Below are 57,671 nucleotides of genomic sequence, written 5' to 3' on the forward strand. Positions count from 1 at the left end.
TGACCGCCGCGCCGATGTCTTCCTCGGCAGCATCCACCTCGCCGCCGCCATCACATGGTGGTTATGAGTCCCGGCCCTAATCCCTCGGCATAATCCGAGCGGGAGCCGGATGCGACAGGCAAGACCATCTTGCAACCTTTGTTACATCCGGCTATGCCATGTGACACAGATGCACGTGAAATAATCTTTATGTTTCAATGCCATAGGAGGCCGGCTCTAAAATCCAGCCCTGTCCACCATTCCCACATTCTCCCACATCCACGCGTGACCGAGAAACCCCAGTATTTCCGGGGCTTTCGCGGTGATTCGTGTCCCCAGCCATCCGCCCCAAATCGCTCGTGACCGATTTCGCGTGTGGGAAAAAATGTGGGAAAATAATGGCATGGGAAGGCTATCGGCGACAGGTGTGAAGGCTGCCACTCGACCGGGCCGATATGGTGACGGCGACGGTCTGTTTCTGGTGGTTGGCGTGACCGGTTCGCGGAGCTGGATTTGCCGCGTCCAGAAGTACGGGCGGCGGCGCGACATAGGGCTCGGCAGTGCAAAGAAGGTGAGCTTGGCCCAGGCCCGTACGAAGGCCGGTGAAATACGCGCCTGGATGGAAGAAGGTCTGGATCCTGTCTTCGAGAAGCGGAAGGCGGGCGGCATCCCAACCTTCAAGGAAGCTGCCGCCAAGGTCTATGCTGCCAACCGCAAGACGTGGCGGAATGGGAAGCACGAGTGGCAATGGAAGCGAACGCTGGAGCAGTTCGTGTATCCTATGATCGGGGACATCCGCGTCTCCGATATCTCAGGTCCGATAATCCGGAACGTCTTGGCTCCGATCTGGCTCTCCAAACCCGAGACAGCCCGGCGTGTCCGGCAGCGGATCGGCGCAGTGCTCGATTGGGCCTATTCGAACGGATATCGTGAAACCGAGGCACCACTGCGATCGGTCACCAAGGGACTTCCTCGCCAGCCGAAGAAGGACGGCCATCATGCGGCGATGCCCTAAGCCGACGTTGCATCATTCCTCTCCGAGCTGCGTCAGCGAACCACGATGGGTCGGCTCGCGGTTGAGTTCGCTGTTCTGACAGCGGCGCGTTCGGGTGAGGTGAGGGAGGCGGTGTGGAAAGAATTCGATGTTGAGCGCAAGCTTTGGACCATTCCGGCCGATCGAATGAAGGCGGGCCGAGAACATGTGGTGCCATTGTCCGGGCCAGCGCTCAAGGTGCTCAAGCGATGTGCTTGCTTCCGCACGGAGGGTGAGCATCTCGTTTTCCGGGGAACCCGATCAGGTCAGTCCCTCTCCGACATGACGCTCATGAAGGTGCTGCGCGATATGAAGAAGCCCTACACGGTGCATGGTTTCAGGTCGGCGTTTCGCGATTGGGTGAGCGAAGAGACGGCGTTCCCCGGCGAGCTGGCTGAAGCCGCATTGGCTCATGCGGTAAGGGACAAGACTGAGGCGGCCTATCGGCGGGGCTCCCTTCTCGAAAAGCGCAGGTCGTTGATGGAGCAATGGGCTGGGTTTTGTACGGCGTGATCGAGGCTCAATTTCCTTATCGTGACGACGAGCAAGGGGATTCCTGCCTATTAGCTTTCGGGCGCCAAAGTTGCGATCGCTGTCGTTCGCCGGAAACTTTGCCGCCGGCCGCAGACACCGCCAAATCAGAAACTCACAAGACGATTGTGATCTATCAAAAGCGGTCGCCCGACGAAGCCTACGCCTTGTTTTCGAGGTCGAACAAAACGCGCTCCACGTTCTGGCGGATGGCCCAACGCGCAATGGGCTCCCAATAGAGAACAGGGTCCATGCGCAGCATACCGGTGGAGAATTCCCCCAGTCTGGTCGTGCCGAAGTCGAGGCCGAGCGCGGGGCGTGACATCGAATGGGATCTCCAAAAAGTGACGGGAAACGGCGAGGGCCGGCGCCTATGGACCGACGCCCCCAACGTCGCAAGCGATCATTGATCCCGGTCGGGCGTTGATCGGGCTATGGTCTGGACGACATTCATTGCCGGTGGGCGATCGATCAGCGCCGCCCGGTTGGCGACAGGCTTCGGGAATGCGAACGGTCAACGGCGTCTGGCTCATGGCTGAAACTCCGGGTGGAAGAGCGTCCGCCATGGCGCGCCTGCCGCGGCGCGGGCTTAATCGCCTCTCCGCCCCTGCGAGCCACGGTATTGCCGCATGGAGAACCCGGCCATGGAACGATCCGACGAGAATCAGGGCAACCAGGTCATGAGCCCCGTCTCCGCCACGGACGCGCCGCTCACAGAGCGCATCACCGCGCTGCTCGGTCGATCGGTCAGGCAGATGGCGCCGCTGGCCGGCGGCGACCTGTCATCGGCGTTCGCCATCCTGCTGGACGACGGGCGCCGGCTGGTGGCGAAGCCGACCCCGCAGGCGCGGGCCGAAGCAGCCATGCTGGGCGCCATCAGAATGACGGGCGCCCCCGCCCCGGCCATCGTCGCGATCCAATCCGATCTGATCGTCATGGATCGGCTCGAAAATGACGGCCGTCTTGCAGGACCCGCCTGGGCCGACCTCGCAACCGTTCTCCAACGCCTGCACGTCGCAACCGATCAGGCTTATGGCTGGCGCGAAGATCATGCCTTCGGGCCCCTGGCTATCGCAAATGATGCGCGATCCGACTGGCCCGCTTTCTGGGCCGACAACCGGATCCGATGTCATATCCCCTATATTGCCGTAGACCTCGCGCACCGTCTCGATACCTTGGCCGACCGGCTCGGCGAATATCTCCCACACGATCCGCCGCCAGCGCTGCTCCACGGCGATCTCTGGGGTGGGAACATACTCGTGTCGGCAGGCCGGATCACCGGCCTGATCGACCCTGCCTGCTGCCATGGCGACCGCGAGGTCGATGTCGCCATGCTGACGCTGTTCGACCATCCGCCGCCAGCCTTCTTCGACGCGCTCGATCTGGCGCCCGGCTGGCAAGAGCGGTAGCCCGTCTATCGGCTCTGGCCTTTGCTGGTTCACCTGCGGCTTTTCGGCGAAGGCTATGGGCCTGCCGTAGCGCGTGCGCTCGACCTGCTCGGCTGCTGATCCGGCCGGCGAACTTCCAAACCTGTCCCGTGGCAAGCCATTGGGCGATTGACGAGACGCGCCCTTCTATCTCGCCTTACGATCTTCCTTCTCCCGCCGGACCCAAATCGGGAAAAGGCGCTCCCAAGCCGCCGGCGCTCAACGCCCGCGGTCCAGCCGGATCGAATAATGGAGCGAAGCCGTGCCGTTCGCCGCAATCGTTACCGGCAGCGCCCAGCCGCCGCGCCGGCGCTCGGTGCCGGGCGGGCGGTCGACAAGGTCGAAGGGCACGATGATCTCGGCCTGCACGGGCTCGGCTCGGGCATTGGTGAATTCCGCCAGCCAATCCTGCCGCCGCCGTGTTTCGAGGACCTTGGTGAGCCGCCACTGGACATCCGGACTTTCGCCGATGGGCAGCTCGACCTGCTCGTCCACGGCCAGATCGGCGAGATCGGTCTCGCCGACCAGCATCGGCTCGCCCGCCACCTCCTCGAAGATCGCGACGCCGCCCGCCGGCAGCGGCAGGCCCAGGCCCTTGGCCTTGCTGTTCCTGCCCCGGAGCAGGAAGGGCATCGGCCGGTAATCGCCCGATCCGCTATCCGCACCGGCCGAATAGACGCGATCGAAAGCCGCATCCGGCTGATCGATCATCGCCACCTGCTTCTGCGCCTGGGCGGCGACCGTCACCCGTTCCGGCACCCGATAGAGCTTGAGATCGCCCAGTTCCTCCTGCTCGGCCATCATGGCGGCGGGCGCGGGCGCCACCGGAACCGCCATCAGCTCGTTCAAGATGCGCCGTTCGCGGCGCCGTGCCGTCACGACGATGTTGTCGGCATTCTCGAACATCATCTCCTCGCCCTCCCCCTCGGGCCAGGGCAGGCGGGTGAAGACGGAGCGGGGATGGGTGCTGGTGATATCCATCGGCCAGCATCGCAGCTTCAGCACGGCGCGGGACGGCACGGGCTGAGACGCGGCTGCCTCCTTGTTCGGCCGGCCGGCCACCACCTGCAACCGCGCGTCGCGGAAGCTCTGGGCGCCGCCGTTGGCGATCGTCAGCCAGGCGAAAAGGCCCATCCTGCCATCGTCATCGGGGTTCATCCGCGCCACATAATTGGCCGACCAGTCGAAACCCTGCGCCAGATAGGTGAGCTGCACCGTCGCCGTCACCGGCCGGTCGCTGATCGCCACCACCGAAAGCGTCGGGCGGGGGGCGAGATCGGCCGGCACACCGGGATAGAGCATCCGCTCGGGAAGGCCCGAACAGCCAAGCGCCTCATAGCCTTCCGCCGTCTGGACGATCACGCCGCCATCGGGGCCGGCCTGGATGATCGCCTGCTGCTCCGTCACCCTGCCGGTTTCGCGGCTCGTCCGCCTCAGCGTCACCCGGCGCTTCAGATAGGCATCGACCAGACCGGCCGGGCTGATCAGCCGCGCATCGCGATTCTTCTCGCGCACGCTCCTGGGCAGGCCGGTGACGATGGCGGTTTCCGGCAGCAATCCTTCCGCCACCCCTTCGAAGCGGATCACGCTTTCGCCGGCGGGGATGGCGATCGTGCGCGTCTCGCTGATCAGGGCGTAGCCGCCGGGCCAGCGGCGATCCATCGCCCCGCTATCGCGATCGGGCGCGCGATAGAGGGTAACGGATATATCCGCCGCCTCGCGCGACGTGACGGTCGCCGCCGGCAGCGTGACGGGCCAGCCGGCCAGCAGCAAGGCGAGCAGCGCGACGAGGCGCACGGCCGTCAATACCGCGTATCGAAGGTCGCGGTCAGCTCGGTCGTCCCGTTGGCGGGGACGGGCACCTTCCATTCGATCCGGTCGGCCGAAACCCGGTTGCCCTCCAGGCTCTGCGCCGTGACCCGCGCATCGCCCCACAGGCCGTTCTGCGCCACGTCCACCGTCACCGGCTCGGGCCGGGCATTGGAAAGGATGTAGCGCATCCTCGTCTGCCAGCGCCGGCTGGAAAGGCGGGTGCGCTCCTCGACCACGGTCTTCACCTTCACGTCGAAGGCCTCGCCCGTGCGGATCGAAAGGGATGATCCCATCGGCGTATGATCGATCCGGCTTTCGCCGATGAACTGGGGATCGCCGCGCTGATCGCGCATATAGACGCGGATCGTGCCGGCGGGCAGCTGATCGCCAAGGCCGCCCTGGCGGGAGGTGGAGAATTTGATCGCGGTCGCGGCGCTGCGCGGCGTATCATTGCCGCTGAGCCAGCCGTTCACGAACTCATAGGCCTTGCGCGCCGGCGCGCCCTTCACGTCGAGGAAGCTCACCTGCTTCTGCTGCGCCTGGGCGATCGTCGTCCGTTCGGCCAGCGGATAGAGATAATAATCCCCCAGCCGCTCGCGCTGGCCGCTTTCGGTGCCGGCCGCCTCCAGGGTGGCGGTAAGCGCGCCCAGGCGGTTGCGCCCGCCACCGACATTGCCGGCGACCAGCAGCGTCCGGGCATTGGCGTAAGTGGTTCCGCTATTGTTGGTCAGCGTCACCCAGCCCTGCATGTCGGCCGCGCCGGTCTTCTCGTCGAACAGCATCACATAGTCGCTGGTCCAGCCCATGCCGGGGGTGAGGTAGGAGAGCCGCGTCGCCACCGGCCCCGCCTTCGCCGCGTCGATCGTCACCGACAAGGTCGGCCGCGCGCGCAGATTATCGGGCACCTTGTCGAACACCACGCGCACCGGCAGGCCATCGTCGCGCAGCACCTCGATCCGCTCGCCGATCTGGAGCACGATGCCGCCATTGGCCGCGAGCACCCGCGCCTGCTCGCGGGTTTCCGCGCCCGTCGCCGGGTTGGTGCGGACGATGGTGATCGTCTGCCCCACCGCCTTTTCCATCAGCTTGTCGGGCGAAAGCAGGTCATAATCGAAATTCTGCTCGACGATGGCGATGCCGGCTCCCGAAAGGCTCGCGGTTTCCGGCCGGATCTGGGCGGAGACATCGGGGAATTCCTGGCGGCTGCGGCCGGCCGGCACCGTCAGCGTGCGGGCATCCTGCACCAGCGCGATGTCGTTGTTGTAAATGGTGACGGCCACGTCTCCCTGGGCGGTCTGCGCCGGCGCCGGCACGGCGACGAACAGCAACGGCATCACCACCGGCAAGCAACGCATCGGCATTCCCCCCAAAGAATTGGCATCAGCCGGTCTGGAAAATCCCGCTCAGACGGCCTTCAGCGCCTGCTCCATGTCGGCGACCAGATCGTCGGCATCCTCGACGCCGATCGATATGCGCACCAGATTGTCGGTGATGCCCAGCGCCAGCTTGCGTTCGTCCGGCACCGAAAGATGGGTCATCGCCGCCGGTGCGCTGGCCAGCGTCTCGGTGCCGCCGAGGCTGACGGCGAGCTTGGCGATCTTCAGCGCGTCGAGGAAGGCGAAGCTCTCCTTCTCGCCGCCCTTCAGATAGAGCGAGAAGGTGGAGCCGGCGCCGGTGCAGTGGCGGCGATAGATGTCGGCCTGGCGCGATCCTTCCTCCAGGAAGCCCAGATAGCCCACCGTCTCCACCTTGGGATGATCGCGCAGATAGGCGCAGACCTTGGCGGCATTCTCGCCCGCCCGGCTCATCCGCAGCTCCAGCGTCTCGAGGCTGCGCAGCAGCATCCACGCCGAATGCGGATCGGTGATGGTGCCGATCGTGTTGCGCATCGCCCGGATCGGCGCGATCGCCGCCTTCGATCCCACCGCGCCGCCGGCCACCAGATCGCTATGCCCGCCGGCATATTTGGTGAGCGAATAGAGGACGAGATCGGCGCCGTGGCGCAGCGGCTTCTGCCAGAGCGGGCCGAGGAAGGTGTTGTCGATGGCGATCGGCGGCGCATCCGGCCCGGTGCCGAACAGCGCATCGCGCGATGCCTTCACCGCCTCCACATCGACCAGCGCGTTGGTGGGATTGGCCGGGCTTTCCAGATAGATCAGCGCCACCCGCCCCTCAGCCTGCGCGCGGCCGAGCACGGCATCGATCTCCTCCCGGCTGGCGCCGGCGGGGAAATCGAGCCAGTGGACGCCGAAGCGGCCGAGGATCTTGCCGATCAGCGTTTCGGTGGCGGCGTAGAGCGGCGCGGAATGGACGATGATGTCGCCCGGCTTCACCAGCGCCAGCAGCACCGTGGCGATCGCCGCCATGCCGGAGGAGAAGGTGAGCGCGTCCTCCGCATCCTCCCAAACGCCCAGCCGGTCCTCCAAAATCTCCTGATTGGGGCCGTTGAAGCGGGAATAGACGAGGCCCTCCGCCCCGCCCGGCCGCTTGCCGGTGACGCCTTCGAAATGGCGTTTGCCGGCGGCGGCATTTTCGAACACGAAAGTGGAGGTGAGGAAGATCGGCGGCTTCAGCGCGCCTTCCGACAGCATGGGATCATAGCCGTGGCCCATCATCAGCGTGGCGGGCTTGAGCGGACGGCCGCCCAGCTCCACCACGTCGGGCTTGGGGCGGCGGCGCGGGGTGGCGCCGCTCAGATCGGCTTCTGTTTCGTCTTTCATGGACCATCCTGTATCGATCGACCCGCGACGCGGGTGTTATGATCCGCAGCCTATCGTAGTCGGGACAGGAGGGGGAGGAAAATGCCGATCGCCATCGTATCGATCCCGGTCGCCGATCAGGCGCGGGCCAGGGGCTTCTATACCGACATCATGGAATTCGCGGTGATGCGCGACGAGGCGATGGGGCCGGATTCGCGCTGGATCCAGCTGCAGCCGCCGGGCGGCGGGGCATCGATCACCTTGGTCAACTGGTTCGACGCGATGCCGCCCGGCTGCCAGCAGGGGCTGATGCTGGGCGTGCCCGATATCGAGGCCGAACATGCCCGGCTGGCGGGGCTGGGGGTGGAGGTAGCGCCGATCCGCAAGGAGGCGTGGGGGCGCTATACGATGGTGGCGGACCCGGACGGCAATCGCTGGGTGGTGGCGGAACTGGCCGCCTAGGCGGCGTGGATGGATCATGGCGCGCGCGAGGTCCGGTTCAGGGATCTCGCCAGGCGATCACCTCTCCACCCGTCATTCCCGCGCAGGCGGGAGCCGTAGGCCAGCGTAGCTAATCATTGACGCGGCGGGCTCGATTGAGTCGATAGCGCCCGACACAATGGATTCCTGCCTGCGCGGGAATGACGGATTTTTGTGGTTTCCATAGCTTGGGCTTCGAGCGGCAGCTTGCGCTGACAGTTTAATCCGGGCGCGCGCGAACGCGGGGCGCCCGAACTTCCGCGCAGGTCAAGGCTGCCGCCTACACCGATATCACCACCTTGCCGAACAGGTCGCTGCCGGACTGGTAGCGATAGGCGTCCACCGCATCGTCGAAGGCGAAGACGCGGTCGATGACGGGGCGGATGCCGTTGGCCTCCACCGCGGCGTTCAGCCGCTCGGCCATCGCGCGCGATCCGACGAAGATGCCGCGCATCGTCGCGCCCCGCGTCATCAGCGCCAGCGGGTTGGACTGGCCTTCGGCGGCGAGCAGGCCGATGATGCCGATTTCCCCGCCATAGCCGATCGCCTGCATCGACTGGGCGATCGTGCCCGGCCCGCCGACCTCGACGATATGGGATATGCCGTTCGGCCCCGCCGCCTCCGCCGCGGCCGCGCCCCAATCGGGCGTGGCGCGATAGTTGATGCCGTGGGTGGCGCCCATCGCGCGGGCGCGCTCCAGCTTGGCGTCGGAGGAGGAGGTGATGATCACCGCGGCGCCGGCCGCGCGTGCGAGCTGGAGGGCGATCAGCGAGACGCCGCCCGTGCCGAGCAGCAGCACGGTATCGCCCGGCTGGAGCCGCCGGGGGCCTTCCATCAGCGCGTTCCAGGCGGTGACGCCGGCGCAGGGCAGGGTGGCGGCTTCCTCGAACGAAAGCGACGGGGCGATCGGCACCACGGCGCGTTCGGGCAGCAGCGCATATTCGGCGAGCATGCCGGTGGCCGGCGGGGCGCCGAGCGAGGTGGCGACCTTGCGTGCATCGGCCGGCCCGTCCTCCCAATCGAGGAAGAAGGTGCCGGCGACGCGATCCCCCACCGCGAAGCGCGTGACGCCGGCGCCGATCGCCGCCACCTCGCCCGCGCCGTCGGAAAGCGGAATCGCAGCCGTCCGGATCGGCCCGCCGAAATAGCGGCCCTGGACCAGAAGCTGGTCGCGATAGTTGAGCGAGCAGGCCCGGACCCGGATGAGAATCTCGCCGGGGCCGGGCACGGGCGTGGCGATTTCGGCCTGGCGCAGCGCTTCCAGCCCTTGATGGCCGGGTTCCAGAACATATGTCCGCATCGTCGCTCCTTGCCTCTGTCCGTCATCCTGGTCGAACGGATGGTCATGTTCGCCGACTTCGTATGGCGCGATCGGCGGCCTTCGTGAGACCGGGGAATAGAATGCCTGGTCACCGCGTATATTCAATATGCAGCATCCTTCCGATCCCGATCCGATACTGGAGCATGCGCCGGCGCTCAGGCGTTATGCGCGGCTGCTGACGCGCGACGGGACCGCCGCCGAGGATCTGGTTCAGGAAACGCTGCTGAAGGCGCATGAACGGCCGCCGCGCCCGGCGCTGGGCCAATCGATCCGCCACTGGCTGTTCACGGTGTTGCGCAACCTGTTCATCGATGGTTTGCGCCGCCGCCGCAGCGAGGCCGCGCGGATCGACGCGCTGGCCGATGCGCGCGCCACGGCGGCGACGCCCGCGCAGCCGGCCGACCAGGAATTCGCCACCTATCTGCGCCAGATCGGCGAGCGGTTCGAGGCGCTGCCCGAGGGCCAGCGCGCCGCGCTGCGCTGCGTGGCGATCGAGGGGATGAGCTACCAGCAGGCCGCCGATGCGCTGGGCGTGCCGGTGGGCACGATCATGTCGCGCCTGAACCGGGCGAGGGCCGCGCTGCGGGCGGATGCGCCGGAGCCGACGGCGGCGCGGCTGCGCATCGTGGGAGGACGCGATGACGACTGACAGGAACCGCATCTGCGATATCGACATCAACGCCTATGTCGACGGCGAGCTGGACGCGGCGCGCGCCTGCGAGGTCGAGCGGCACCTGAGCCAGCGGCCCAACGATGCCGCGCGGGTGATGGAGGATCTGGCCGGCCGCAGCGCCCTGCGGCTGATCGCCGGCAAGGCCCGTCCGTCCACGCCCCGTGCCGAGCGGCGCGCCGGCGGCACCCGGCTTTCGCTGGCGGCGGTGATCGCCTTTGCGGGGCTGAGCGTGATGACGCTGGTGCTGCCCAATGCCGGCGGGCAGAGCGTGGCATCGCCGCCATCCTATCTGGACGATGCGATGATGTCCCACCGGATCACGCTGATGCGGGCGCGCATGGCATCCCAGCCCGAGGCGCCGAACCTGGACGTGCATGATCTGATGCGCGAGACCGGCATCCGCGTGCCCCGCCTGCCCGCCGGCTGGCGCGTGCTGGATGCGCAGCTTTTCCCGTCCGAATATGGCCCGGCGCTGCAGATGCTGGTGCATACCGAGGACAAGGGCGTGCTTTCCATCTTCGCTGTGCGCGGCGCCAGCACGGCGCCGACCGAGCCTTCCGCCGAGCGGATGGACGGCCGGTCGATCGCTTATTGGCGCAAGGGCGACCTTTCCTATGCCCTGATCGGCGACGGGACGCCCGAGGAGATCGACCGGATCGCCGACCATCTGGAAGATGGCGGGCTGGAGCAGGCGGATGCCGCGATCGGCCCCCCGACCCATCGAGTTACCGCGTTGCCCGTGTTGCCGGACGCTTCTGCCCGGCGGGCCAACGCACCAGCGTGAGGTGAAGCATGCATATCGATCTGGATGACGGCGTTTCCGCCGAGCTGCTGGCGGATACGTGCGTGATCGGCGCGGGGGCGGCGGGGATCACCGTGGCCCGCCGGCTGCTGGCCGCGGGCCAGCGGGTGGTGCTGCTGGAAAGCGGCGGCCTGGATCATGAGGCCGATACCGCCGCGCTGAACGAGGGCCGATCGGTGGGCGAGCCTTATTATCCGCTGGATCATGCGCGGCTGCGCTTCTTCGGCGGCACCACCGCCATCTGGGGCGGGCGCTGCGCGGAGCTGGACCCGATCGATTTCGTCCGGCGCGACTGGGTGCCCCATTCGGGCTGGCCGATCGATCATGCCGAGATCGCGCCTTATTATGCGGCGGCCCGCGACCTGCTGGACCTGCCGTCGCGCGAGCCGACGGCGGAGAGCTTCGCCCGCGCGGGTGCGCCGCTTCCCGATTTCGATGCGGATGTGCTGCGCACGCCCTTCTGGAGCTTCGACGACAGGTTCAACCGCTTCACCTTCGAATCGTGCGCGGACCTGCGCGAGAATCCGCGGTGCCGCATCCTGACCCATGCGACGGTGACGGAGATCGTGGCCCTACCTTCGGGCCGGGCGATCGGCCATCTCGACCTGACGGCGCGCTCGGGCCGGCGCCACCGGGTGCGCGCGCGCAATTATGTGCTGGCGGCGGGCGGCATCGAGAATGCCCGGCTGCTGCTGGCATCGGATTCGATCGTGCGCACCGGCCTCGGCAACGCGCACGACCAGGTGGGCCGTTACTTCATGGAACATCCCCATGCGCGCGGCGGCAGGATCGTCGGGCCTGGGGTGTGGGCGCTGCTCAACGCCTTCGGCCGCAAGCACCGGCTGGACGGGCATAACGCCGCGGCCCTGATCGCGCCGGCCGAGCGGCTGCAGCGCGAGCAGGGGCTGCTCAACACCTCGCTCACCATCGCCGGTCGCCGGCCGGTGCACGGCAGCGAGGCGCTGGGCATGCGCGCCTATCAGAAATTGAAGCATGACCTTGCCCCCAGCCGGCGCGCGCGGGCGATGTGGATGCGCACCAAGCAGGCGGTGAACGCGACGATGAGCATGACCGAGCCGCTCCGCCCCTGGCTGCTGCACAAGGCCGGCCGGCTGGACGTGGCGCTGGTGGTGCGCGGCGAGCAGGCGCCCAATCCCGACAGCCGGGTGCTGCTGGACGGCACGACCGACGCGCTGGGCCTGCGCCGCGCCAGGCTCGACTGGCGGATGAGCGCGATCGATACGGACAGCGTGGCGGGCCTCGTCGCCGCCCTCGGCCGCGAGACCGAGCGGCTGGGGCTGGGCCGGGTTGAGGCCGCGCCCTGGCTTTCGGATGCGAGCCGCGCCTGGCGCACCGATCCGCTGATCAGCGCGCATCCGATCGGCGGCTATCACCATATGGGCACGACGCGCATGGCCGACAGCCCGCGCGAGGGCGTGACCGACGCCACCGGCCGTGTCCACGGCCTCGCCAACCTGCATGTCGCGGGAAGCTCGCTTTTCCCGACGTCCGGCTGGGCCAATCCGACGCTGACCATTCTCGCGCTGGCGCTGCGGACGGCCGATTTCATCGCCAGGGGCGCCGCGCAGGAGCCGGCGATCGAGCAGGAGACCCGGCCGCTGGTAGCCGCGCGCCGGTAAAAATGCGGGCGGCGGAGGCCTATGCCCCCGCCGCCCGGCTTCTGTTCGATATCGGGCCGGCCGATCAGTTGAAGGTTTCGCCCTTTTCCGCCTTGGCGACGAGCAGCGGCGACAGCGAGAAATCGGGGCCGAGGCGATCGGCCTGGCGCTTCAGGCCGTCCACGACCGTCTTCAGGCCGATCTGGTCCGCCCACAGCATCGGGCCGCCGCGATAGACCGGCCAGCCATAGCCATAGACCCAGACGACATCGATGTCGGACGCGCGCTGGGCCTTGCCTTCCTCCAGGATCTTCGCGCCTTCGTTGACCATGGTGTAGAGGCAGCGCTCGCGTATCTCCTCGTCGGATATCTGGCGCTGGGGGATGCCCTTGGCGGCGGCGAATTCGGCGATGATCCGTTCGGCGACCGGCGAGGGCGTGCGCTGGCGCTTCTCGTCATAATCGTAGAAGCCGCCGCCCGATTTCTGGCCGAGCCGGCCTTCGGCGCACAGCGCCTCGCGCACGGTTTCACGCCGGGTGGGATCGCGATGCCAGCCGATGTCGAGCCCGGCGAGATCGGCGAGCTGGAACGGCCCCATCGGGAAGCCGAAATCGAGGAAGACGCGATCGACATCCGAGGGCTTCGCCCCTTCGAGGATGAGCTGGCCGGCCTGATCCTGCCGGGGCTTCAGCATGCGGTTGCCGATGAAGCCGTGGCAGACGCCGGCGACCACCGCGATCTTCCTGATCTGCTTGGCGAGCGCCATGGCGGTGGCGAGCACGGAATCGGACGTCTTCGCCCCGCGCACCACCTCCAGCAGCTTCATCACGTTGGCGGGCGAGAAGAAGTGCATGCCCAGCACATATTCCGGCCGCGCGGTGACGGAGGCGATCTCGTCCACGTCGAGATAGGAGGTGTTGGTGGCGAGGATGGCGCCGGGCTTGGCCGCCTTGTCCAGCCGGGCGAACACCTCCTTCTTCACGTCCATATTCTCGAACACCGCCTCGATGACGAGGTCGGCCTGGGCGAGGTCGTCGTAGGACAGAGTGGGCTTGAGCAGCGCCATGGCCTTTTCGACCTGCGCTTCCGTCATCCGGCCGCTCTTGACGTTGTTGGCGTAATTCTTCGCGATCACGCCGACGCCGCGATCGAGCGCCGCCTGCTCCGCCTCGAGGATGGTGACGGGCACGCCGATCGACAGGAAGTTCATGGCGATGCCGCCGCCCATCGTGCCGGCGCCGATCACGCCGACCGACTTCACCGGGATCAGCGGCGTATCGGTGGGCAGGCCATCGACCTTGGCGGCCGCCCGCTCGGCGAAGAAGATATGGCGCTGCGCCTTGGACTGATCGCTGACGATCAGCTTCGCGATGAGGCGGCGTTCCACCTCCAGCCCTTCGCGGAAGGGCAGGTCGACGGCGGCCTGGATCGCCTCGATGCAGGCTTCCGGCGCCTCGAAGCCCTTCATCTTCTTGGCATTCTTCGCACGGAACGCTTCGAACATGCCGGGTTCGGCCGCGGCCTTGCGCTCGCTGGTGCGCGGCAGCGGGCGCTTGTCCGCCACCTCCCGCGCGAAAGCGATCGCTTCGGCGGCGAGATTGTCCTCGGCGGCGAGGCGATCGACCAGGCCGACCTCGGCCGCCTTCTTCGCCCCGATCGGCGCGCCGCCGACGATCATCTCCAGCGCGGCTTCGGCGCCCACCACGCGCGGCAGGCGCTGCGTGCCGCCGGCGCCGGGAAGGATGCCGAGCTTCACTTCGGGCAGGCCGAGCTTCGCCGAGGGCACGGCGACGCGATAATGGCAGGCGAGCGCGGTTTCCAGCCCGCCGCCCAGCGCGGTGCCGTGGATCGCGGCGACGACCGGCTTGTCCAGCGCCTCGATGCGTTCGAGCAGTTCGGGAAGCTGCGGGTCCTTCATCGGCTTGCCGAATTCGGTAATGTCGGCGCCGGCGAAGAAGGTGCGGCCTTCGCAGCGGATCACCACCGCCTTGATCGCGGGATCGGCGGCGGCCGCGTCGATCGCTTTGGCCAGCCCGTCACGCACCGCATGGCCGAGCGCGTTGACCGGCGGATTGTTCGATATGACGACGAGGACGTCGCCCGCCCGTTCGGTGGTGATGATGGTCATCCATGTCTCCTGATGGGAATCAGAGCGCGGTCCGGCCGAGCTCCTGGCGATTGAAGGGGTGCGAGCTGGACAGGCCGCCATCGACGACCAGCGCGTGGCCGTTGACGTAGGATGCCTCGTCCGAGGCGAGGAACAATGCGGCATGCGCGATCTCGTCCGGCTCGCTGCCGCGGCGCAGCGGGTTGAGGTGGCCGAGCTGGTCGGCCTTGCCGGCTTCCCGCGCGCGGACGTAGATCATCTCCGTCATGCCGGTTTCGATGAGGCCGGGGCAGATCGCGTTCACCCGGACATTGCTGGTCGAAAGCTGCTGGGCGGATGTCTGCACCAGGTTGATGACGCCCGCCTTGGAGGCCGAATAAGCCGGCCCGCCCGCGCCCGATCTCAGCCCGGCGACGCTGGCGGTGCAGATGATCGAGCCGCGCTTCTGCGCGATCATGTGCGGGGCGGCATGCTTCACCGCGAGGAAGGGGCCGATCAGGTTGACGCGCAATATTTCCGCCCAGTCGGCGGCATCCTGATCGAACAGGCCCTTCAGCCCGCCCGAAATGCCGGCATTGGCGAACATCACGTCGATCCGCCCGTGCGCCTCCACCGCATGGCCGACCAGCCGGGCGACATCCTCCTCGCGGCCGGCGTCGAGCTTGAGGCCGTCGGCGCGGCCGCCGGCATCGCGGATCAGCTCGATCGTCTCGGTGACGCCGTCGCCGATATCGGCGGCGACGACCACCGCGCCGTGGCGGGCGAAGAGGCGGCAGGTGGCGCGGCCGATGCCGCTGCCCGCGCCGGTGACGACCGCGACCCGGCCGGCAAGCCGCCCGGTCACAGCCCGATTCCCGTGGTCGCCCCGCCGTCGACGATGATCGCCTGGCCGGTCATGAAGGTGGCGGCGGGCGAGGCGAGGAAGACGGCGGCGCCGGCGATCTCGTGCGGCTCGCCGATGCGGCCCAGCGGCGTGTTGCGGGTGACGGCCTTCAGCGTCTGCGGGTCTTCCCACAATGCGCGGGCGAAATCGGTGCGGACGAGGCCGGGAGCGATGCAGTTCACCCGCACGCCATCCGGCCCATATTCGGCGGCAAGGTTGCGGGCGAGCTGGAAGTCCGCCGCTTTCGAGACGTTATAGGCGCCGATCGACACCGATGACGTCAAGCCGCCGATCGACGAGATGATGAGGATCGAGCCTTCCTTGCGCTCGCGCATCTCCGGCGCGACCATGCCGATCAGCCAGTGGTTGGCCAGCACGTTGTTGTCGAAGATCTTGCGGAACTGATCGTCGGTGATCCCCGCCATCGGCCCGTAATAGGGGTTGGAGGCGGCGTTGCAGACGAGGATGTCGATCCGCCCCAGCCGCGCGCGGGTCTCGTCGACGAGGTGCTGAAGCGCTTCCTTGGACGATATGCTGGCGGCGATAGCGGTGGCCGCGCCGGGATGGCGGGCGTTGATCGCCTCGGCCACCGCATCGCACGCATCCTGCTTGCGGCTGGAGATCACCACCCTCGCGCCCTGATCGGCCATCGCCTCGGCGATCGCGCGGCCGATGCCGCGCGACGATCCGGTGATGATGGCGACCTTGCCGGTAAGATCGAACAGGGACATCAGCTTCATCCTCCCACTGTGCCGTTCCCGCGAATGCCGGAATCGTTTGCCGCCAAGGCTCGGTCCCCCGCGCCTTCCCGTCAATGGATCCTGACGCCCGTCAGGATGACGGCGGCGCGGGAGGGATCAGACCCGATATTTGCCGAATTCGAGGCGGGCGATCGCGCGGTTGTGCACCTCGTCCGGCCCGTCCGCCAGGCGGAGCGTGCGGATCGTGGCATAAGCGCGCGCCAGGCCGAAATCGCTGGTCACGCCGCCGCCGCCATGCGCCTGGATCGCATCGTCGATCACCTTCAGCGCCATGCGCGGGCCGGCGACCTTGATCATCGCGATTTCCGCCTGCGCGGCCTTGTTGCCGGCCTTGTCCATCATGTCGGCGGCCTTGAGGCAGAGCAGCCGCGTTATCTCGATATCGATGCGGGCCTCGGCGATGCGCTGTTCCCAGACGGACTGTTCGGCGATCGTCTTGCCGAAGGCGACGCGGCCGAGCAGGCGGCGGGCCATCTTCTCGATCGCTTCCTCCGCCACGCCGATGGTGCGCATGCAATGGTGGATGCGGCCCGGCCCGAGGCGGCCTTGCGCGATCTCGAACCCGCGGCCCTCGCCCAGCAGCATATTCTCCACCGGCACGCGGACATTGTCGAGGATCACCTCGGCATGGCCGTGGGGGGCGTCGTCATAGCCGAAGACGGGCAGCATGCGGACGACCTTCACGCCGGGCGCGTCCATCGGCACCAGGATCATCGACTGTTGCGAATGGCGCGGCGCATCCGGGTTGGTCTTGCCCATGACGATGTTGATCTTGCAGCGCGGATCGCCCACGCCCGACGACCACCATTTGCGGCCGTTGATGACATAATGGTCGCCGTCGCGATCGATCCGCGTCTCGATGTTGGTGGCGTCGGACGAGGCGACGGCCGGCTCCGTCATCAGGAAGGCGGAACGGATGTCGCCGTCCATCAGCGGCTTCAGCCACTGGTCCTTCTGGGCGCGGGTGCCGTAGCGGTGCAGCACCTCCATGTTGCCGGTATCGGGGGCGGAGCAGTTCATCGCCTCCGACGCCCAATAGACGCGGCCCATCTCCTCCGCGCAGAGCGCATATTCGAGGTTGGACAGGCCCGGCCCCTCGAAATGGAAGCTTTCGTCCACATGCTGCTGGCCGCTGTGGGGCGGCATGAACAGGTTCCAGAGCCCCGCCGCCTTGGCCTTGGCCTTGGCTTCCTCGATCACCGGCAGCACCTTCCAGCGCTCGCCGGTCTCCTGCTGCTCATGATATTCGGGATCGCGCGGGCGGACGTGGGTTTCGATGAAATCGCGCACCCGGTCGCGCCAGTGGGTCTCGCGCTCGCTAAGGGTGAAATCCATCGCTCTCTCTCCCGCTGACTAGACTTTTCTTCCCTGCGCTATGCCCCTTGAAAGCGTTCGTCCAGCCGCCGAGGCGTTCGGAAATTGGCGATCGGGCCATCTAATATGCGACGCCCGGCCATGACGCAGCGTAAAAGCCCGGGAGGAGATTTTCGCGGGCACGGACGCGGGAGCAGGCGATGATGCGGGATGCGGCGGCTGGAATGGCGGGCGAATGGCGATTGCGCCACCGCTGGCCGACTCGGATATGGCATTGGGCCAATGCGGTGATCGTGATCGTCATGCTGATGAGCGGCCTGATGATCTTCAACGCCCATCCCCGCCTCTATTGGGGCCAATATGGCGCCAATGCCGATCATGCCTGGCTGGAGATCGGATCGACGCCAACGCAGGGCATATTGCGGATCGGTGACGTCATGGTGCCAACCACGGGCGTGCTGGGCCGGTGGACGGACGGCGACGGCATGGTGCAGACCCGCGCCTTTCCCGGCTGGGCGACGATCCCCACGCGCTACAGCCTTTCGGCCGCGCGGCGCTGGCATCTGGCCTTCGCCTGGGCGTTCGCGATCGGCGGCGCGGCCTATGCGGCCTGGTGCATGGCGCGCGGCCACCTCAGCCGCGATCTGCTCCCCCGGCGGGGCGAACTGGCGCCCGGCCATCTCTGGGCGGAGATCACGGCGCATGCCCGGCTGCGGCTGGCGAAGGGGGAAGCGGCGGCGCGATACAATATCCTCCAGAAGCTCAGCTATCTGGCCGTGCTGTTCGGCCTGCTGCCGGCCATGCTGCTGAGCGGGCTTGCCATGTCGCCGGCGATGGATGCGGCCTGGCCCTGGCTGGTCGATCTGTTCGCGGGCCGCCAGTCCGCCCGGTCCGTCCATTTCATCTGCGCGATGCTGATCCTGGCCTTCGTCCTCGTCCATCTCGCGATGGTGGCGGCCGCCGGCCCGGTGCGCGAGCTGCGGGCGATGATCGGCGGCTGGTATCGCCTGCCGGAGGAACGGGCATGAGGCTTTCCCGCCGCCGCCTGATCGGCTCGCTCGCCGCGGCACCGCTGCTCACCGCCTGCGACCGGCTGACCTATAGCGAGGGCTTCCGCGAGGGCCTGCGCGCGGCCGAGGGGCTGACGATGCGTGCGCAGCGGCTGGTGATGGATCGCGGCGCGCTCGCCCGCGAATTCGGCGCGGCGGATATCTCCCCCGTCTTCCGGTCCAACGGCACCCGCCGGCCGGGATCGCAAAGCTATGCCGATCATGCCGCGCGGGGCTTTGCCGATTGGCGGCTGGCGGTGGGCGGGCTGGTGGCGCGGCCGCTTTCGCTGTCGATGGCGCAGATACGCGGCCTTCCCGCCCGCACCCAGATCACCCGCCACGATTGCGTGGAAGGGTGGAGCGCGATCGGCCGGTGGACCGGCGTGCCGCTCCGCCTGCTGCTGGAAGGCGCCGGGGTTTCGACGCGGGCGCGCTACATCGTCTTCCATTGCGCCGACGATTACGGGCCGGTGCGTTATTATGAGAGCATCGACATGGTGGATGCGCTGCATCCCCAGACGATCCTCGCCTGGGCGCTCAACGGCGCGCTGCTGCCGATCGAAAATGGCGCGCCGCTCCGGCTTCGGGTGGAACGGCAGCTCGGCTACAAGCATGCCAAATATGTCGAGCGGATCGAGGCGGTGGCCGGCCTGGCCGCGATCGGCGGCGGCAGGGGCGGCTATTGGGAGGACAGCAACGATTATGAATGGTATGCCGGGATCTGACGGAAACCCCGTCCGCCTCCACGATTATTATCGCTCGTCGGCGGCCTATCGCGTCCGCATCGCGCTCAACCTCAAGGGCATCGCCTTCGAAAGCGTGCCGGTGAACCTGCTGGCGGGCGAGCAGCGTGGGCTCGCCTTCCGCGCGATCAACCCGCAGGGGCTGGTGCCGCTGCTGGAGATGGACGGCATCCGCATCGGCCAGAGCCTGGCGATCATCGACTATCTCGACGCGCGCGTGCCCGATCCCGCTTTCGTGCCGCGCGATCCGGCGGCGCGGGCGCGGCAGCTCGCGCTGGCGCTGGTGGTGGCGTGCGACATCCACCCCATCAACAATGTCCGCGTGCTGCGCTATCTGGGGGGCGAGCTGGGCGCGGACGAGCCCGCGCGCGAGGCGTGGATCGGCCATTGGGTGCGCGAAGGCTTCGCCGCGCTGGAGGCGATGGCCGCCCAGGACGGGGCCGGCACGGCGGCGCGACCCTATCTGGGCGGCGCCGCGCCGGGGATCGCCGACATCTGCCTGGTGCCGCAAATGTATAATGCCCGGCGCTTCAAAGTCGCGCTGGACGACTTTCCGCTGCTGGTGCGGATCGATGCGGCGCTGGCGGCGCTGCCCGCCTTCGCCGCCGCCCATCCCGATCGCTTCGCGCCGGAAGGTTGAAGGCCGCCGGCCGGAATTTGGCGCGATCGCGCACGACAAAGCGATTCCCGTGCGTGGGCGGCGGTTTATAGAGGGGCCATGCGCGCCCTGATCCTGACCGCTTTCGCCCTTCCTTCCGTCGCTTATGCCGAGGGGCGCGATATCGTCGTCACCGGCGCCGGGCTGGAGGCGCCGGCCGGCCTCGCCGCCTATGACGTGAGCGTGATCGAGCGCGACCGGCTGACGACCACGGCCAGCGGGCGGCTGGAGGATGTGCTGCGCGACGTCGCCGGCTTCCAGCAGTTCCGGCGATCGGATTCGCGATCGGCGCATCCCACCAGCCAGGGGGCGACCTTGCGCGGGCTGGGCGGCAACGCATCGGCGCGCGCGCTGATCCTGCTGGATGGCGTGCCGCAGATCGATCCTTTCGGCGGCTGGATTCCGTGGAGCGCCTATGATCCCTCGCGGCTGGGGATGGTGCGGGTGACGCGCGGCGGCGGCAGCGGCGTCAACGGGCCGGGCGCGCTGGCCGGCACGATCGAGTTGATGAGCGCCGGGCCGGACGAGATCGCGCCCGCCTGGGTCGCCATCGCTTATGGCAGCCGGGACAGCGTGGAGGCCGAGGCGGGGGTGAGCGGCGCCATGGGCGGCGGCTATGGCGTGCTTTCGGCCAGCTATGCGCGCGGCGACGGCTTCACCCCCATCGTCGCGGCCGCGCGCGGCCCGGTGGATCGGCCGGCCTTCTACGAACAGGCCAGCCTTTCGGCGCGGACCGCCTTTGCCGTGGGCGGCGATACCGAATTGCAGACCAATCTGCTGGGCATGCTCGACCGGCGCAATCGCGGCACCGATTTCACCCCCAACCGCAATCTCGGCGCCGATGCCAGCGTGCGGCTGGTGGGGCGCGGCCGCTGGGGCTGGGAGGCGGCGACATGGCTGCAGCTCCGCGAATTTTCCAGCGGCTTCGCCAGCGTGAACGCCGATCGGACGGCGGTGAATCCCTCGCTCGACCAGTATAATGTCCCGGCGACCGGCCTTGGCGCGCGGTTCGAGGTCCGCCCGCCGCTGGGCGGCGGGGTGGAATTGCGGTTGGGCGGCGACGCGCGCCAGACCACCGGCGAGACGAAGGAGCTTTACAGCTTCGCGGCCGGCGCGCCGACCAGGGCGCGCCGCGCGGGCGGGCGGACGCGCACCTTCGGCGGCTTTGCCGACCTGAGCTTCGCCCCGGACGATGCCTGGACGCTGACGGCGGGTGCGCGGATCGATCGCTGGCGGATCGAGAGGGGCCATCTTGACGAGACCGTGCTGGCGACGGGCGCGGCGGCGACCGACCAGGACTTCGCCGATCGGTCGGGATGGGAGCCGACGGCGCGGGCCGGCATCGCCTTCCGGCCGGCGCAGGCGGTGACGCTGCGTTCCGCCGGCTATCTCGGCTGGCGGCTGCCCAGCCTCAACGAGCTTTACCGCCCTTTCCGCGTCGGCGCGGACGTGACCGCCGCCAACGCGCTCCTGAAGCCCGAGCGGCTGAAGGGCGTCGATGCGGGCGTCGATTATCGGCCGCTGCCGGGATTCCGCCTTTCCGCCACCCTGTTCTACAACCGGCTGGACGACGCCATCGCCAACGTGACCCTGGCGCCCAATTCGCGGCAGCGGCAGAATCTGGAGGCGATCCGGTCGCAGGGGATCGAACTGGAGGCCGCCGCCCGCCACGGGCCGTGGCAGCTTTCGGGATCGTGGACGCTGATCGACGCCAAGGTGCGCGCCGATGCCGGGCCGTCCGCCGCGCTCGATGGCTTGCGCCCCGCGCAGACGCCGCGCAACCAGGCGAGCGCGACGCTGGCATGGAACCGGCCGGATGGCATGGCGGCATCGGCGACGGTGCGGCATCTCGCCGGCCAGTATGAGGACGATCAGAACAGCCGCCGGCTGGGTGCGGCCACCACGCTGGATGCGGTGCTGCGCGTGCCCGTGGCCCGGGGCCTCAGCATCGAGGCGCGCGGCGAGAACCTGACGGACACGCTGGTCGAGGCCGGGATATCGGGCGCCGACGTGATCGAGCGGGCGACGCCGCGCACGCTCTGGATCGGGCTGCGCTACGGCGGCTGAGCGCCGGCGGGAATCCGCCCCGAAAATGGTGGACTTGGCACCGCGGATTGGGAAGAAATAGCAACTGGCAGCCTGGTGGATCATATCCACTAGACCATGGATGAGCGGCCCGCCCCGAGCGCAAGGAGACCCATGTGGTAGACGCCGCCCGCAGCACCGGCCTCGCAAGCGCGCCCGTCCATATCGAAACCAACGGCTATGTGCTGCGCAGCCTGACGCCGGCGGACGTGACGCCGCGTTTCGTGGAATGGCTGAACGGGCCGGGCATGCTGGCGGGCCTGAACCTCGCGGCGCTGAACTTCGATCTGGAAGGGCTGCGGCGGTTCGTTGCCGGCTTCGATGGCCTGCACAATCATTTCATCGGCATATTCGATCGCGAGAACGGCCTGCTCGTCGGCTTCTACACGATCGACGTGGATCTGACCCACAAGGTGGGCAACATCACCACCGGCATCGGCGAGACGGCCTATCACGGCCGGGGCGTGCTGCTGGCGACGATCGATGCGCTGCTCGACCATTTCTACGCCTATCGCGATGTGGAGAAGATGACGGCGCGCATCCTCGCCCGCAACGTGCGCATGATCTTCAATTTCCAGAACGACGCGCGCTTCAAGTTCGAGGCGAAGCTGCGCCGCGAATGCCGCGCGACGGATGGCACGCGGCTCGACGTGCTGATCTTCGCCTCGCACAAGGACGGGTAGGATCGCGGCGGAACGGACGGGAGAGACCTATGGATTATCTCTATGAGGCGCGGAAGATCCTGTCGGGCTGCCTGTTCGTGCCGATCGAGAAGATCGGCGCCGACGACGCGATCAACGCCGCGCAGGAGGTGGACAGCCTGAACTTCGCGCTGATCGTGGTGGAGATGGAGAATTTCCTGAAGGCCGAGGTCGATCCCGTCGACCTGCTGGAGATGCGGACGGTGCGCGATCTCGCCCGCATCCTCGAACGAGGGCCGCAATGAACCAGCCCCGGTTCAGCGGCGCCTATACCGATGCCGCGAACTGGCTCTACCGCATGGCCCGCGAACATAATGGCGAGAATATCCGGGCGGAGGTGAACGGCGCCGATGTGCTGCTGGTGCAGCGGCTGGAGGATGCCGAGCATGTGCTGCGTCGGCGGGCGGACAATTATCGCAAGAACATGCACTGGTTCCGCCACATGCTGGGGCCGTCGCGCTTTTCCGAAGTGGGCGAGGCGTGGGAGATACGGCGCGAGCTGACCCAGCATTATCTCGCCAAGTTCGATCGCGAGCGGACCCACGGCCTTGCCGTCCGCTATGCGGACGAAGCCGTCGGCGCGCTCGCCGGGCGCAGCGCCGCGGGCGATGCGGTGCTGGACGAAAGCCTGCTCCGGCGCATGACGGTATCGGTGCTGATCGAGAATTTCTTCGGCGTGCCGCTGGCCGAAACGCGGGTGGATATCGATCGGCTGGCGACGCTGATGGAATTCGGGTCCGAATATGCCTTCGCGCCGACCGTCGACACCAGCGCGTTGAACCATCGCCACCTGGCGGCGCTACCCCGCCTGCGGCGCGAGATATTCGATGATTTCCGCCTGTTCCGCGAAGGCGCGCTGCCGGACAATCCGATGCTGGAAGGCATGCTGGCGGCCGATCGCGATTCCGAAAACGATATCATGCTGGAACATGAGCTGCTGACCTTCTTCGCCGCCGGCGCGGAGACGACGGCATCGGGCATCGGCTGGGCCTGCTACCTGCTGGCCCGCCATCCCGATGTGCAGCGCGGCCTGCGCGATGCGCTGGCCCCTTTCTGGGAATCGCCCCGGCGGGATTGGGCGCATCTTTCGACGATCGCCCCGCTGGAAGCCTTCGTTTCGGAGGCGCTGCGCCTCTATCCGCCCACCCCGCTCGTCACCCGGCTGGCCACCGGGCCCGACCGGATCGGCGACCATGCGATCGCGGAAGGCGACAATATCTTCGTGTCGATCCCCGGCGTGCAGCATGATGCCCGGCTGCATCCCGATCCGTGGGCGCTGCATCTCGATCGCTATCGCAACAATGCCAGCGCCGGATCGAACATCGCCTTCATCTTCGGGCCGCGCGTTTGCGGCGGCAAGAAATTCGCGCTGGTGGAGCTGGCCGCCTTCGTCGCCACCTTCCTGAAGCGCGCGGATTTCGCCCTGACATCCGATGCGCCGCCGCGTTTCCACTGGAAATCGCTGATGCTGCGCGAAGGCGGCCAGCCGGTGCGGGTGACGATCAGGGATTGAGGCAGACGGGCGCGGGGCCGGACAGGACCGGCGCGGCTTCGGCGCCGGACCAGATGCCCGTAAGGTAGAGCGCGCGGGCGCGGGCGCGGGCGAGCTTGCCCGATGAGGTGAAAGGCAGGGCGCGCGGCGGAACGAAGACGATCGTCGCGGTGATGCCGAGGGTCGAGGCAAGCGCCTCGCCGATGCGGGCGCGCAGCGCATCGCGATCGGCGGAAGCGCGCTGGACGAGCAGCACCACCGTCTCGCCGCCGCCATCGTCCACGCCGAAGGCGGCGGTATCGCCGGGGCGGATCGGCGGAACGGTTTCGGCCGCCCATTCCACGTCCTGCGCCCAGATGTTGCGGCCGCGCACCGCGATCAGATCCTTGGCGCGGCCGGTGACGAAAAGCTCGCCGTCGCGCAGGAAGCCGAGGTCGCCGGTTTCGAGCAGCGCGCCCTCCGCAAGCGGCGGCGCGCCGTCATAGCCGGGCATGATGTTGGCGCCGGCCACGCGGATGCGGCCGGTGGCGCCATCGGGCAGGGCGTTGCCGGCATCGTCGGTGATCCGCACGGTGATGCCGGGCAATGGCCGGCCGCAGCCGACGAAGCGGCGTTCGCCTTGCGCGTCGTCGGGCGCATCCTCGCGGGGCGGGCTGCCGGCCTGGGCGATGCTGATCGCCAGCACCGCCTCGGCCAGGCCATAGCTCGGCTGGAAGGCGGCGGGATCGAAGCCGGCGGACGCGAAGGCGGATGCGAAGGCCGCCATGTCGCGCCCGCGCACCATGTCGCCGCCGATGCCGGCGACGCGCAGGGCGGAAAGATCGAGGCCCTGTTCCCCGCTTGCCCGCTCGGCCGCCAGCCGCCAGGCGAAGGAGGGGGCGTAGACGATTTTGCTGCGCTGCTGCGACATAAGCCGCAGCCACAGGCCGGGGCGGAGCGCGAAGGCGTTGGGCGAGAGATAGTCGACGCTGCGCTGGGCTGCCATGGCGACGATCGAGAAGCCGACCAGCCCCATGTCGTGGTAGAGCGGCAGCCAGGAGAAAGCGCGATCGTCGCTGCGCAGGCGAAGCCCGGCCGATGCGATCGCCGCGACATTGGCCATCAGCGCCGGCAGCATGATCGGGATGCCGCGCGGATCGGCGGTCGAGCCCGAGGAATATTGCACATAGGCCGGGCGATCCGCGGCAGCGGGAACGGGGGCCGTCGGCGGTGCGGATATCGGCGCCGTGAAGGCTTCCAGCGCCGCCGCCCGGCCGGCGCCGACCGCCGCCTGGACGATGGCGATCATCCGTTCGGGCGCCAGCATCAGCCCGGCGCCGGTGCGGGCGAAGAAACGGGCCAGCTCCATGGCCGGCGCGTCGCCGCTGCCGGGTTGCAGCCGGTGGGGCAGGATGCAGGGGACGATCCCGGCATATTGGCAGCCGTAGAAGACGGCGAGGAAGGCGGGCCCGGTCTCGGCGACCAGCGCGATGCGGTCCCCGGCGCGCAGGCCGGCTTGGCCGAGATGCGCGGCGGCGGCGCGGGCGGCATCGCGCAGCGCGGCATAGCCCATGCTGCCGGCGGGATTGCCGCGCCCATCGAAGAAATTGACCCCGGTTTCGCCGCGCGCGGCATAATCCAGCGCCTCGACAAGGCCTGGGAAATCGCCGAGGCGCAGCGGCAGGGAGGCGTTGGCCGTCGGCGTCACGGGGCGATGCCGTCTTCCTTCGGTTCGGTGCGGAAGGCGGCGAACAGCATCAGGTCCAGCCGTTCGCCGCTGGCCGTCAGGCATTCCTGCCGCAGCCGCGCCTCGAAATGAAAACGCGGGCTGGCGTCGAGCTTCTCCACCATCGCCCGATTGCCGGCGAGCACGCGGGCCACGATCTTGTCGACATCGCGGAACGCGAACATATGGTCCAGGAAGGCATCGATCGTCGCCGCCTGCACCGGGCGATCGGCAAAAGCCGGGTCGAGGCCGGTGGTGATGTTGCCCACCTTGTGGTTCAGGTCGACGTCGAGCGTGTAGAAACCCGCCAGCGCGCCCTGGTCCCGATCGAATATCCCCACGAAATAATGGTGGAGGTCGTTGAAGCTGGCGACGAAGGCGCGCAGCCGTTCCAGCGAGAAATCGAGCGGCGGCAGGTTGAGCCCGTCGCGCAGCGGCGCATCGTTCAGCCAGGCGGCGAAACGGGGCGTCACGTCCGCCGGTGAAAGGCTGCGCAACACATAGCCGTTGGTTTCGATATGGACGGGGGCGCCGCGCGGCCCGGCCGAGGGGGTATCGGGCCGGGCTAGGGCCTCAGAAGCGCCAGTTGACATAGATCTTCCCGCCATGATCCGAATAATCCCCGCCGATCTGGCCCGAATAGGTGGCGCCGATCCCGAATTCGGGGGTGATGTCGTAATGGGCGCCGGCCTCGATCGCGGCGGCATCGCGCGCGACCGGCACGCCCTGGATCGAGAAGGGCGTGCTGCCCGCCAGGAAGGACGCGTCCGAATAAGGCCGCGCATCCCAGAAGGCGTGGCGCCAGCCCAGCATGCCGTTCAGTTGCACGCTGTCCCCGTCGCCCACCGCGATATCGTATGTGGCGCGGCCGCCCAGCGTGGTGAACACCGTGTCCATATTGTCCTTGTTGACGCGCAGCGCCGCCTCCCCGCCGCGTTCGGCGAAGCTGTCGGTATGGAGGTGGACATAAGCGGCGTTGAGGAAGGGCTTCAGCGTGATGCCGCCATAGATCAGGCTGTAGGATGCCTCGCCGAACACCTGCACGGTCGATCCGTCATAATCGGCGGACAGCGCATCCGAGAAGCCGTCGAAGGCGACCGAGCGGTTGGCCTTCAGATTGTGCCAGCTATAGGCCGCGCCGGCCTGAAGCTGGAACTGGCCGTAATCGCCGCCGGCATAGGCGCCGACATGGTAGGCCTTGTCCTTGGTGCCCGATACATAATCGTTCACGCGATATTTGGCGTGGCTGTAGCCGCCGACGATGCCGGCCCGCCAGCTGGAGCCGAGGTCCATGTCGGCCCCCAGGAACACGCCCTTGATATCCCGCTTCAGCCGCGATGCGGTGCCGTCGCCCGAATGGTGGCCCCACGAACCGAAGACCTGGAGCCACAGGCCCTTGCCGACGGCGTTGGGATCGTCGCCCAGCCCGGCCGTCGCCAGCCGCTTGCCCACCGCCTCGCGCAGGAAGCGGCTGTCGTCCAGCATCCCGGTGCGGACCGAGGCGTGAATCTCACCCGTCAGCTGGCCGAAGGCTTTGCAGGCGCTGGCATCGTCCGGCGACATCAGCAGCGCGCCCTTCAGCGGGCTGTTGTTCGGCCGCGAATCGGCCCCGCCGGCCACGGCGAGCTGATTGCGCGATCCGCAGGCCGCCTCGTTGAGCGCGCGGGTCTGTTCCACCGTCAGATAGGCGTTGTTGGCGTCATATTCGTCCGCCAGCCCCAGGAAGGCGGACAGCGCCGTATCGCCCGACACGTCGAACGTGCCGGAAAGCCCGCCGGTGGCGGTGAGGACGGTGTAGCGCGTGCCGACCTGATAGGCGCCCTCCTGGCTCTTCACCACGTCCAGCTTGGCGCCCGAGGCGAGCGTCGCCGCGCCGGTGACGGCGATCACGTCCGACGTATTCGACAGCGGATCCAGCGCGGCGCGATAGATGCCGCCCGATGCCTGGTTGTAGGCACCGTTGACGGTGAGCGTGCCGGTGGCGCCCGAAGGGGTGATGATGCCGCCGCTTTCCACCGTCGTGGCGCCCACCCGGCCGCGGCCGGAAAGCGTGCCGCCATTCTGGACGAGCATCGCCGAGCTGCCGAGATCGCCGATCACGTCGAGCGTGCCGGCCGTGACCCGCGTCTGGCCGGAGAAGGTGCCGCCCGTCGCCACCAGAAGGGTGCCGGCGCCCGCCTTGGTGAGCGTGCCCGCCCCGCTGATCGGGCCGTTGACGGTCAGCGTGGTATCGGCGTCGGTAAGGTAGGTGCCCGCGCTCAGCACGTTCACCGCGCGGACGGAGGTGAAGCTTGCCGTCGTCTGCAGCGTGCCGCCGTCGAAGCTGAGCGCGCCGGACGACGCGCCGAGATTGCTGGCGTTGGAGATGCGCACCGTGCCGCCCTGCAGCAGGGTGCCGCCGGTATAGGTGTTGGCGCCGGAGAGGACGAGCGTGCCGCCGTCCGTCTTCACCAATTGCGTGTTGCCGGTAAGCTCGGTGGCGATGGTGGCGGTGAAGGCGGCGCCGGCGGCGGTGCCGTCGCCTACCCGGATCGTCGATTGCGGGCCGACCAGGATCAGCGGCGCGCCGTCGATCGTATAGCCGTCCGCCGCGAACTGCATGCCGGCGGCGGTGACGTTGCCCTGGCTGCGATCGACCGTGACGGTGCCGCCCGTGCCGGCGAAGATGGCGAAGCTGTCGTCGCCATAGGCCGCGTTGACGGCGCCGTCCGATCCGGTCCAGTTGTCGTTGCCGCGGGATGTCTGCCACAGGCCGCTGCCGCCATCGACCACGCCGTTATTCTTGGGGCCGGTGCCGTCCCAATAATCGAAGCTGAGCGGCCCGGCGGCGTAGATCAGGTTCACCTGATTGGCGACCGATGTCTGCACCGTCAGGTCGGCCGGCGGGACGGTGCCGAGATCGAGGCCGTTGTCCGTCAGCATGCCCTGATAGTTGATCAGCCGGTAGATGCCGGGGCCGAAATTGCCGGTGGCGGTGACGTCGATCGTGCCGTCGAGCGTGAGGTTGCCGGCGACGTTGATGAGATCGTTGAACGCGCCGCCCACCGTGCCCGGCTGGCCGAGATTATAATCGAGCCGCGATCCGCCGGCCAGGGTGAGGTTGCCGGTTACGGCGAGCGTGCCGGCGGACCCGGCATCCGCGCCCGGCCGCAGCGTGCCGCCGTCCTCGACCGAGAGATTGCCGCCGAGCGTGCCGTTGCCGCCCAGCACCGCACCGCTGGCGACGGTGGAGTTGGCGGCCGCATTGCCGCCGAGCGTGCTGTTCACCAGCAGCGTGCCCGCCGTGACGTTGACGCCGCCGCCATGCGCCGCGCCGTTGCCGGTGAAGGCGAGCGTGCCGGCCCCTGCCTTGGTGATCGCGCCCGCGCCGGAAACGGCGCCGCCGAGCGTCAGGCTCGTGCCGGGATCGGTGATAATCGTGCCGGCGGTATCGAACGTTGCCGCGCGATTGGCGGTGAAGCTCCCCGTCGTCTGCAACGTGCCGCCGCTGAAGGTGAGGCCGCCCGCGGCCGCGCCGAGATTGGCGTCGCTGGCGACCTGGGTGACGCCGCCGGTGAAGCGGGTGCCGCCGGCATAGCTGTTGGCGCCGATGAGGACGAGGGTGCCGCCGCCGGCCTTCACCAGCCCGCCGGCACCCGAAACCGCGCCGTTGAGCGTAAGGGTGGTGCTGCCGGCGGTGTCGACGGTGCCGGTGCCAACAAGGTTGACCGCGCGGCCGCTGGCGAAGGAGGCGCCGGTGCCCAGCGTGCCCGCTTCGAAGGTGATCGCGCCGGATGCCGCGCCCAGATTGCCGTCATTCACTACCTGCAGCGTGCCGGCGCGGATGCGGGTGCCGCCCGTATAGCTGTTGGCGCCGGCCAGGATCAGCGTGCCGCCATCGGCCTTCACCAGTTCGGACGATCCGGTGATCGGCGCATCGATCACGGCGGTGAAGCCCGTCGCGCGGGTGGTGCCTTCGCCCACGCGGACCACCGCCTGCGCGCCGGTTAGCGTAAGGGTCCCGCCGGTGACGACATAGCCGTCCGCCGCGAACTGCATGCCCGATGTGGTGACGGCGCCAGGGCCGTTGTCCACCGTCACCGTGCCGCCCTGTCCCATGAAGATGGCGAAGGCCGCATCCGCGAAGGGCGCGATGTCGGTGCCGTTGGCGTCGGTCCAGTTGGTGTTGCCGCCCGATGCCTGCCAGGTGCCGGTGCCGCCGTTGATCGTGCCGTCGCCATGCGGGCCGTTGCCGTCCCAGTAATTGAGGACGAGATCGCCGGCATAGATCAGGTTCACCTGATTGGGGATCGACGTCTGCACCGAAAGGCCGGTGGCGGAAGGTGCGGTGCCGATGTCGAGGCCGTTGTCGTTGAGCGTGCCGCCATAGTCGATGATGCGATAGAGGCCGGGATCGAACGTTCCGCCGGGGGCGACGGCAACGTTGATCCGGCCATCGAGGACGAGATCGCCGTTGACCTCGATCAAATCGTTTTCGGGGCCTCCGGGGGAGTCGGCGCGCCCGAACTGGAAGTCGAGCGCCGCGCCGGACGCGAGCGAAAGATTGCCGCCGATGCCCAGCGTGCCAACGGAAGCCGCAGCCGCGCCGGGTGTCAGCGTGCCGCCGTCGGCGACGGTTACGTTGCCGCCCGCCCGGCCTTCGCCGCCCAGCCGTGCGCCGCTGGCAACGGTGATGTCACCGCCGAGGCTGCCGTTCACCCACATCGCGCCGGCGGCCACGTTGGTGGTGCCGGCAAAGCCCGCGCTGCTGCCGGTCAGCACCAGATCACCGGTGCCGGCGGTGGTGAGCGCGCCCGCGCCCGATACCACGCCACCCAGTGTCAGCACCGTGCCGGGATCGGTCAGCAGCGTGCCGCTCGTCTCCACCGCCAGATTGCGGGTGGAGGTGAAGCTGGCGGTGTTCTGCAGCGTGCCGCCGGCCAGCGTGATGGCGCCCGCCGCATCGCCCAGATTGGCGTCGCTCGATACCTGCAGCGTGCCGGCTTCGATCCGCGTGCCGCCGCCATAGGTGTTGGCGCCGGTCAGCGCCATCGTGCCGGCGCCCTGTTTCACCAGCGCGCCCGGGCCGGAAGCGACCCCGCTCATGGTGAAGACGGTATTGGGATCGACCAGGAACAGGCCGTTCGACTGGAACACCATGTTCCGGCCGGTGCCGAAGCTGGTGAGCGTCTGCAGGGTGCCGCCCTCGAAGGTGAGCACGCTGGTGCCGGCGCCCAGCGCCACGGTGTTGGCGATGGCGATCGTGCCGGCCTGCAGGCGGGTGCCGCCGGTATAGCTGCTGTTGCCCGCCAGTTGCAGCGTGCCGGTGCCCTGCTTGATCAGGGTGCCCGCGCCCGAAATGGCGCCGCCCAGCGTGAAGGTGGTGCCGGGATCGGTGATGATCGTGCCGGTGGTCTCCAGCGTCGACGTGCGGTTGGACGTGAAGCTCGTCGTCGTCTGCAAGGTGCCGCCGCTGAAGGTCATCGCCCCGGTGGCGGCGCCCAGATTGGCATCGGCGGATATCTGGGTAAGGCCCGCGCCGAACCGCGTGCCGCCCGCATAGCTGTTGGTGCCGGCCAGCACCAGCGTGCCCGCGCCCTGCTTCGCCACGCCGCCCGCGCCCGCGATGGTCCCGCTCAGCGTCAGCGTCGTGCCGGGATCGGTCAGTAGCGTGCCGGTGCCCTCCATCGTCAGCCCGCGCGCGGTGGCGAAACTGCTTGTGGTGCGCAGCGTGCCGCCTTCCGCGAAGGTGACGGCGGTGCCTGCCGCGCCCAGATTGCCGTCACTGGCGATCTGCAACGTGCCCGCATTGATGCGGGTGCCGCCCGCATAGCTGTTCGCGCCGGTCAGGATCAGCGTGCCGCCATCATCCTTCACCAGTTGCGAAGCGCCGGTGACCTGCGATGCGATCGTGGCGGTCGTCGCGGCGGAACCGCTCGTGCCGTCGCCGACCCGGATGGTGGCCTGCGGACCCACAAGGGTCAGCGGATCGCCCGTGATCACATAGCCGCTGGCCGCGAATTGCATGCCGGATGCGGTTACGGCGCCCGGGCCGTTGTCGATCGTCACGGTGCCGGCGGTGCCGCCGAATATCGCAAAACCGCCGTCCAGATAATGGGCCACCGGCGTGCCCGACACGTCCGTCCAGTTGGTGTTGCCCGCCCCCGCCTGCCAGGTGCCGCTGCCACCCGTGATCTGGCCGTCGCCCGCCGTGCCGCCGCCATCCCAGAAATCCAGGTTGGGGGAAGGGAAGACGAGATTCACCTGCTTGTCGATCGATGTCTGCACGGTCACGTCCGGCGTGCGCGGCAGATCGCCGACGACGAGCCCGTTGTCGCTCAGGGTGCCGGCATAATTGATGATGCGATAGATACCGGGGCCGAAAGTGCCGTTGGGGCTGAGCGCGACGTTGATCGTGCCGTCGAGCACAAGATTGCCGTCGACATTGATCAGGTCGTTGAGTCCGCCCACGGGCACGTTCGGGGTGCCGAACTGGAAATCGAGGATCGCGCTCTGCGTGAGGTTGAGATTGCCGCCGATGGCGAGCGTGCCGACCGAATTCGCATCCGCGCCCGGCGTCAGCGTGCCGCTGACGGTGACGCTGCTGCCCAGCCTGCCCATGCCGCCCAGTTGGGCGCCGCTGGCGACGGTGGATATCACGGTGGCGTTGCTGCCCAGCGTGCCGTTCACCCACAGGCTGCCGCCATTGACCGTCGTGGAGCCGGTGAAGGCGGAGCTGTCGCCCGTCAGCGTTTCCGATCCGGCCGTGACGGCAAGCGTGCCGCTGCCGGTGAAGACGCCGGCATAGGTGTCGGCGGCGTTGGAGAGCGTCAGCGTCTGGTTGGCGAGCGCGACGGTGCCGCTGCCCGCGAGCGACCGGATCGATCGGTTGGCGACGGTCGAGACATCGAAGGTCCCGTCCGCGACGACCCGGCTTCCCGCCAGGCTGCCCGCGCCGGTCAGCGCCAGCGTGCCGGCCGCGACATGGGTATCGCCGGTGAAGGCATCGCTGTTTGCGGTCAGGTTCAGCCGGCCCGTCCCGCTCTTCGCCAGCGTGCCTGCGCCGCTAACCGCGCCCGATTGGGTGGCCGTGCCGTCGGAGATGATGTTCAGCGTTGCGCCGCTGTCGATCGAAGCGGCATTGGCGACGGTGATGCCGTTCGCATAAGCGAGCGCGCCGCCCGTGCCGATCGCATGCACGGCGCTGGTGCCGAGCGCCAGGTTGTAATTCAGGTTCAGCTGGCCGCCATGCACCTCGGTGGTGCCGGTGAAGCCGCTATTGTCGTTGGGCGTGCCTGCCGGCGCATCGGGATTGGCCGTCCGCACCCGCAGCACCGTGGTGCCGGCATAGCTGGCCAGCGTGCCGTTGCCCACCAGCGGAGTCTCGAACGCATAATTGCCCGTGGTGTCGCTGTGGTTCAGCGCCACCGTGCCGGTGCCGGCGCCGAACTGCACCTTGCCCGCCTGCAATGTGCCCGGCGCCGTGGCCGCGCTGCCGGCGGCCGCGCCGATATTCAGCGTGCCGTTGCCGCCGGCTTCCACGCCGAGGGTAAGCGTGCCGACCGATACGAAGTCGTCGGACAAGTGGAAATAATGGCCGCCATCGGGTGGCTGGACCCGCGCGATCGTCCCGGAACCGATCCGGACGACGCCGCCGTCCGCGATCGTCAGTGATCCGTGCCGGATACGCCGACATGTAACTGGCCAATGCCGTGGTTTTCCAGGATCGGCGGATCATCGTCATGCTCCCGGATGCCTCCGGCTACGTTCCAGATGGATCCGGCACCGGAAACGGTGGCATCGCCGGTGCCGCCCGCGACGCCCAACCGGATGGGGTCGGGATCGGCGCAGGTGCCCGTGGAGCAAAGCGCATAATCGTCTTGATAGTTGAGCGCCTTGCCGCCGGCCAGGACGTTGAACGTGCCCCTGCCGCCCGCGAGCACACCAACGCTCATGCCGTTCTTGAACGTGCCGGTGCTGGCATGGTTGGTATCGGTGTTGAAACCGGAAATCTCGATGGTGCCCGTACCGCCGCTGGCACCGATGATCGTCGCGCCGCCCGTCGAGGACGATCCCATACTGGCGGCAAGCTTGCCGCCGTTGAGCACATTGATCGTGCCGGTTCCGCGAAGCGTCCCCACCTGCAGGCCGGCCGCCGCGCCGTCGCCATGGTTCTCGGTCGCGAAGCCGGCATCATCGATCGTGATCGTGCCTGTCCCGTCGTTGCGGCCCACATAGTTGACGGCGCTGTAAATGCGGAGCGATCCCGCTTCATTCCCATAGTCGCTCTGGCTTTCAACCTTCTTGCCGCGACCCAATATGTTGACGGTACCTGTGCCGAAATTGTCGCCGACGATCAGGCCTGCCGTGCCGGACCAGCCGCCAGCACGCAGCGCTATGCCCTCAGCTGCGGTTCCGGCGGGCCGCAGATCGAGATTGAGCGTGCCGACACCCTGATTGATCCCGACTTGCAGGGCATTGGGGCTCGATATCGATGCTTCCGAATAATATTCGTCCGCGCTGTTCTCATCCATGCGGACGGTGAGCGTGCCGTTGCCGCCCAGCCCCGAACCGATCTCGAGCGACCCCACCTCCCAATAATTGCTGCTGTTCCAATTGGGCCAGGCAGGATTCTCCACCCAGGATTCCTCCTTGATGGTCCAGGTCGCGCTGTTGGCGGGAGTCGTGTTGATGACGACGCGTCCGTCGAAGGCGTCGGGATAGTTGTTCCCGTTCTGCCAATTCTCGCGCACGGTGATGTCGCTGCTGGTGCCGCCCACCCAACTGTTGATGATGGGATCGGCCGACTGGGCCGTCGCGGGAGGTGGCGCCATCAATAATGCCGAAGTCGCTGCGCCACAAAGAAGTGCCGTGCGGAAATATCCGTTACGGATGTTCAAATAGGAACCCGTGCAGGAAAAGACGCCGTCCCGCATGGCACGCACTCCCTGTTGCGTGATCGGTGGACCTATATTGCCCTATGCGTCGACGATAGGGACTCGGCCCTTTCGATCAATAAAGCTATGATACGGTAGCTTTCGAATCAACCAGTTATATTATTGCCGGTTCCGGCTATTTCTGGCGTCCCGTCGAGTCCGTTTTGGATCGGATTGCGCGGCACAAACTCATCGCCGATGGAATGGTTCCGCCGTCCGAAGGAAAAAACATCCTCCCGCCCATCGGTGGATGACGCCGGGACGAAGCCGGCTTATGCCGATGGAAACAGGAAGAAAGGCCGCCCGATCGATGCGCATGAACCGCCTGCTGCCGTTCGTCGCCGCCACCCTCGCCGTCATCGGGCTCCAGCCGGCGGCCGGGGCGGAAACCTATGACGTCGTGATCCGCAACGGCACGCTCTACGATGGCAGCGGCGTCGCGGGCCAGGTGGGCGATGTCGCCATCAGGGGCGACAGGCTGGCGGCCGTGGGCCGGGTGGAGGGACGCGGCCGGCGGGAGATCGACGCGCGCGGGATGGCGGTGGCGCCGGGCTTCATCAACATGCTGAGCTGGGCGACGGAATCGCTGATCGCCGACGGCCGCAGCCAGAGCGACATCCGCCAGGGCGTGACGCTGGAGGTGATGGGCGAGGGCAGCTCGATGGGGCCGCTCAGCCCGGCGATGAAGGCCGATGCGCTCAAGCGGCAGGGCGACATCCGATATCCGATCGGCTGGACCACGCTCGGCGAATATCTCGACATGCTCGAGAAGAAGGGCGTTTCCACCAATGTGGCGAGCTTCGTCGGCGCGGAGACGGTGCGCGTGCACGAACTGGGCGAGGGCGATGTCGATCCGACGCCCGAACAGCTCGATCGGATGAAGGTGCTGGTGCGGCAGGCCATGGACGAAGGGGCCATGGGCGTCGGCAGCTCGCTGATCTACGCGCCCGGCACCTATGCCGAGACGCCCGAGCTGATCGCGATCACCACGGCCGCGGCGCAATGCGGCGGCATGTACATCTCCCACATGCGATCGGAAGGGGACCGGCTGATCGAGGCGATCGACGAGCTTATCGAGATCGCGCGGCGATCGGGCGCGGCGGCCGAAATCTACCACCTCAAGATGGCTGGCCGCGACAATTGGGATAAATATGACGCCGCGATCGCCCGGATCGAGGCGGCGCGGGCCGAAGGGCTCCGGATCACCGCCGACATGTATACCTATCCCGCCGGCGCCACCGGCCTCGACGCGGCGATGCCGACCTGGGTGCAGGCGGGCGGGCTGGAGGCGTGGATCGAGCGGCTGAAGGACCCCGCGATCCGCGCCCGCGTCGCGGCCGAGATGGCGGCGCCGGGCAAGGGCTGGGAGAATTTCTTCGCCGGCGCCGGGCCGGAGGGCATGCTGCTCGCCGGCTTCAGGAACGAGGCGCTGAAGCCCTTGACCGGCAAGACGCTGGCCGAAGTGGCGAACATGCGCGGCAGGAGCCCGGCGGAAACCGCGATGGATCTGGTGATCGAGGATGGCAGCCGGGTCGGCACCGTCTATTTCCTGATGGACGAGGCCAATGTCGCGAAGCAGGTGGCGCTGCCGTGGATGAGCTTCGGATCGGATGCCTCGTCGCAGGCGCCCGAGGGCGTATTCCTGAAATCGGGCACGCATCCGCGCGCCTACGGCAATTTCGCCCGCCTGCTCGGCAGATATGTGCGCGACGAGGGGCGGGTGCCGCTTGCGGATGCGATCCGCAGGCTTACCGCGCTGCCGGCCGGCAACCTGAAGATCGCCGATCGCGGCATGCTGAAGCCCGGATATTTCGCCGATGTCGTGGTGTTCGATCCCGCCCGGATCGCCGACCATGCGACCTTCGCCGATCCGCAGGTCTACGCCACGGGCATGCGCGACGTGTTCGTGAACGGCGTGCAGGTGCTCAAGGACGGCGAGCATAGCGGCGCCACGCCCGGCCGGGTGGTGCGCGGGCCGGGCTATGGACGCTGCAAGGGATAGGCCCCCAAGGAAAAGGCGGGCTGGCAATCGGCCCCGGACGCCTCATATCGGGGGCAGCGGATCGAAAGGAATTGCAATGGCCCGGCCGATGAAGATCGATTTTGTCTCCGACGTTTCCTGCCCCTGGTGCGTGATCGGCCTGCGCGGGCTGGAGGAGGCGCTCAGGCGGGCGGACGATGTGGTGGACGCGCGCATCACCTTCCAGCCGTTCGAGCTCAACCCCGACATGGTGCCCGAGGGCGAGGACATCGCCGATCACCTCGCGCGTAAATATGGCTCCTCGATCGAGCAGCTCGAGGCCAATCGCGAGGCGATCCGCGCGCGGGCGGCGGAGCTGGGCTTCACCATGGCGGGCGGGCGCAGCCGCATCTACAACACGTTCGACGCGCACCGCCTGCTCCACTGGGCGGAGGCGGAAGGCCGGCAGGCGGCGCTGAAACATGCCTTGTTCGAAGCCTATTTCACCGACGGCAAGGACCCGTCCGACCATGACGTGCTGGTCGCGGCGGCGGAGAAGGCCGGGCTCGACGGCGCGTCGGCGCGCGAGGTGCTCGCCACCGGCCGCTATGCCGAGGAGGTGCGCCAGGCCGAGCAGCTCTGGCGATCGCGCGGCATCAGCGCGGTGCCGGCGGTGATCATCGACGATCGCTACCTGATATCGGGCGGACAGCCGCCCGAGGCGTTCGAGCAGGCGCTGCGCCGGATCGCCGCCGAAGCGGCCTGAAGGCCCGCCCGCCTATCTGGCCGCCGCGCCGGCCTGGGCGCGGGCGAAGGCGGACAGGTGCGGCGGTTCCGATGCCGCCGGGGCGAAGGCGCCGGGGCCATGCGGCCCCGGATCGCGCATCGGATCGACCGGGCGGCCGTTTATCCGCACCTCATAATGGAGATGGCTGCCGGTCGAACGGCCGGTCGATCCCGCGAGCGCGATGATCTGGCCGCGCCGCACCGCCTCGTCCGGCCTTACCAGCAGGCGCGAGAGGTGGGCGTAGCGGGATTGCACGCCGCCGCCATGATCGATCGCCACCAGATTGCCGTAGCCGCCGGCCCGGATCGCGCGATCGACGCGGCCGTCGGCGGTGGCGCGGACCGGGGAGCCCGCGGCGGTCGCCATGTCGACGCCGGCATGCGCCGCCGCCGTGCCGCGCAGCGGATCGAGGCGGGGGCCGAAGCGCGAGGTGAGCCGCGGATGTTCGACCGGCATAACCGCCGCCGCCGCGCGATCCTCCCCACCGCCGGCCGGCGGGGGCGAGGGCTGCCAGCCGAGCATCCGTTCGCGGAACCGCGCATCGCCCCCGATCGGCAGCGTCGCCGAATCGGGGCTGGCGGGATTGCCGCGCGCCACCGCCGCCATTCCCGGCGAAGTAATGCAAAATATTGCCAGGGCGGCGATATGTTGTTTGCGGCGCGGTGAGGGGAAGGGGGGCATGCGATATGAATATCCGTCCCGACTTTCCATGAAAAGGCCCGAGCCCGCCTGCTTAAATATTGGGCAGATGCAAGCATTGGCTGAATAAAGCACTAAATTCGCTTCAACTGCAAAATCGCACGTTTCATCGCTGTGAGGGGCCGGGCAGGCCGGGCCGCCCCGCATCGGCTCCGTCAAGCGGATGTCGGGCATGGAGCGGCTTGCCGCCGTCCCGATCGCTGCGGACGAAGCCTTCGTCGCGGCGCCCGAGACCTATGAGTGAGGGGCGTATGAACCGGTCTGAGCTTGAGCTTCTGGACAATCTGAAACGCGGGCGGGACCATCATGGCGTGGTTGCCGTGAAGGCCGAATTCGAGGCCGAGGGCACCCGCCCGGACGAGTTTCATCGCCTGCTGGAGATCGCCCAGCGCGCCGGCGTGAAGGTGGCGCTGAAGATCGGCGGCTGCGAGGCGGTTTCCGATCTTCTTGCTTCGAAGATCTATGGTGTCGACTATGTGATCGCGCCGATGGTCGAGACGCCTTACGCGCTTTCCAAGTTCGTCGACGCCAAGAACAAGACGCACGGGGCCCAGGAACAGCGGACCAGTTTCCTGTTCAACCTGGAGACCGAGACGACCCTGCGCAACCTGCCGGCGATCCTGCCGGTGGCGCGTAGCGGCGTGGACGGCATGGTGTTCGGCCGCGTCGATTTCGCGCTTTCGCGGGGCCTGCCGCGCGGCGCGATCAACGATCCGTCGATCACCGCCGCGGTGATCGAGGCCGCCCATGCCTGCCGCGACAATGATCTGGAGCTGGTCGTCGGCGGATCGGTGGCGGTGGAGGCGATCCCTGCGCTGCGCGAGATCCGGCGGGTGCGGTTGGACCGGTTCGAGACGCGCAAGATCGTGTTCGACGGCGCCGCGATCGAGGATGCGGCGATCGCCGAGGGCATCATGCAGGCGGTGGCGTTCGAGCTCGGCTGGCTGAAGAACAAGCATGATTATTACGATGCGATCGCCCGCGAGGATCTGGCGCGCATCGCCATGCTGGAAGCGCGCATGCCGGCGCCGCGGCAGGCGGTTCCGCACGCCGCCTGACCGGGCATCGCGGCGGAGCGTCCGATGCCGTTCCGCCCCCGCATCACACCATCCGCGCGGCACGTTCCGCGACAAGGGGATCGCAATCCATGCGTGACTATCGACAGCTGGATTCCGCCGTTTCGGGCCTGATGCGCTCCGTCGCCGGAGCCGTGATCCTGCCGCGATTCCGCAATCTCGCATCCGGCGAGATCGCCGAGAAATCGCCGGGCGAGATCGTGACCGTCGCCGATCGCGAGGCGGAGGAGCGGCTTGCCGCCGGGCTTGCCGCGCTGGACGGCGGGGTGCGGATCGTGGGCGAGGAAGCCTGCGCCGCCGATCCCGCGCTGCTCCGCGATCTCGGCCGGGGCGCGGTGTGGCTGGTCGACCCGCTGGACGGCACCGCCAATTTCGCCGCCGGGCGCCAGCCCTTCGGCATGATCATCGCGCTGGCCGTGGACGGCGTGGTCGAGGCCGGCTGGCTCTACGATCCGGTGGCGGACCGGATGTGCCATGCGATCCGGGGCGGCGGCGCCTTCATCGGCGGCCGCCCGCTTCGCACCTGGCCGGCACGCCGCCGCCGCCCGATCGCCGCGCTGGCGACCCAGTTCATGACGCCCGACCTGCGCGATGATTTCCACCGGCGGGCGGACGGGATGTTCGATCGCGTGCCGATCCCGCGCTGCGCCGCCGAACATTATCCCCGGCTCTGCCTGATGCAGAACGACGTGGCGATGTTCCAGCGGACCTTGCCGTGGGATCACGCCGCCGGGGCGCTACTGCTCATGGAGGCGGGCGGCCGCGTCGCCCGCTGGGACGGCGGCGACTATCGCATCGACGACGGCAAGGCGGGGCTGCTGGCGACCGCATCGCCCGCTTTGTGGGAGGATGCGCGCGCCGCGCTGTTCGACGAGGCGGAGCTGGAAGCCGTGCCCGCCCTTGCCGTCGCCTGATCGTGATGGCCCGCCCCTCCCGCAAGAGATCGATGGACCTGTGACACCCGAGATGACGCTTCCGTTTTCCGGCCGGCGCGCCGGCATCGCGCGCCGTGCGCTGCGCTGCTCGGCGGCGCTGATGCTGTGCCTGCCGGCGATCGCCCAGGCGCAGTTCCTGCCGCCCGCCGCCGCCGATGCGGGGGCTGCCTCATCGCCTTTCGGCGGCCCGGCCGCTGCCTCCGGCGCGCGCGGCGTGAGCGCGGCGGCGGCGGCATCGCAGGTGGGGATCGGCGCGGACGACGGCGCGGCGGCCTTCCAGCCCGTGCAGATCGAGGGCAGGCGCCCGGCGGGCGATGCCGACGGCAACGGATCGGCCGGCAAGGCCGCGCGGGACGAAGCATCGGCGGAGGCGCTCCGCGATCGTTCGCTGGCGGCGGCGGGGCGGCCGGCGATCAGCGAGTTCGAACGCTACGTCTCCTCGGTGGTGGACAAGCCGCTCCGCCGCTTCGGCGCCGATCTGCTGGTGCCCGCCGCGCGCGATTTCACCGCGCCGCCCACCACCACGGTGCCACCCGATTACCGCCTGAACCCCGGCGACGAGCTGGTGATCGGCCTCGCCGGATCGGTGCAGGCGGATGAATTGCGCCTGGTCGTCGATCCCGAAGGCCGCGTGTTCCTGCCGCGCGCCGGCGCGGTGGACCTGGCCGGCGTGCGCTATGGCGACGTGCAGGCGCTGCTGTCGCGCCAGCTTTCCCGCTTCTACCGCGATTTCCAGATCAGCGTGGCGATCGGCCGGCTGCACGGCATCACCGTTTATGTCACCGGCTTCGCGGCGACGCCCGGCTCCTACACGGTCAGCAGCCTTTCGACGCTGGTGAACGCGGTGCTGGCGGCGGGCGGCCCGTCTGCCGGTGGCAGCTTCCGTTCCATCCAGCTTCGTCGCGGCGGCCGGCTGGTTTCCGATTTCGACCTCTATGATCTGCTGCTGAGGGGCGACAAGAGCGGCGACGCCGTGCTCCAGAATGGCGACGTCATCTATATCGCGCCGGTAGGGGCGCAGGTGGCCGTGGTCGGCAGCGTCAACCATGAGGCGATCTTCGAGGCGGGTCCGAAGGATTCGCTCGCCGACGTGCTGCTCTATTCGGGCGGGGCCAATACGGTCGCGGACAATGGCCGGCTGATGGTGCTCAATCCGCTGGCGCCCGAAACCGGCGGCTGGGAGGAATTGACCCCCGCCCAGGCGCAGGCGCGCATCGCCAGGCGCGGCGAGATCGTGCGCGTGCTCTCCGGCGTCGGCATCGCCCGCCCGCTCGACCAGCAGCCGGTGCTGGTGACGGTGAGCGGCGAGGTCGCCCGGCCCGGCCGCTATTATTTCCAGCCCGGCGTCAGCCTGGAGGACGTGATCGGCCGCGCCGGCGGAATGACGGGCAAGGCCTTCCCTTATGCCACCATCGTCACCCGCGAAAGCGTGCGCCAGCAGCAGCGACAAAGCTTCAACCGCGCGCTCAAGGATCTGGAGCTGCAGCTCACCACCCAGCCCCTCATCTCGGCGAACCGGGCCGAGCAGTTGCAGCCGGCCTATCTGCAGGCGGTGCAGTCGGTCGTCGCCCAGTTCCGCTCGCGCGAGCCGGACGGGCGGCTGGTGCTCGATATCGGGCCGGACGCGCGGTCGCTGCCGGGCGAGCTGGTGCTGGAGAATAACGACACCATCTACGTGCCGCCGCAGCCGGTGACGGTGGGCGTGTTCGGCGCGGTGCCAAGCTCCGCCTCGTTCAAATATGCGCCCAACCGCACGATCGGCGATTATCTGAAGAATGCCGGCGGCGTCAGCAAGATGGGCGACAAGTCCGCCATCTTCGTGGTGCGCGCCAACGGCTCCGTCCTCGCCTCCGGGCGCGGCCTGTTCCAGGGCGGGCTTGCCAATGCGCGGGCGCTGCCGGGCGATCTGATCTACGTGCCGGTTGCCGCGGGGCGCGGCGAATTCTGGGCGCGGCTGCGCGATATCACCAGCACGCTGTTCGGCGGCGTCGCCGCTGCGGCAACGGTGAAGGTGCTCGCCGAATGAGCGCGATCGATCAGGGGCGGGCGGCGGTCGTCCGGGCGGTGCATGACGGCCGGATGCGCCGCCGCGTCTATGCGGTGGCGGCGCTGCTGCTCGCCCTTCTCTGCCTGTGGCCCCAGCCGCATGTCGCGCGCGCCAAGATCCTGCCGCAGGACAATGGCGGCTCCGGCGTCAGCGCGATGCTGAACGCGCTGGGCGGGCAGATGTCCGGCTTCGCCAATCTGCTGGGCGGTGCGCGCACCCCGATCGACGTTTATCTCGTCGTCGGCCGCAGCGAGAATGTGATGGTCGACGTGATCGACCGGCTCAGGCTGGTCGGCCCGTCGGGACGCTATGCGACGGTGGACAAGGCGCGGATCGCGCTCGCCCGCAAGGTGGACGTCCATTCGCTGCCGGGCGGAGTGATCGAGGTCGAGACGCGCACGCATGACGCCGCCGAGGCGAAGGCGCTGACCTTCGCTTATGTCTCCGCGATCAGCGACCGCATCGGCACGCTCGGCCGCGAACGGATCGTCGCCAAGCGCAAGGTGGTGGACGAACGCTTCGGCCAGGCGGTGCGCCGGCTTTCCAGGGCCGAGGCCGCGCTCAACGAATTCCGCCGCCGCAACCGGCTGGCCGAGCCCGAGGCGCAGTTCGGCTCCGCCCTCATGCTGCGCGCGGACCTGGAGGCGCGGCTGCAGGCGAAGCTGGTGCAGCTCCAGACGGTGCAGCGCTTCGCGGGCGCGGAGAATGTGCAGCTCAAGGCGCTCCAGTCCGAAATCGCGGCGCTCCGCGCCCAGATCGCGCGCAGCGCGCAGCCGGCCGAAGGGGCCGGCGGGCCGAACGTCGCCGGGCTGGCCGAGGTTTCGGCCGAATATCTGAACCTCTATCGCGACTATCGCTTCGCCCAGGCGCTCTACGAGGCCTATTCCCGCCTGTCGGAACAGGTGGCGGTGGACGAGCTGACGGCGGAAAGCGCCGCCGACGTCCAGCTCCTCGAACGGCCGCATCTCGATGCCGGGCGGCATTATAATATCCCGGCGGTGGCGCTGCTGGCGGCGCTGCTGCTGCTGGCCCTGTTCACCGAGGTCTATGCGCCGGCGACGGGGATCGCGCTGTTCCGCGGGACGCCCGCCGGCGGGGATGTGACGCCATGACGGCGGCGGTGGGGGCGCCGCTCTGGCCCGGCCCGGAAAACGAGGCCGTGCCCGAGCTTTCGATCGTCATTCCCTGCTTCAACGAGGAGGAGAATGTCCGCGCGATCCACGCGGCGGTGAAGGCCGAGGCCGAACGCCATGCGCGATCGCACGAGATCATCTTCATCGACAACAAGTCGACCGATCATACCCGCGCGCTGCTGCGGCAGATCTGCGCCGAGGACGGCGCCACGCGGGCGATCTTCAACAACCGCAATTACGGCCAGATGCGATCGCCCACCCATGCGATCTACCAGGCGACCGGCCGTGCGGTGATCGGCATGTGCGCCGATTTCCAGGACCCGCCGGCCATGATCGGCGAGTTCATGCGCCTGTGGCGCGGCGGGGCCGAGGTGGTGCTGGGCCAGCGCCGGTCCGAACGCGCTTCCCCGCTCACCCGCTTCATCCGGGCGGCGGGCTACGGCTTTCTCGGCCGTTTCGCCGATTATCCAGTGATCCCCGGCGCCACCGGCTTCGGCCTGTTCAGCCGCGACGTGGTGGATGCGCTGGCGACCTGGAACGAGCCCGAGCCCTTCTTTCGCGGCATGGTGGTGGAAGGCGGCTTCCGTATCGCCATCGTCCCCTTCGACCGGCCCGAGCGCGCGGCGGGCGAGACCAAGAACAATTTGCGCACCCTCGCCGACTTCGCGATTTCCGGCATCGCCGGATCGTCCAAGTCGCTGCTGCGCTGGCCGATCAAGGGATCGATCTATGCGGGCCTCGCGACGGCGCTGCTGCTCGGCGGCGCGCTGGCGGCGCATCTGGCGGACGGGCGGGGCTGGGCGCTGCTGTTCCTCGCCGCGCAGGCGGGCATGTTCGCCGTGCTGCTGCTGTTCCTGGGGCTGATCGGCGAGCAGGTGCGGATGATATCGGAGCGCACGCGCAACGTGCCGCTGGTGATCGAGGAAGCGCGGCTGAACTTTCCCGCCGGGCGGCGCGCGCCGGTGGATCGCCGCCAGTTCGGGACGGAGGAGGCATGAGCGGCGGGCGGCGGGCCGGCCGCGCGGCGGGCCTCTTCGCCGAACGGGCGCTGATGCTGGCCGTGGCGGCGAGCTTCGGCTGGCTCCTCTGGTCGTTCCACCGGAACGGCTATCTGCCGCAGCCCTTCATCATCGACACCAACGACACCTTCATGGACTGGTTCAACACCGCATATTGGGCGAACAATCCGGGCGCCTATGATGTGTGGCGGACGGTCTATCCGCCCTTGTCCTTCCTGTTCCTGAAGCTGTTCAGCCTGCCCGGCTGCTATCTGGATTCGCCCTTCCAGGCGCGCGACTGCGACTGGTTCGGCAAGGCCGCGATCCTCGCATCCTACGCGCTGGGCGTCGCGCTCGCCTGGATCGCCTTCCGCCGCGCCGACCGGGCGACCGCGCCGATGCGGATCATCGCCTTCGCGATCGGCCTGCCGATGCTGTTCGCGCTGGAACGCGGCAACCTGATCCTGCCCTGCATGGCCTGCTTCGTCATCGCCCATGGCGATATCGTGCGGTCGAAGGCATGGCGCGGGCTGGCGGCGGCGCTGACGATCAACTTCAAGCCCTATCTGCTGCTGCCGGTGCTGGCGCTGGCCTTCAAGCGGCGCTGGCGTTCGCTGGAGCTGGCCGGGATCGCGACGCTGCTGGTCTATCTCCTGACCTATGCCTTCGTCGGCGCGGGCAGCCCGATCGAGATCGTCGACAATATGCGCAACTGGGTCGTCACCTTCGTGGGCGGGCAGGTGTGGGAACAAATCTATTATTCGACCAGCTATGTGACGCTGCTGCCGATCCGCACCACGCCGATCCCGATCCTGGACCATATCTCCTCGCGCACGGTGGAGACGATCCTGTGGGCCGTGCCGATCCTGATCCGCGCGAGCCAGGTGGCGGGGCTGCTCTGCCTCGCGGGCGCGTGGCTCCAGCCGCGCGCGCTTTCGACGCAGCGGATCGCAGCGCTGCTGATGGCCATGTCGCTCGTCAGCCAGTCGCCGGGCGGTTACACCCAGGCCTTCCTGATCTTCCTCGTCTTCCTCGAACCCTGGCGGCGGCCGGGGCCGATCGTGGCGATCGTCGCCGCCTATCTGCTTTCGATATCGGCCGATTGGATCCTTTCGCCCTTCCCCGAGATCGCATCGAAAAGCTGGCTGGGCGGCCGGCCGGTGACGGGCCTGTTCGGCCTTTCGGTCGGCCAGTTCGCGCGACCGGGGCTGATCCTGCTGATCCTGTGGGCGCTGGCGGCGGACAGCCTGTGGCTGATCGCCCGCGCGCATCGCGGCCATCGCCCGATGATCGCGATCGGGCCCCGGACATGGCCTGCCCGGCCGGCGGTGGCGCGATGACCGCTTTGGCCCGATCCCGTGGCGGCTGGCGCTTCGCCGACGATCTCGACGCCATGTTCGCGGCGCTGGCGCCGATCTGGCCGCGCCTGGCCGGCAAGCGCATCTTCATGACCGGGGGCACCGGCTTCATCGGCCGCTGGATGCTGGAAGCGCTGCGCGATGCCGATCTGCGGCTGGGGCTGGGCGTGGAGGTGGTGCTGCTGAGCCGCGACCCGGCAGGCTTCGCCGCGCGCGTGCCGCACATCGCCGGCCATCCCGGCTTCCGCCTGATGGCCGGCGATGTCTGCGATTTCGCGGTGCCGGACGGGGGCTTCACCCATATCGTCCATGCCGCGACCGATGCGAGCGCCGCGCTGAACAGGCGCGATCCGCGCCGCATGTTCGACACCATCGTCGAAGGCACCCGCCGCGCGCTGGACATGGCGCGGGACCGTGCGGTCGAACGCTTCCTGATGCTGAGTTCCGGCGCGGTCTATGGCGCGCAGCCGTGGGACATGACCCATGTCGAGGAAGGCTGGCGCGGCGGCCCCGACTGCCTCGATCCGATGTCGGCCTATGGCGAGGGCAAGCGCGCGGCGGAGATGCTCTGCGCCATCCATGCCCGCCAGTTCGACCTCGACATGGTCAATGCCCGGATCTTCGCGCTGCTGGGGCCGCTGCTCTCGCTCGATATCCATTTCGCGGCGGGCAACTTCATCCGCGATGCCCTGCGCGGCGAAACCGTGGTGGTGGAGGGCGCGGGCACGGCGGTGCGATCCTATCTCTACGCCGCCGATCTCGCCATCTGGCTGTGGACCATGCTGATCCGCGGCGAAAGCGGCGCCACCTACAATGTCGGATCGGAGGAAGCGGTGTCGATCGCCGAGCTGGCGCACCGCGTCCACCGCATCCTTGGCGGGGCCGGGGTCGATATGCTCGGCCAGCCCGATCCCGGCTGGAATCCCGGCCGCTACGTGCCCTCGACCGCGCGCATCGCCCGCGACCTCGGCCTCCGCGCGACCGTCGACCTCGATGAAGCGATCCGCCGCACGGCGATCTGGAACGGATGGCAGCAATGACGACCATGAAATTATCGGACTGGGTGGCCGGCGAGCTTGTCCGCCACGGCATCGGGCATGTCTTCATGCTCACCGGCGGCGGGGCGATGCACCTCAACCATTCGCTGGGCACCCATGCCGGCCTGCAATGCACCTTCACCCATCATGAGCAGGCGCTGGCGATGGCGGCGGAGGCCTATTACCGCCTCACCAACCGGCTGGCGGTGGTGAACGTGACGTCGGGGCCGGGCGGCACCAACGCCATCACCGGCGTCTATGGCGCCTTCGTCGATTCGGTCGGCATGCTGGTGATTTCCGGCCAGGTGAAGACCGAGACGACGGTGCGTTCCACCGGCCTGCCGCTGCGCCAATATGGCGATCAGGAGCTGGACATCGAGGAAATCGTCCGCCCGATCACCAAATATGCGACGATGGTCACCGATCCCCGGTCGATCCGCTACCATCTGGAAAAGGCGATCTACCTCGCCACCAGCGGCCGGCCGGGGCCGTGCTGGCTGGATATCCCGCTGGACGTGCAGGCGGCGCGGATCGACCCGGACGATCTGCTGCCCGGATTCGACCCCGCCGAACTGGACGAGCCGTGGAAGCGGACCGATCTCGACGCGGCGGCGGCCGCGATCCTCGAAAGATTGCAGGCGGCCGAGCGGCCGGTGGTGTTCGCCGGCGGCGGCGTGCGGCTGAGCGGCGCGCACGGCGATTTCATCCGCCTGATCGAGAAGCTGGGCGTGCCGGTGGTGACGGGCTGGAACGCGCATGACGTGCTGTGGAACGATCACCCGCTTTATGCCGGGCGGCCCGGCACCGTGGGCGACCGCGCCGGCAACATGGTGACGCAGAGCGCGGATTTCCTGCTGGTGCTGGGCAGCCGGCTGAACATCCGGCAGGTGAGCTACAATTGGAAGACCTTCGCGCGCGCCGCCTACAAGGTGTGGGTGGATATCGATCCGGTCGAGCTGCGCAAGCCGACGGTGACGCCCGACATGCCGGTGGTGGCGGACCTTGCCGATCTGATCCCGGCGATGCTGGCCGCGCCTTATGCCGGGCCGACGGACGCGCACCGCCTGTGGCTGGGCTGGGCGCGCGATCGGGGGCCACGCTTCCCCACCGTGCTGCCCGAATATCGCGATAACGCGCTGGTCCATCCCTATGTCGCGATGGACGAGCTGTTCGCGGCGCTGGACGAGGACGACATCGTCGTCACCGGCAATGGCAGCGCCTGCGTCGTCAGCTTCCAGGTGGCGGCGCTGAAGCGCGGCCAGCGGCTGTGGACCAATTCCGGCTGCGCGACGATGGGATATGACCTGCCGGCCGCGATCGGCGTGTGCGCCGCCACCGGCAGCCGGCAGCGGGTGATCTGCCTGGCAGGCGACGGCAGCATCATGATGAACCTGCAGGAGATGCAGACGATCGCGGGTTACGGCCTGCCGGTGAAGGTCTTCCTGCTCAACAACAGCGGCTATGTTTCGATCTTCCAGACGCACCGCAACTTCTTCAACGGCGTCGAGGTGGGCGGCGGACCCAAGAGCAACGTCACCTTCCCCGATTTCGGCAAGGTCGCCCACGCCTTCGGCTTCGCCTATTTCCGCGCGGCGAGCCATGACGATCTGGCCGCGACGATCGCGGACGCGCTGGCGGCGGACGGCCCGGTGCTGTGCGAGATCATGCTGGACGAGCATGTGTCCTTCGCCCCCAAGCTGGGCGCGAAACAGCATCCCGACGGGCGGATCACCTCGCCCGCGCTCGAGGATCTTTCCCCCTTCCTCCCGCGCGAGGTGCTGCGGGAGAATATGCTGATCGACCTGATCGAGGAAGCGTGAGCGCCGTGACCGATCGATCGCCGTCGCGGGCGGCATCCAGGATCGCGGCCATCGGCAGGCGCGGCGGCCGGCCGCTGCGCTTCCTGGTGGCGGGCGCGGTCAACACGCTGCTGGGGCTGGCTTTCTACCCCCTGCTGCTGTGGGCGAGCCCGTGGTTCCGCGTGCATTATCTCGCGGCGCTCGGGCTGGCGCAGATCACCTGCCTGCTGTTCGCCTTCGCCACCCACAAGTTCGGCGTGTTCCGCACGCGCGGACCGGGCATCGTGCGCGAGTTTGCGGCCTTCGCCTCCTTCTACGCCATCAGCTATGCGGCCAACTGGGCGATGCTGCCGCTGCTGGTCGAGCTGGCCGGCATCCGCCCGGCGGCGGCGCAGACCGGCTTCACCCTGGCGGTGATCGCCGGATCCTATTTCTGGCACAGCCGGATCACCTTCCGGCCGGCCGACAATCCCGAACAACCAAGGTCGCAGGAGATACGATGCGAACCGTGATACTGGCGGGCGGCCTGGGCAGCCGCCTGGGCGAGGAAACCGCCGTGCGCCCGAAGCCGATGGTGGAGATCGGCGGCATGCCGATCCTGTGGCACATCATGAAGATCTATTCGGCCGCGGGCCTCAACGATTTCGTGATCTGCCTCGGCTACAAGGGCTATCTGATCAAGGAATTCTTCGCCAACTACTTCCTCCACACGGCGGACGTGACGATCGACCTCAACCGCAACGACCTGGAAATCCACCAGGCGCGCAGCGAGCCGTGGCGGATCACGCTGGTCGAAACCGGCGCCACGGCGATGACGGGCGGGCGGCTGAAGGCGATCAAGCCCTATCTCGAACCGGGCGAGCCCTTCTGCTTCACCTATGGCGACGGCGTCGCCAGCATCGACGTGGCCGATCTGGTGCGCTTCCACCGCGCCCATGGCCGGCGGGCGACGATCACCTCGGTCGCCCCGCCGGGCCGGTTCGGCGCGCTGGAGTTCGAGGGCGATCGCGTCACCAGCTTCCGCGAGAAGCCGGCCGGCGACGGCGGGCAGATCAACGGCGGCTTCTTCGTCGCCGATCCTTCGGTGCTGGACCTGATCAACGGACCGGATACGACCTGGGAGGCCGAGCCGCTGGAACGGCTGGCCAATGCGGGCGAGCTTGTCGCCTATCGCCATGACGGCTTCTGGCAGCCGATGGATACGCTGCGCGACAAGCAATATCTGGAATCGCTGTGGCAGAGCGGCGAGGCGCCGTGGAAATGCTGGTGAGCGAGGGAAATCCGGGCGCCGGCAATCCCTGGGCCGGCCGGCGCGTGCTGGTGACGGGGCATAGCGGCTTCAAGGGGAGCTGGCTGGCCTTGTGGCTGCACGCGCTGGGCGCGGAGGTGACGGGCTTCGCCCTGCCCGCGCCCACCGATCCCAGCCTGTTCGAAGCCGCCCGGCTGGCCGGGCTGATCCGCCATGTGGAAGGCGACGTGCGCGATCCGGCGGCGGTGCGCCGGGTGGTGGCGGAGGCGCGGCCGGAGATGATCTTCCACCTCGCCGCGCAGCCGCTGGTCCGCCTGTCCTATCGCGAGCCGGTGGAAACATATGCCACCAACGTGATGGGCACGGTGCATGTGCTGGAAGCGGCGCGGCAGGCCGAAGGGGTGGCGGGGATCGTCTGCGTCACCAGCGACAAATGCTATGAGAATCGCGAATGGGTGTGGCCCTATCGCGAGAGCGACCCGATGGGCGGGCACGACCCTTACAGCAGCAGCAAGGGCTGCGCGGAGCTGGTGGTTTCGGCTTATCGCAATTCCTTCTTCTCCGAAGGCGGGCCGGCGGTGGCATCGGTGCGCGCCGGCAACGTGATCGGCGGCGGGGACTGGGCGGAGGACCGGCTGGTCCCCGATCTGGTCCGCGCCTTCCGGCAGGGGGCGGCGCCGGTGATCCGGTCGCCCGAAGCGGTCCGGCCCTGGCAGCATGTGCTGGAGGCGCTGGGCGGATATCTGATGATCGCCGAACGGCTGCTGGCGGGCGAGGCGCGCTTTGCCGACGCCTGGAATTTCGGCCCGGCCGATGACGATGCCCGGCCGGTATCCTGGATCGTCGATCGGATGAAGGCCGCCTGGGGCGACGGCGCGTCCGCCGCCATGCCCTTTTCCGGCGCCCGCCCGCACGAGGCGGGGCTGCTGCGGCTCGATTGCTCCAAGGCGCGCGCGGCGCTCGGCTGGCGGCCGGCGCTGGCGCTGGAGGATGCGATCGACTGGATCGTCGAATGGCATCGCGCGGTCGACGACGGGCATGATCCCCGCGCCGTGACGCTGGCGCAGATCGCCGAATATCGCAGGCGGGCGGGCCATGGTTCCGCGGCAGGCGCGCAGGCCGCCGGAACCATGGCGGCATGAGGATCGGGCGCGCCCGCTTTTCCCCGGCCGGCATCCTCCTTTTCCTGATCCTGCTGCTGGCGCTGGCGCTCAGGCTCAACGGCCTGGGCTTCGGCCTGCCCGCGCTCTACGATCCGGACGAGCCGCTGTTCGTGGTGAGCGCGCTCAAGCTGCTCCGCGATCAGACGCTCAACCCCGGCTGGTTCGGCCATCCCGGCACCACCACCATCTATGCGCTGGCGATCATCGATATGCTGGTGTTCGCGGCCGGCAGCCTGACCGGGCGGCTGGCCGATACCCATGCCTTCGCGACCGCCATCTACACCGATCCCTCGATCGTGGTGCTGCCGGGCCGGCTGTTCATCGCGCTGTGCGGGGTGGGCTGCGTCTGGCTCACCTTCCTGATCGGCCGGCGGCTGTTCGGCGATCGCGCCGGCCTGCTGGCGGCGCTGCTGCTGGCGGTCGATCCGCTGCATGTCCAATGGTCGCAGGTGATCCGCACCGATATCCAGGCGACCTTGTTCATGCTGGCCTGCGTGCTCGCCTCGATCGGGGTCGCCCGGCACGGGCGGCTCGGCGATTATCTGTGGGCGGGCCTCTGGGTGGGGCTGGGCACGGCGACCAAATGGCCGGCCGCGACGATCATCGCCTGCCTCGTCGGCGCGGCGCTGCTGCGCATGCGATCCGATCCGGCGAATGCGCGGCAGGCGGCGGGGCGCCTCGCCATCGGCCTTGCGGCCTCGCTGGCGGCGCTGCTGATCGTCTCGCCCTATATCCTGATCGATCACCAGACGGTGCTGGCCAATCTGGGGCGCGAGGCGCGGCCCCAGCATCTGGGCGCCACCGGCGGCGGGTTGCTCTTCAACCTCGGCTGGTATGTGGCGGGGCCGATGCGCGAGGCGATCGGCATCGCCGGGCTGGCGCTGGCCGCGATCGGCATCGGCGTGGCGGCGCGGCGGCCGGTGGCGCTCGCCACCATCATCCCCGCCTTCCTCGTCTTCCTGCTGGCGATCAGCGGGGAATCGCTGATCTGGGCGCGCTGGATCCTGCCGCTGCTGCCCTTCCTCTCCCTGTTCGCGGCGGTGGCGATCGTCGCCGTTGCGGATCGGCTTGCGCCGGGGCTGGGGCGGCGCGGCGCAGTCGCCGTGCAGCTGCTGCTGGCGGCGGCGCTGGCCCTGCCGATGCTGGCGGCGGCGCGCGCCGAGGCGGCGGAACGGATCAACGACACCCGCACGCAGGCCGCCCGCTGGGCGCGCGCGCATATCCCGCGCAGCGACCGCATCGTGCTGGAACATCTCGCCTTCGACATGCTGGGCGATGGGTGGAGCTTCCTCTTCCCCGGCGGCGATGTCGGCTGCATCGACGGCAACAAGGTGCTGGCCGGCCAGGTCCGCTATGCGGATGTCGAACGCTGGCGCAACGGCCGCTCGATCCTCGATCTCGGCACGATCGATCCGGCCCGGATCGCCGCCTGCTGGGGCGATTATGCGATCATCTCCCACCTCGATCGCTACCAGCGCGAGCCCGATCGCTACCGCGCGGAGCTGGCCACCTACCGGCGCTTCCTCGACGGCGGCACAACGGTGGCGATGTTCCGCCCCGCTCCGGGGCGGAGCGGCGGGCCGGAGGTGCGGATCGTCCGGCTCGGGCCTTTGGCCGGTCCGGAGGAGGACGCGCCGAAGCGGTGACGCTTCCCATCCACTGCTTATCCGGGCAGTATCCGGCGCGATCCTCCCCGGCTGGCGGCCGGGGAGGAAATCGCCCCCGCTTGGCCGGACGCGAACATTCGGCCCGATCGCCGCTGCGTTCCTTGTTGCATGGCCGCGAAACGCCAATGCACAACCGTGCGGAAAAAAACGATCGGAGAGCGGGATGGGCGACAAGCGGACAATGGCGATGTGGGGCGGCGTCCTGCTGCTGGCCGGGTGCGGCGGCGGATATTCGGGGCCGATCGACACCAGCGGGCCGATCGCCGACTGGCGCTTCTACGGCGGCGACGCGGACGCCACCCATTATTCGCCCGCCACCCAGATCACCACCGCCAATGTCGCCGGGCTGAAACCCGCCTGGACCTACCATATCGGCAAGTTGGACGTGCCCGAGGGCGTATCGCCGACGTTCGAGGCGACGCCGATCGTGGCGGACGGCAAGATGTTCGTCTGCTCGGGCCTGGGCAAGGTCGCCGCCGTCGATCCCGAGACCGGCAGGGAAATCTGGGCGCAGAATTACAAGGCGGATGCCACCAACGCCTATCTGATCAACTGCCGGGGCGTCACTTATTATCGCGATCCTGCCCCCGCACCCGCCAACGGCCCCGCGCCCGCAGAATGCGTCAGCCGCATCCTCGTCGGCAGCATCGACGGCCGGCTGCGGGCGCTGGATGCCGAAACCGGCCAGCCCTGCGCCGGCTTCGGCGACAAGGGCGTGCTCGATCTCACCCAGGGCCTCGGCCCGGTGCAGCCGGGCGATTATGCGATCTCCTCGCCCCCGGTGGTGGTGGACGGCAAGATCGTGCTGGGCGGGCGCATCCCCGATAATATGCGGGTCGACGTGCCGGCCGGCGTGATCCGCGCCTTCGACGTGCATAGCGGCAAGCTCGCCTGGGCGTGGAACCCGCTGCCGCCCGGCGTCACCGACGCCGCCAACGCCCCGCCGGGCGAACCCTATGTCCGCGCCACGGCGAACAGCTGGGCGCCGCTCACCGCCGATCCGGCGCGCAACCTCGTCTTCGTGCCGACCGGCAATGCCGGCCCCGACCATATCGGCATCGATCGCGGCAACCGCGATTACTGGTCCTCCTCGGTGGTGGCGCTCGACGCGCGCACCGGCCAGCCGCGCTGGCGGTTCCAGACGGTGCATCATGACGTCTGGGATTATGACGTGCCGGCCCAGCCGCTGCTGTTCGATCTGAAGCAGGGCAGCCGATCGATCCCGGCGCTCGCCCAGGCGACCAAGCAGGGCCATATCTTCATCCTCAACCGCGAAACCGGCAAGCCACTGTTCCCGGTGGAGGAACGCCCCGTGCCGCAGGCCGGCGCGCTGCCCGGCGAGAAGCTGTCGCCCACCCAGCCCTTCCCCAAGGACCCGGCGATGATCGTGCGCCGGGACATGACCGAGGACGACATGTGGGGCTTCACCTTCTGGGACAAGGGCAAGTGCCGCGATCTGTTCCGCAGCGCCAATTGGGAGGGCGTGTTCACCCCGCCTTCCACGCGGGGGACGATCTTCTTCCCCAGCTTCATGGGCGTGAACAATTGGGGCGGGATGGCGATCGATCCGGTCAACCAGGTGCTGGTGGTCAACACCACGCAGGTGCCGGCGATCGTGAAGATGGTGCCGCGCAAGGAAACCGATGCCATGCTGGCGCGCGGCGAACGCCTGCTGCCGAGCTTCGGCACGCCTTACGGCAACACGATGGTGCCGATGCTGTCGCCGCTGGGCGCACCCTGCGTGCGGCCGCCCTGGGGCACTTTGCTGGCGATCGACCTCAAGACCCGCAGGAAATTGTGGGAAGTGCCGCTGGGCACCACCCGCGATCTCGCGCCATGGCCGATGTGGCTGAAGCTGGGCGTGCCGAACATGGGCGGCGCGGTGGTGACGGCATCGGGCGTGGTGTTCATCGGCGCCGCGACCGACAATTTCCTGCGCGCCTTCGATATCCGCACGGGGCGCGAGCTATGGAAGGGCCGGCTTCCCGCCGGCGGCCAGGCGACGCCCGTCACCTACCGGCTGAAGCAGGGCGGCCGCCAATATGTCGCCATCGCGGCCGGCGGCCACAAATATCTCGGCACCAAGATCGGCGACTCGCTGGTCGCCTTCGCATTGGAACCCAAATGATCCGGCGCGGCCGGCGGGGCGGCTTATCCTCCGATGGCACCGGATGAACCACCCGGCTGGGTCGAGCCGCCCGCCTTGTCGCGGGACGATTTCCCGGCCGGCGACCGAACTGACTGCCGGCAGATCGGCCCCCCCAAAAAAAGCCCCGGTGAGACACCTCACCGGGGCTGATTCTTCCGCCGATGCGGCGGATCAGGCGATCGCGGCCTTCCGCCGGCCGCCGAAGCGGCGGAGCGTGCCGCCGATGAAGCCGAAGCCGATGATCATCTGCGCCCAGGTCGCCGCTTCCGGCACCGCCGCCTGCGCGGTGGTGTAGGACCAGTTCGGGTTGGCCAGCACATCGATATTGGTGTTCCAGCCGATCGCATCGAACACGGCGAGATCGAGCCCGCGAACGACGCCCATCTGCCCATAAGCCACGGTCGGGTCCATGATGCCGAGCTGGAGGTTGCCGCTGGCATCCTTCCAGTGCGAGGCCTGCCGCCCGTCGCCATTATATTCGCCGGTCGAGAAATAGCCGTCGAGGAAGGCCGTCTGGCCACCGTCGATCGAGAAATAGGCGTCGTCGCCGGGCGCCCAGTTCAGCTCGGCACCGTCGTTGCTCTGGGCGTAACGGAACAGATCCATCACATAGCCCCAATAGACCTCGTTCACCGGATAATCGGCGAGATCGCCTGCCAGCGGCCCATTCGGTCCACCGACATAATCATAATCGTCGACGCCGCTCGTAAAGCCCAGGATATGGCCGATTTCATGGATCGCCACCGCAACGAAATCGATCTTGTTCGCATCGATGCCGTCGGTGGGGTCGAAGTCGAACGCGAAATCGGAGCTGAACGTGATGTCGCCGTCGGGCTCGTCCGGAATGAAGGCGCCAAGCCCGATCGCCTTGATGACCGACGAGTTTATGCCGATTTCCTGGTTGTTGGCGCTGCCGTCATTGTCGAAGACCCGCTTAGTCGTATCGACGCCGAGCTTGTTCGCCTCGTCCACATAACCGGGGGTGACCACCGAAACCGCGCCGTTGGTGAGCGTGGGCAGCACCTTCACCGCATCGAGATTGGTCGTGCCCGTCGCGCCCAGATAGGCCTGATAGGTCGGGATATCGAGGACGTAGAGATTGCTCTGCGCACCGCCGATGATGTCGGGATCGCCGAAGGACGAGAAGCTGATGTTGATGTTTATCGTCACATCGTTGGTGAGCACATGCTCCCAGAAGCTCTTGGCGATGTTGAAGCCGCGCTCGGCGGCCGAGCCCGCGACGGTGCCGTCGTCGGTGAACACGATGCTAACGGCATTGGCGGGTGCTGCGCCAGCCACGAGGGCGGCGGCAAGGGCCGTCCCCAGCAAGGTTTTACGAAAGCGATGTGCAAGCATGGTCATGGTCGATTCCCCTGATTCCCAAGGACCACGGCTCCCGCCCGTTCCATGATGCCCGCCTATGGGCCGGAGTCGGTCACTCTGCGTTAACCATAAGGGGTGGTTAGCGGTTTCAGGTCAAGGGAGATTATGGGTCGCCCCAATACGGGACAAAGAAAAAGGCCCGCGACATCTCTGCCGCAGGCCCCGTTCTTCTTTCCCGATCGTCGCCGGATCAGGCGGCGAGCTTCCTCAGCACGTAGGGCAGGATGCCGCCGTTCAGGAAATAATCGAGCTCGTTGACGGTATCGATCCGGCAGCGCGTCTCGAACGTCTCGGTCGTGCCGTCGGCGCGGGTGAGCTTCACCGTCACCGCCTGGCGCGGGCGGAGGCCGGCGACATTCTCGATCGTGAAGGTCTCGGTGCCGTCCAGCTTCAGCGTCTTCCGATCGACGCCGTCGGCGAACTGGAGCGGCAGCACGCCCATGCCGACGAGGTTCGAACGATGGATGCGTTCGAAGCTTTCGGCGATGACGGCGCGGACGCCCAGCAGGGTCGTTCCCTTGGCCGCCCAGTCGCGCGAGGAGCCGGTGCCATATTCCTTGCCGGCGACGACGACCAGCGGCGTGCCGTCCGCCTTATACTTCATCGCCGCATCGTAGATCGCCATCACGTCGCCGGACGGGATATACTTGGTCATGCCGCCTTCGATGCCGGGGATCATCTCGTTCTTGATGCGGATGTTGGCGAAGGTGCCGCGCATCATCACTTCATGGTTGCCGCGGCGCGCGCCGTAGCTGTTGAAGTCCGCCTTCGAGACCTGATGCTCGAGCAGGTAGCGGCCGGCGGGCGAATCCGCCTTGATCGAACCGGCCGGGCTGATGTGATCGGTGGTGATCGAATCGGCGAAGATGGCGAGCGGGCGGGCATCGCGGATGTCCGTGACCGGCGCCGGCGTCATCGACATGCCTTCGAAATAAGGCGGGTTGGCGACATAGGTGGAGCCGGCCGGCCAGCTATAGGTATCCGAACCCGTCACGTCGATCGCCTGCCAGCGCTGATCGCCGCGGAAGACGTGGGCGTAGCGGCTCTGGAACATGTCGCGATCGATCGCGCCGTCCATCACCGCGCGGATCTCGTCGTTGGTCGGCCAGATGTCCTTCAGATAGACGTCGTTGCCGTCCTTGCCCTTGCCGATCGGGGTGTTCACGAAATCGGTCGTGACCGTGCCCTTCAGCGCATAGGCGACGACGAGCGGCGGCGAGGCGAGGAAGTTCGCCCGCACGTCCGGCGAGACGCGGCCCTCGAAGTTGCGGTTGCCCGACAGCACCGAGGCGGCGACGATATCGTTGCCGTTGATCGCGGCCGAGATCGGCGTGGCCAGCGGGCCGGAATTGCCGATGCAGGTGGTGCAGCCATAGCCGACGAGGTTGAAGCCGATCGCGTCGAGCGATTCCTGCAGCCCCGCCTTCTTGAGATAGTCGGTA

At 68.3% G+C, this 57,671-nt stretch carries 45 protein-coding genes (1 of these 45 running past the window's edge); 29 read left to right on the plus strand and 16 right to left on the minus strand.

The features are described 5' to 3' along the window. Positions 1-301 precede the first annotated feature (301 nt). Positions 302-994, plus strand: coding sequence for a tyrosine-type recombinase/integrase (locus tag CV103_RS22720; RefSeq protein ID WP_245896579.1), 693 nt, complete (start codon positions 302-304; stop codon positions 992-994). 45 nt (positions 995-1,039) lie between these two features. After that, positions 1,040-1,525, plus strand: coding sequence for a tyrosine-type recombinase/integrase (locus CV103_RS22725; protein WP_245896580.1), 486 nt, complete (start codon positions 1,040-1,042; stop codon positions 1,523-1,525). Between the two features lie 178 nt (positions 1,526-1,703). Here the strand turns inward: CV103_RS22725 and CV103_RS22280 are convergent, their stop codons facing one another. Further along, positions 1,704-1,868 (minus strand): hypothetical protein, encoded by a 165-nt coding sequence (locus tag CV103_RS22280; RefSeq protein ID WP_170112514.1) that lies wholly within the window; start codon positions 1,866-1,868, stop codon positions 1,704-1,706. 430 nt (positions 1,869-2,298) lie between these two features. On the opposite strand from CV103_RS22280, the gene CV103_RS00010 reads away from it, so the two are divergent. Beyond that, a complete protein-coding gene (locus CV103_RS00010; protein WP_245896581.1) occupies positions 2,299-2,952 on the plus strand; it encodes a fructosamine kinase family protein in 654 nt (217 codons plus the stop codon). A gap of 237 nt (positions 2,953-3,189) precedes the next feature. On the opposite strand, the gene CV103_RS00015 is transcribed toward CV103_RS00010, so the two are convergent. Genes CV103_RS00015 through CV103_RS00025 form a run of 3 tightly spaced genes read right to left on the minus strand, consistent with a single transcriptional unit; the run spans position 3,190 to position 7,502 of the window. Further along, on the minus strand, positions 3,190-4,776 hold the full coding sequence (locus CV103_RS00015; RefSeq protein ID WP_107393540.1) for a DUF4139 domain-containing protein: 1,587 nt from the start codon (positions 4,774-4,776) through the stop codon (positions 3,190-3,192). After that, positions 4,773-6,137, minus strand: coding sequence for a DUF4139 domain-containing protein (locus tag CV103_RS00020; RefSeq protein WP_107393615.1), 1,365 nt, complete (start codon positions 6,135-6,137; stop codon positions 4,773-4,775). Before CV103_RS00020 ends, CV103_RS00015 begins: the two co-directional genes overlap by 4 nt. Before the next feature lie 48 nt (positions 6,138-6,185). Next, positions 6,186-7,502 (minus strand): cystathionine gamma-synthase family protein, encoded by a 1,317-nt coding sequence (locus tag CV103_RS00025; RefSeq protein WP_015458861.1) that lies wholly within the window; start codon positions 7,500-7,502, stop codon positions 6,186-6,188. Positions 7,503-7,583: 81 nt separating this feature from the next. Between CV103_RS00025 and CV103_RS23020 the strand changes: the two genes are divergently transcribed. Next, a complete protein-coding gene (locus CV103_RS23020; protein ID WP_107393541.1) occupies positions 7,584-7,943 on the plus strand; it encodes a VOC family protein in 360 nt (119 codons plus the stop codon). 298 nt (positions 7,944-8,241) lie between these two features. Here the strand turns inward: CV103_RS23020 and CV103_RS00035 are convergent, their stop codons facing one another. Continuing rightward, positions 8,242-9,261, minus strand: coding sequence for a zinc-dependent alcohol dehydrogenase family protein (locus tag CV103_RS00035; protein ID WP_107393542.1), 1,020 nt, complete (start codon positions 9,259-9,261; stop codon positions 8,242-8,244). 127 nt (positions 9,262-9,388) lie between these two features. Between CV103_RS00035 and CV103_RS00040 the strand changes: the two genes are divergently transcribed. Genes CV103_RS00040 through CV103_RS00050 form a run of 3 tightly spaced genes read left to right on the plus strand, consistent with a single transcriptional unit; the run spans position 9,389 to position 12,397 of the window. Next, positions 9,389-9,931, plus strand: a complete 543-nt coding sequence (locus CV103_RS00040) for a sigma-70 family RNA polymerase sigma factor (protein WP_015458864.1) — start codon at positions 9,389-9,391, stop codon at positions 9,929-9,931. Further along, a complete protein-coding gene (locus tag CV103_RS00045) occupies positions 9,921-10,739 on the plus strand; it encodes an anti-sigma factor family protein (protein WP_211314309.1) in 819 nt (272 codons plus the stop codon). The genes CV103_RS00040 and CV103_RS00045 overlap by 11 nt, the downstream gene beginning before the upstream one ends. 8 nt (positions 10,740-10,747) lie before the next feature. After that, on the plus strand, positions 10,748-12,397 hold the full coding sequence (locus CV103_RS00050; RefSeq protein WP_107393543.1) for an FAD-dependent oxidoreductase: 1,650 nt from the start codon (positions 10,748-10,750) through the stop codon (positions 12,395-12,397). A gap of 64 nt (positions 12,398-12,461) precedes the next feature. Here the strand turns inward: CV103_RS00050 and CV103_RS00055 are convergent, their stop codons facing one another. From CV103_RS00055 to CV103_RS00070, 4 genes are all read right to left on the minus strand, one after another. Then, positions 12,462-14,504: a 3-hydroxyacyl-CoA dehydrogenase NAD-binding domain-containing protein gene (locus CV103_RS00055; RefSeq protein ID WP_107393544.1), complete on the minus strand. Its 2,043-nt coding sequence runs from the start codon at positions 14,502-14,504 to the stop codon at positions 12,462-12,464. A gap of 19 nt (positions 14,505-14,523) precedes the next feature. Then, positions 14,524-15,327, minus strand: coding sequence for an SDR family NAD(P)-dependent oxidoreductase (locus CV103_RS00060; protein ID WP_107393545.1), 804 nt, complete (start codon positions 15,325-15,327; stop codon positions 14,524-14,526). Continuing rightward, positions 15,324-16,097, minus strand: a complete 774-nt coding sequence (locus tag CV103_RS00065; RefSeq protein WP_107393616.1) for an SDR family NAD(P)-dependent oxidoreductase — start codon at positions 16,095-16,097, stop codon at positions 15,324-15,326. The genes CV103_RS00060 and CV103_RS00065 overlap by 4 nt, the downstream gene beginning before the upstream one ends. Before the next feature lie 126 nt (positions 16,098-16,223). Further along, on the minus strand, positions 16,224-17,462 hold the full coding sequence (locus tag CV103_RS00070) for an acyl-CoA dehydrogenase family protein (RefSeq protein WP_107393546.1): 1,239 nt from the start codon (positions 17,460-17,462) through the stop codon (positions 16,224-16,226). Positions 17,463-17,641: 179 nt separating this feature from the next. On the opposite strand from CV103_RS00070, the gene CV103_RS00075 reads away from it, so the two are divergent. The 7 genes from CV103_RS00075 (at position 17,642) to CV103_RS00105 (ending at position 24,190) form a co-directional block, all read left to right on the plus strand. Then, complete coding sequence (locus CV103_RS00075) at positions 17,642-18,469, plus strand: cytochrome b/b6 domain-containing protein (RefSeq protein WP_425443804.1); 828 nt, start codon at positions 17,642-17,644, stop codon at positions 18,467-18,469. Then, the gene (locus CV103_RS00080) at positions 18,466-19,215 is read left to right on the plus strand and encodes a molybdopterin-binding protein (RefSeq protein ID WP_107393547.1); all 750 of its coding nucleotides are present in this window, start codon (positions 18,466-18,468) and stop codon (positions 19,213-19,215) included. Before CV103_RS00075 ends, CV103_RS00080 begins: the two co-directional genes overlap by 4 nt. Further along, positions 19,202-19,873 carry a maleylacetoacetate isomerase gene (gene maiA, locus CV103_RS00085; RefSeq protein ID WP_107393548.1) on the plus strand — a complete coding sequence of 224 codons (672 nt, stop codon included), beginning with the start codon at positions 19,202-19,204 and terminating at the stop codon, positions 19,871-19,873. Before CV103_RS00080 ends, maiA begins: the two co-directional genes overlap by 14 nt. Positions 19,874-19,951: 78 nt before the next feature. After that, a complete protein-coding gene (locus CV103_RS00090; RefSeq protein WP_107393549.1) occupies positions 19,952-21,958 on the plus strand; it encodes a TonB-dependent receptor in 2,007 nt (668 codons plus the stop codon). Between the two features lie 134 nt (positions 21,959-22,092). Further along, positions 22,093-22,659 carry a GNAT family N-acetyltransferase gene (locus CV103_RS00095; protein ID WP_107393550.1) on the plus strand — a complete coding sequence of 189 codons (567 nt, stop codon included), beginning with the start codon at positions 22,093-22,095 and terminating at the stop codon, positions 22,657-22,659. Positions 22,660-22,688: 29 nt separating this feature from the next. Next, positions 22,689-22,922 (plus strand): acyl carrier protein, encoded by a 234-nt coding sequence (locus CV103_RS00100; RefSeq protein WP_015458876.1) that lies wholly within the window; start codon positions 22,689-22,691, stop codon positions 22,920-22,922. Then, the gene (locus tag CV103_RS00105) at positions 22,919-24,190 is read left to right on the plus strand and encodes a cytochrome P450 (protein ID WP_107393551.1); all 1,272 of its coding nucleotides are present in this window, start codon (positions 22,919-22,921) and stop codon (positions 24,188-24,190) included. Before CV103_RS00100 ends, CV103_RS00105 begins: the two co-directional genes overlap by 4 nt. On the opposite strand, the gene CV103_RS00110 is transcribed toward CV103_RS00105, so the two are convergent. From CV103_RS00110 to CV103_RS00125, 4 genes are all read right to left on the minus strand, one after another. Continuing rightward, positions 24,180-25,856 (minus strand): AMP-binding protein, encoded by a 1,677-nt coding sequence (locus CV103_RS00110; protein ID WP_170112515.1) that lies wholly within the window; start codon positions 25,854-25,856, stop codon positions 24,180-24,182. The genes CV103_RS00105 and CV103_RS00110 overlap by 11 nt on opposite strands. Next, on the minus strand, positions 25,853-26,467 hold the full coding sequence (locus CV103_RS00115) for a GNAT family N-acetyltransferase (RefSeq protein WP_107393553.1): 615 nt from the start codon (positions 26,465-26,467) through the stop codon (positions 25,853-25,855). The genes CV103_RS00110 and CV103_RS00115 overlap by 4 nt, the downstream gene beginning before the upstream one ends. Further along, complete coding sequence (locus CV103_RS00120) at positions 26,448-33,437, minus strand: autotransporter domain-containing protein (protein WP_107393554.1); 6,990 nt, start codon at positions 33,435-33,437, stop codon at positions 26,448-26,450. The genes CV103_RS00115 and CV103_RS00120 overlap by 20 nt, the downstream gene beginning before the upstream one ends. A gap of 83 nt (positions 33,438-33,520) precedes the next feature. Further along, the gene (locus CV103_RS00125; RefSeq protein WP_107393555.1) at positions 33,521-34,687 is read right to left on the minus strand and encodes a hypothetical protein; all 1,167 of its coding nucleotides are present in this window, start codon (positions 34,685-34,687) and stop codon (positions 33,521-33,523) included. A 412-nt stretch (positions 34,688-35,099) separates the two neighbouring features. Here CV103_RS00125 and CV103_RS00130 point away from each other — a divergent pair, with 412 nt between their 5' ends. Then, complete coding sequence (locus CV103_RS00130) at positions 35,100-36,791, plus strand: N-acyl-D-amino-acid deacylase family protein (protein ID WP_245896582.1); 1,692 nt, start codon at positions 35,100-35,102, stop codon at positions 36,789-36,791. Between the two features lie 76 nt (positions 36,792-36,867). Then, positions 36,868-37,515, plus strand: a complete 648-nt coding sequence (locus CV103_RS00135) for a DsbA family oxidoreductase (protein ID WP_107393557.1) — start codon at positions 36,868-36,870, stop codon at positions 37,513-37,515. A gap of 12 nt (positions 37,516-37,527) precedes the next feature. Here CV103_RS00135 and CV103_RS23140 read toward each other — a convergent pair whose 3' ends face one another. After that, entirely contained in the window at positions 37,528-38,133 is a 606-nt protein-coding gene (locus CV103_RS23140) for a M23 family metallopeptidase (RefSeq protein ID WP_342749138.1), read from the minus strand. A gap of 353 nt (positions 38,134-38,486) precedes the next feature. Here CV103_RS23140 and CV103_RS00145 point away from each other — a divergent pair, with 353 nt between their 5' ends. The 13 genes from CV103_RS00145 (at position 38,487) to CV103_RS00205 (ending at position 54,825) form a co-directional block, all read left to right on the plus strand. Continuing rightward, on the plus strand, positions 38,487-39,293 hold the full coding sequence (locus CV103_RS00145; protein ID WP_015458884.1) for an aldolase/citrate lyase family protein: 807 nt from the start codon (positions 38,487-38,489) through the stop codon (positions 39,291-39,293). 89 nt (positions 39,294-39,382) lie between these two features. Continuing rightward, positions 39,383-40,225, plus strand: a complete 843-nt coding sequence (locus tag CV103_RS00150) for an inositol monophosphatase family protein (RefSeq protein WP_107393559.1) — start codon at positions 39,383-39,385, stop codon at positions 40,223-40,225. A gap of 52 nt (positions 40,226-40,277) precedes the next feature. After that, complete coding sequence (locus CV103_RS00155; protein WP_107393560.1) at positions 40,278-42,272, plus strand: polysaccharide biosynthesis/export family protein; 1,995 nt, start codon at positions 40,278-40,280, stop codon at positions 42,270-42,272. Then, positions 42,269-43,405, plus strand: a complete 1,137-nt coding sequence (locus CV103_RS00160; protein WP_107393561.1) for a capsule biosynthesis protein — start codon at positions 42,269-42,271, stop codon at positions 43,403-43,405. The genes CV103_RS00155 and CV103_RS00160 overlap by 4 nt, the downstream gene beginning before the upstream one ends. Beyond that, on the plus strand, positions 43,402-44,424 hold the full coding sequence (locus tag CV103_RS00165; protein ID WP_107393562.1) for a glycosyltransferase family 2 protein: 1,023 nt from the start codon (positions 43,402-43,404) through the stop codon (positions 44,422-44,424). Before CV103_RS00160 ends, CV103_RS00165 begins: the two co-directional genes overlap by 4 nt. Further along, positions 44,421-45,764, plus strand: coding sequence for a glycosyltransferase 87 family protein (locus tag CV103_RS00170; protein WP_107393563.1), 1,344 nt, complete (start codon positions 44,421-44,423; stop codon positions 45,762-45,764). The genes CV103_RS00165 and CV103_RS00170 overlap by 4 nt, the downstream gene beginning before the upstream one ends. Beyond that, on the plus strand, positions 45,761-46,822 hold the full coding sequence (locus CV103_RS00175) for an NAD-dependent epimerase/dehydratase family protein (protein WP_107393618.1): 1,062 nt from the start codon (positions 45,761-45,763) through the stop codon (positions 46,820-46,822). The genes CV103_RS00170 and CV103_RS00175 overlap by 4 nt, the downstream gene beginning before the upstream one ends. Continuing rightward, entirely contained in the window at positions 46,819-48,639 is a 1,821-nt protein-coding gene (locus tag CV103_RS00180; RefSeq protein WP_107393564.1) for a thiamine pyrophosphate-binding protein, read from the plus strand. Before CV103_RS00175 ends, CV103_RS00180 begins: the two co-directional genes overlap by 4 nt. A 5-nt stretch (positions 48,640-48,644) precedes the next feature. Further along, positions 48,645-49,130 (plus strand): GtrA family protein, encoded by a 486-nt coding sequence (locus CV103_RS00185; protein ID WP_245896583.1) that lies wholly within the window; start codon positions 48,645-48,647, stop codon positions 49,128-49,130. Continuing rightward, positions 49,118-49,888: a glucose-1-phosphate cytidylyltransferase gene (gene rfbF, locus CV103_RS00190; protein ID WP_107393565.1), complete on the plus strand. Its 771-nt coding sequence runs from the start codon at positions 49,118-49,120 to the stop codon at positions 49,886-49,888. Before CV103_RS00185 ends, rfbF begins: the two co-directional genes overlap by 13 nt. Further along, a complete protein-coding gene (gene rfbG / locus CV103_RS00195) occupies positions 49,879-51,009 on the plus strand; it encodes a CDP-glucose 4,6-dehydratase (RefSeq protein ID WP_107393566.1) in 1,131 nt (376 codons plus the stop codon). The genes rfbF and rfbG overlap by 10 nt, the downstream gene beginning before the upstream one ends. Beyond that, entirely contained in the window at positions 51,006-52,676 is a 1,671-nt protein-coding gene (locus CV103_RS00200; RefSeq protein WP_107393567.1) for an ArnT family glycosyltransferase, read from the plus strand. The genes rfbG and CV103_RS00200 overlap by 4 nt, the downstream gene beginning before the upstream one ends. 184 nt (positions 52,677-52,860) lie before the next feature. Then, complete coding sequence (locus CV103_RS00205; RefSeq protein ID WP_107393568.1) at positions 52,861-54,825, plus strand: pyrroloquinoline quinone-dependent dehydrogenase; 1,965 nt, start codon at positions 52,861-52,863, stop codon at positions 54,823-54,825. 192 nt (positions 54,826-55,017) lie between these two features. Here the strand turns inward: CV103_RS00205 and CV103_RS00210 are convergent, their stop codons facing one another. Together CV103_RS00210 and acnA are read right to left on the minus strand one after the other, a co-directional pair. Next, positions 55,018-56,208 (minus strand): NF038122 family metalloprotease, encoded by a 1,191-nt coding sequence (locus CV103_RS00210; protein ID WP_245896584.1) that lies wholly within the window; start codon positions 56,206-56,208, stop codon positions 55,018-55,020. A gap of 211 nt (positions 56,209-56,419) precedes the next feature. Beyond that, a protein-coding gene (acnA, locus tag CV103_RS00215) for an aconitate hydratase AcnA (RefSeq protein WP_107393569.1) crosses the window boundary here: on the minus strand, positions 56,420-57,671 show its 3' portion. 1,427 nt of this gene lie beyond the right edge of the window; the window shows 1,252 of its 2,679 coding nt (coding positions 1,428-2,679); its start codon lies beyond the right edge, outside the window — the gene reads right to left on this strand; it ends in the stop codon at positions 56,420-56,422.

Origin of the sequence: Edaphosphingomonas fennica, from assembly GCF_003034225.1 — a bacterium.
GTDB lineage: Bacteria > Pseudomonadota > Alphaproteobacteria > Sphingomonadales > Sphingomonadaceae > Sphingomonas_E > Sphingomonas_E fennica.

Bases quoted from the DNA above. Each gene is read 5' to 3' on its own strand.
- CV103_RS22725 (WP_245896580.1), top strand. From the start codon at position 1,040: ATGGGTCGGCTCGCGGTTGAGTTCGCTGTTCTGACAGCGGCGCGTTCG.
- CV103_RS22280 (WP_170112514.1), bottom strand. From the start codon at position 1,868: ATGTCACGCCCCGCGCTCGGCCTCGACTTCGGCACGACCAGACTGGGG.
- CV103_RS00010 (WP_245896581.1), top strand. From the start codon at position 2,299: ATGGCGCCGCTGGCCGGCGGCGACCTGTCATCGGCGTTCGCCATCCTG.
- CV103_RS00020 (WP_107393615.1), bottom strand. From the start codon at position 6,137: ATGCGTTGCTTGCCGGTGGTGATGCCGTTGCTGTTCGTCGCCGTGCCG.
- CV103_RS00025 (WP_015458861.1), bottom strand. From the start codon at position 7,502: ATGAAAGACGAAACAGAAGCCGATCTGAGCGGCGCCACCCCGCGCCGC.
- CV103_RS23020 (WP_107393541.1), top strand. From the start codon at position 7,584: ATGCCGATCGCCATCGTATCGATCCCGGTCGCCGATCAGGCGCGGGCC.
- CV103_RS00035 (WP_107393542.1), bottom strand. From the start codon at position 9,261: ATGCGGACATATGTTCTGGAACCCGGCCATCAAGGGCTGGAAGCGCTG.
- CV103_RS00040 (WP_015458864.1), top strand. From the start codon at position 9,389: ATGCAGCATCCTTCCGATCCCGATCCGATACTGGAGCATGCGCCGGCG.
- CV103_RS00045 (WP_211314309.1), top strand. From the start codon at position 9,921: ATGACGACTGACAGGAACCGCATCTGCGATATCGACATCAACGCCTAT.
- CV103_RS00050 (WP_107393543.1), top strand. From the start codon at position 10,748: ATGCATATCGATCTGGATGACGGCGTTTCCGCCGAGCTGCTGGCGGAT.
- CV103_RS00055 (WP_107393544.1), bottom strand. From the start codon at position 14,504: ATGACCATCATCACCACCGAACGGGCGGGCGACGTCCTCGTCGTCATA.
- CV103_RS00065 (WP_107393616.1), bottom strand. From the start codon at position 16,097: ATGTCCCTGTTCGATCTTACCGGCAAGGTCGCCATCATCACCGGATCG.
- CV103_RS00070 (WP_107393546.1), bottom strand. From the start codon at position 17,462: ATGGATTTCACCCTTAGCGAGCGCGAGACCCACTGGCGCGACCGGGTG.
- CV103_RS00075 (WP_425443804.1), top strand. From the start codon at position 17,642: ATGATGCGGGATGCGGCGGCTGGAATGGCGGGCGAATGGCGATTGCGC.
- CV103_RS00080 (WP_107393547.1), top strand. From the start codon at position 18,466: ATGAGGCTTTCCCGCCGCCGCCTGATCGGCTCGCTCGCCGCGGCACCG.
- maiA (WP_107393548.1), top strand. From the start codon at position 19,202: ATGCCGGGATCTGACGGAAACCCCGTCCGCCTCCACGATTATTATCGC.
- CV103_RS00090 (WP_107393549.1), top strand. From the start codon at position 19,952: ATGCGCGCCCTGATCCTGACCGCTTTCGCCCTTCCTTCCGTCGCTTAT.
- CV103_RS00100 (WP_015458876.1), top strand. From the start codon at position 22,689: ATGGATTATCTCTATGAGGCGCGGAAGATCCTGTCGGGCTGCCTGTTC.
- CV103_RS00105 (WP_107393551.1), top strand. From the start codon at position 22,919: ATGAACCAGCCCCGGTTCAGCGGCGCCTATACCGATGCCGCGAACTGG.
- CV103_RS00115 (WP_107393553.1), bottom strand. From the start codon at position 26,467: ATGTCAACTGGCGCTTCTGAGGCCCTAGCCCGGCCCGATACCCCCTCG.
- CV103_RS00125 (WP_107393555.1), bottom strand. From the start codon at position 34,687: ATGGCGCCACCTCCCGCGACGGCCCAGTCGGCCGATCCCATCATCAAC.
- CV103_RS00130 (WP_245896582.1), top strand. From the start codon at position 35,100: ATGCGCATGAACCGCCTGCTGCCGTTCGTCGCCGCCACCCTCGCCGTC.
- CV103_RS00135 (WP_107393557.1), top strand. From the start codon at position 36,868: ATGGCCCGGCCGATGAAGATCGATTTTGTCTCCGACGTTTCCTGCCCC.
- CV103_RS00145 (WP_015458884.1), top strand. From the start codon at position 38,487: ATGAACCGGTCTGAGCTTGAGCTTCTGGACAATCTGAAACGCGGGCGG.
- CV103_RS00150 (WP_107393559.1), top strand. From the start codon at position 39,383: ATGCGTGACTATCGACAGCTGGATTCCGCCGTTTCGGGCCTGATGCGC.
- CV103_RS00155 (WP_107393560.1), top strand. From the start codon at position 40,278: ATGACGCTTCCGTTTTCCGGCCGGCGCGCCGGCATCGCGCGCCGTGCG.
- CV103_RS00160 (WP_107393561.1), top strand. From the start codon at position 42,269: ATGAGCGCGATCGATCAGGGGCGGGCGGCGGTCGTCCGGGCGGTGCAT.
- CV103_RS00165 (WP_107393562.1), top strand. From the start codon at position 43,402: ATGACGGCGGCGGTGGGGGCGCCGCTCTGGCCCGGCCCGGAAAACGAG.
- CV103_RS00170 (WP_107393563.1), top strand. From the start codon at position 44,421: ATGAGCGGCGGGCGGCGGGCCGGCCGCGCGGCGGGCCTCTTCGCCGAA.
- CV103_RS00175 (WP_107393618.1), top strand. From the start codon at position 45,761: ATGACCGCTTTGGCCCGATCCCGTGGCGGCTGGCGCTTCGCCGACGAT.
- CV103_RS00180 (WP_107393564.1), top strand. From the start codon at position 46,819: ATGACGACCATGAAATTATCGGACTGGGTGGCCGGCGAGCTTGTCCGC.
- rfbF (WP_107393565.1), top strand. From the start codon at position 49,118: ATGCGAACCGTGATACTGGCGGGCGGCCTGGGCAGCCGCCTGGGCGAG.
- rfbG (WP_107393566.1), top strand. From the start codon at position 49,879: ATGCTGGTGAGCGAGGGAAATCCGGGCGCCGGCAATCCCTGGGCCGGC.
- CV103_RS00200 (WP_107393567.1), top strand. From the start codon at position 51,006: ATGAGGATCGGGCGCGCCCGCTTTTCCCCGGCCGGCATCCTCCTTTTC.
- CV103_RS00205 (WP_107393568.1), top strand. From the start codon at position 52,861: ATGGGCGACAAGCGGACAATGGCGATGTGGGGCGGCGTCCTGCTGCTG.
- CV103_RS00210 (WP_245896584.1), bottom strand. From the start codon at position 56,208: ATGACCATGCTTGCACATCGCTTTCGTAAAACCTTGCTGGGGACGGCC.